This window comes from Pseudomonas sp. SBT1-2 (assembly GCF_028640875.1).
Taxonomy (GTDB): Bacteria; Pseudomonadota; Gammaproteobacteria; order Pseudomonadales; family Pseudomonadaceae; genus Aquipseudomonas; species Aquipseudomonas chlororaphis_I.
The window spans coordinates 165,792-222,398 of record NZ_JAQZAA010000082.1 but is presented as its reverse complement, the minus strand read 5'-3'; the positions used below and the strand labels follow the sequence as shown (position 1 = coordinate 222,398).

Annotated in this window: 48 protein-coding genes (1 of these 48 cut by a window edge); 21 read left to right on the top strand and 27 right to left on the bottom strand. The window is 62.3% G+C overall.

Annotated features, from left to right (window positions below; genetic code table 11):
* Positions 1–49: 49 nt before the first annotated feature.
* The 12 genes from PVZ78_RS16315 to ccoN (PVZ78_RS16260) all read right to left on the bottom strand — a co-directional run bounded on the left by PVZ78_RS16315 (position 50) and on the right by ccoN (PVZ78_RS16260) (position 9,971).
* Positions 50–589 (bottom strand): FixH family protein, encoded by a 540-nt coding sequence (locus PVZ78_RS16315; protein ID WP_038580661.1) that lies wholly within the window; start codon positions 587–589, stop codon positions 50–52.
* A gap of 11 nt (positions 590–600) precedes the next feature.
* Positions 601–2,016, bottom strand: coding sequence for a cytochrome c oxidase accessory protein CcoG (gene ccoG / locus PVZ78_RS16310; protein ID WP_273828952.1), 1,416 nt, complete (start codon positions 2,014–2,016; stop codon positions 601–603).
* Positions 2,017–2,221: 205 nt separating this feature from the next.
* Positions 2,222–2,632 (bottom strand): type II toxin-antitoxin system VapC family toxin, encoded by a 411-nt coding sequence (locus PVZ78_RS16305; protein ID WP_273828951.1) that lies wholly within the window; start codon positions 2,630–2,632, stop codon positions 2,222–2,224.
* Positions 2,632–2,886 (bottom strand): type II toxin-antitoxin system Phd/YefM family antitoxin, encoded by a 255-nt coding sequence (locus tag PVZ78_RS16300; protein ID WP_016704960.1) that lies wholly within the window; start codon positions 2,884–2,886, stop codon positions 2,632–2,634. Before PVZ78_RS16300 ends, PVZ78_RS16305 begins: the two co-directional genes overlap by 1 nt.
* 165 nt (positions 2,887–3,051) lie before the next feature.
* A complete protein-coding gene (gene ccoP, locus PVZ78_RS16295; protein WP_009047944.1) occupies positions 3,052–4,029 on the bottom strand; it encodes a cytochrome-c oxidase, cbb3-type subunit III in 978 nt (325 codons plus the stop codon).
* Positions 4,026–4,211, bottom strand: coding sequence for a CcoQ/FixQ family Cbb3-type cytochrome c oxidase assembly chaperone (locus PVZ78_RS16290; protein ID WP_003175465.1), 186 nt, complete (start codon positions 4,209–4,211; stop codon positions 4,026–4,028). The genes ccoP (PVZ78_RS16295) and PVZ78_RS16290 overlap by 4 nt, the downstream gene beginning before the upstream one ends.
* 5 nt (positions 4,212–4,216) lie before the next feature.
* Entirely contained in the window at positions 4,217–4,825 is a 609-nt protein-coding gene (gene ccoO, locus PVZ78_RS16285) for a cytochrome-c oxidase, cbb3-type subunit II (protein WP_009042961.1), read from the bottom strand.
* The gene (gene ccoN / locus PVZ78_RS16280; RefSeq protein ID WP_009042962.1) at positions 4,825–6,267 is read right to left on the bottom strand and encodes a cytochrome-c oxidase, cbb3-type subunit I; all 1,443 of its coding nucleotides are present in this window, start codon (positions 6,265–6,267) and stop codon (positions 4,825–4,827) included. The genes ccoO (PVZ78_RS16285) and ccoN (PVZ78_RS16280) overlap by 1 nt, the downstream gene beginning before the upstream one ends.
* Positions 6,268–6,761: 494 nt before the next feature.
* Entirely contained in the window at positions 6,762–7,703 is a 942-nt protein-coding gene (gene ccoP, locus PVZ78_RS16275) for a cytochrome-c oxidase, cbb3-type subunit III (RefSeq protein WP_009047945.1), read from the bottom strand.
* Positions 7,700–7,924, bottom strand: coding sequence for a cbb3-type cytochrome oxidase subunit 3 (locus PVZ78_RS16270; protein ID WP_009047946.1), 225 nt, complete (start codon positions 7,922–7,924; stop codon positions 7,700–7,702). Before PVZ78_RS16270 ends, ccoP (PVZ78_RS16275) begins: the two co-directional genes overlap by 4 nt.
* A 3-nt stretch (positions 7,925–7,927) precedes the next feature.
* The gene (gene ccoO / locus PVZ78_RS16265) at positions 7,928–8,536 is read right to left on the bottom strand and encodes a cytochrome-c oxidase, cbb3-type subunit II (RefSeq protein WP_007921349.1); all 609 of its coding nucleotides are present in this window, start codon (positions 8,534–8,536) and stop codon (positions 7,928–7,930) included.
* A 10-nt stretch (positions 8,537–8,546) separates the two neighbouring features.
* Positions 8,547–9,971, bottom strand: a complete 1,425-nt coding sequence (gene ccoN / locus PVZ78_RS16260; RefSeq protein WP_009047948.1) for a cytochrome-c oxidase, cbb3-type subunit I — start codon at positions 9,969–9,971, stop codon at positions 8,547–8,549.
* 99 nt (positions 9,972–10,070) lie between these two features.
* Between ccoN (PVZ78_RS16260) and PVZ78_RS16255 the strand changes: the two genes are divergently transcribed.
* Positions 10,071–10,769, top strand: a complete 699-nt coding sequence (locus tag PVZ78_RS16255; protein ID WP_273828950.1) for an alpha/beta family hydrolase — start codon at positions 10,071–10,073, stop codon at positions 10,767–10,769.
* 182 nt (positions 10,770–10,951) lie between these two features.
* On the opposite strand, the gene PVZ78_RS16250 is transcribed toward PVZ78_RS16255, so the two are convergent.
* From PVZ78_RS16250 to acnA, 3 genes are all read right to left on the bottom strand, one after another.
* Positions 10,952–12,517, bottom strand: coding sequence for a methyl-accepting chemotaxis protein (locus PVZ78_RS16250; RefSeq protein ID WP_053278147.1), 1,566 nt, complete (start codon positions 12,515–12,517; stop codon positions 10,952–10,954).
* A 171-nt stretch (positions 12,518–12,688) separates the two neighbouring features.
* The gene (locus PVZ78_RS16245; RefSeq protein WP_273828949.1) at positions 12,689–13,480 is read right to left on the bottom strand and encodes a CPBP family intramembrane glutamic endopeptidase; all 792 of its coding nucleotides are present in this window, start codon (positions 13,478–13,480) and stop codon (positions 12,689–12,691) included.
* A gap of 161 nt (positions 13,481–13,641) precedes the next feature.
* On the bottom strand, positions 13,642–16,383 hold the full coding sequence (gene acnA / locus PVZ78_RS16240; protein WP_273828948.1) for an aconitate hydratase AcnA: 2,742 nt from the start codon (positions 16,381–16,383) through the stop codon (positions 13,642–13,644).
* A gap of 207 nt (positions 16,384–16,590) precedes the next feature.
* Between acnA and rlmM the strand changes: the two genes are divergently transcribed.
* Both rlmM and tusA read left to right on the top strand, forming a co-directional pair.
* On the top strand, positions 16,591–17,664 hold the full coding sequence (gene rlmM / locus PVZ78_RS16235; protein WP_009047953.1) for a 23S rRNA (cytidine(2498)-2'-O)-methyltransferase RlmM: 1,074 nt from the start codon (positions 16,591–16,593) through the stop codon (positions 17,662–17,664).
* Between the two features lie 79 nt (positions 17,665–17,743).
* A complete protein-coding gene (gene tusA, locus PVZ78_RS16230) occupies positions 17,744–17,995 on the top strand; it encodes a sulfurtransferase TusA (protein ID WP_007921329.1) in 252 nt (83 codons plus the stop codon).
* Here the strand turns inward: tusA and PVZ78_RS16225 are convergent.
* Complete coding sequence (locus PVZ78_RS16225; protein ID WP_273828947.1) at positions 17,992–19,398, bottom strand: MATE family efflux transporter; 1,407 nt, start codon at positions 19,396–19,398, stop codon at positions 17,992–17,994. The two genes, tusA and PVZ78_RS16225, sit on opposite strands and share 4 nt — an antisense overlap.
* Positions 19,399–19,577: 179 nt before the next feature.
* Between PVZ78_RS16225 and pdxB the strand changes: the two genes are divergently transcribed.
* A complete protein-coding gene (pdxB, locus tag PVZ78_RS16220) occupies positions 19,578–20,723 on the top strand; it encodes a 4-phosphoerythronate dehydrogenase PdxB (protein ID WP_028682994.1) in 1,146 nt (381 codons plus the stop codon).
* An 81-nt stretch (positions 20,724–20,804) separates the two neighbouring features.
* On the opposite strand, the gene PVZ78_RS16215 is transcribed toward pdxB, so the two are convergent.
* Positions 20,805–20,984 carry a PA1571 family protein gene (locus PVZ78_RS16215; RefSeq protein WP_007921326.1) on the bottom strand — a complete coding sequence of 60 codons (180 nt, stop codon included), beginning with the start codon at positions 20,982–20,984 and terminating at the stop codon, positions 20,805–20,807.
* Positions 20,985–21,330: 346 nt separating this feature from the next.
* On the opposite strand from PVZ78_RS16215, the gene PVZ78_RS16210 reads away from it, so the two are divergent.
* On the top strand, positions 21,331–23,106 hold the full coding sequence (locus PVZ78_RS16210; RefSeq protein ID WP_162184995.1) for an ABC transporter transmembrane domain-containing protein: 1,776 nt from the start codon (positions 21,331–21,333) through the stop codon (positions 23,104–23,106).
* Between the two features lie 60 nt (positions 23,107–23,166).
* Here PVZ78_RS16210 and PVZ78_RS16205 read toward each other — a convergent pair whose 3' ends face one another.
* Positions 23,167–25,095, bottom strand: coding sequence for a transglycosylase SLT domain-containing protein (locus PVZ78_RS16205; protein WP_009047957.1), 1,929 nt, complete (start codon positions 25,093–25,095; stop codon positions 23,167–23,169).
* A 213-nt stretch (positions 25,096–25,308) separates the two neighbouring features.
* On the opposite strand from PVZ78_RS16205, the gene PVZ78_RS16200 reads away from it, so the two are divergent.
* The gene (locus PVZ78_RS16200; RefSeq protein WP_009047958.1) at positions 25,309–27,228 is read left to right on the top strand and encodes an ATP-binding cassette domain-containing protein; all 1,920 of its coding nucleotides are present in this window, start codon (positions 25,309–25,311) and stop codon (positions 27,226–27,228) included.
* Between the two features lie 87 nt (positions 27,229–27,315).
* Here the strand turns inward: PVZ78_RS16200 and PVZ78_RS16195 are convergent, their stop codons facing one another.
* Positions 27,316–27,753 (bottom strand): universal stress protein, encoded by a 438-nt coding sequence (locus PVZ78_RS16195; RefSeq protein ID WP_007921319.1) that lies wholly within the window; start codon positions 27,751–27,753, stop codon positions 27,316–27,318.
* 104 nt (positions 27,754–27,857) lie between these two features.
* On the opposite strand from PVZ78_RS16195, the gene PVZ78_RS16190 reads away from it, so the two are divergent.
* The 7 genes from PVZ78_RS16190 (at position 27,858) to PVZ78_RS16160 (ending at position 36,439) form a co-directional block, all read left to right on the top strand.
* Positions 27,858–28,295 (top strand): hypothetical protein, encoded by a 438-nt coding sequence (locus tag PVZ78_RS16190; RefSeq protein ID WP_009047960.1) that lies wholly within the window; start codon positions 27,858–27,860, stop codon positions 28,293–28,295.
* 565 nt (positions 28,296–28,860) lie between these two features.
* Positions 28,861–31,008 carry a fatty acid oxidation complex subunit alpha FadB gene (gene fadB, locus PVZ78_RS16185; protein WP_273828946.1) on the top strand — a complete coding sequence of 716 codons (2,148 nt, stop codon included), beginning with the start codon at positions 28,861–28,863 and terminating at the stop codon, positions 31,006–31,008.
* 29 nt (positions 31,009–31,037) lie between these two features.
* Positions 31,038–32,213: an acetyl-CoA C-acyltransferase FadA gene (gene fadA / locus PVZ78_RS16180; protein WP_210474951.1), complete on the top strand. Its 1,176-nt coding sequence runs from the start codon at positions 31,038–31,040 to the stop codon at positions 32,211–32,213.
* A gap of 89 nt (positions 32,214–32,302) precedes the next feature.
* Positions 32,303–32,539: a DUF1653 domain-containing protein gene (locus PVZ78_RS16175; protein WP_023968538.1), complete on the top strand. Its 237-nt coding sequence runs from the start codon at positions 32,303–32,305 to the stop codon at positions 32,537–32,539.
* 114 nt (positions 32,540–32,653) lie between these two features.
* Positions 32,654–35,266: a type I DNA topoisomerase gene (gene topA / locus PVZ78_RS16170; RefSeq protein WP_009047964.1), complete on the top strand. Its 2,613-nt coding sequence runs from the start codon at positions 32,654–32,656 to the stop codon at positions 35,264–35,266.
* A gap of 141 nt (positions 35,267–35,407) precedes the next feature.
* The gene (locus tag PVZ78_RS16165) at positions 35,408–35,932 is read left to right on the top strand and encodes a DUF6586 family protein (RefSeq protein ID WP_009047965.1); all 525 of its coding nucleotides are present in this window, start codon (positions 35,408–35,410) and stop codon (positions 35,930–35,932) included.
* 273 nt (positions 35,933–36,205) lie between these two features.
* The gene (locus PVZ78_RS16160) at positions 36,206–36,439 is read left to right on the top strand and encodes a hypothetical protein (RefSeq protein ID WP_009042980.1); all 234 of its coding nucleotides are present in this window, start codon (positions 36,206–36,208) and stop codon (positions 36,437–36,439) included.
* A 104-nt stretch (positions 36,440–36,543) separates the two neighbouring features.
* On the opposite strand, the gene sulA is transcribed toward PVZ78_RS16160, so the two are convergent.
* Together sulA and lexA are read right to left on the bottom strand one after the other, a co-directional pair.
* Entirely contained in the window at positions 36,544–37,017 is a 474-nt protein-coding gene (gene sulA / locus PVZ78_RS16155; RefSeq protein WP_007921302.1) for an SOS-induced cell division inhibitor SulA, read from the bottom strand.
* Positions 37,018–37,027: 10 nt separating this feature from the next.
* Positions 37,028–37,636 carry a transcriptional repressor LexA gene (lexA, locus tag PVZ78_RS16150; protein WP_007921301.1) on the bottom strand — a complete coding sequence of 203 codons (609 nt, stop codon included), beginning with the start codon at positions 37,634–37,636 and terminating at the stop codon, positions 37,028–37,030.
* Between the two features lie 252 nt (positions 37,637–37,888).
* Between lexA and PVZ78_RS16145 the strand changes: the two genes are divergently transcribed.
* The 3 genes from PVZ78_RS16145 to PVZ78_RS16135 all read left to right on the top strand — a co-directional run bounded on the left by PVZ78_RS16145 (position 37,889) and on the right by PVZ78_RS16135 (position 40,554).
* Entirely contained in the window at positions 37,889–38,596 is a 708-nt protein-coding gene (locus PVZ78_RS16145) for a TetR/AcrR family transcriptional regulator (RefSeq protein WP_009047966.1), read from the top strand.
* 204 nt (positions 38,597–38,800) lie between these two features.
* Positions 38,801–39,799 carry a beta-N-acetylhexosaminidase gene (gene nagZ / locus PVZ78_RS16140; RefSeq protein ID WP_169915215.1) on the top strand — a complete coding sequence of 333 codons (999 nt, stop codon included), beginning with the start codon at positions 38,801–38,803 and terminating at the stop codon, positions 39,797–39,799.
* 11 nt (positions 39,800–39,810) lie between these two features.
* Positions 39,811–40,554, top strand: a complete 744-nt coding sequence (locus PVZ78_RS16135; protein WP_101282059.1) for an S-methyl-5'-thioinosine phosphorylase — start codon at positions 39,811–39,813, stop codon at positions 40,552–40,554.
* Positions 40,555–40,658: 104 nt separating this feature from the next.
* Here the strand turns inward: PVZ78_RS16135 and PVZ78_RS16130 are convergent, their stop codons facing one another.
* From PVZ78_RS16130 to mfd, 3 genes are read right to left on the bottom strand one after another with little or no spacing between them, the layout of a single operon-like run.
* A complete protein-coding gene (locus PVZ78_RS16130; RefSeq protein ID WP_028682990.1) occupies positions 40,659–43,352 on the bottom strand; it encodes a DEAD/DEAH box helicase in 2,694 nt (897 codons plus the stop codon).
* Between the two features lie 11 nt (positions 43,353–43,363).
* Entirely contained in the window at positions 43,364–43,927 is a 564-nt protein-coding gene (locus tag PVZ78_RS16125; protein WP_016704939.1) for a CsiV family protein, read from the bottom strand.
* Between the two features lie 10 nt (positions 43,928–43,937).
* Positions 43,938–47,387 (bottom strand): transcription-repair coupling factor, encoded by a 3,450-nt coding sequence (gene mfd, locus PVZ78_RS16120; protein WP_016704938.1) that lies wholly within the window; start codon positions 47,385–47,387, stop codon positions 43,938–43,940.
* A 350-nt stretch (positions 47,388–47,737) separates the two neighbouring features.
* On the opposite strand from mfd, the gene PVZ78_RS16115 reads away from it, so the two are divergent.
* Positions 47,738–49,201, top strand: a complete 1,464-nt coding sequence (locus tag PVZ78_RS16115; protein WP_016704937.1) for a glyceraldehyde-3-phosphate dehydrogenase — start codon at positions 47,738–47,740, stop codon at positions 49,199–49,201.
* Positions 49,202–49,348: 147 nt separating this feature from the next.
* Here PVZ78_RS16115 and PVZ78_RS16110 read toward each other — a convergent pair whose 3' ends face one another.
* The gene (locus PVZ78_RS16110; RefSeq protein ID WP_009047973.1) at positions 49,349–50,647 is read right to left on the bottom strand and encodes an MFS transporter; all 1,299 of its coding nucleotides are present in this window, start codon (positions 50,645–50,647) and stop codon (positions 49,349–49,351) included.
* A gap of 373 nt (positions 50,648–51,020) precedes the next feature.
* Here PVZ78_RS16110 and PVZ78_RS16105 point away from each other — a divergent pair, with 373 nt between their 5' ends.
* Positions 51,021–51,998 carry an FAD:protein FMN transferase gene (locus PVZ78_RS16105; RefSeq protein ID WP_038631240.1) on the top strand — a complete coding sequence of 326 codons (978 nt, stop codon included), beginning with the start codon at positions 51,021–51,023 and terminating at the stop codon, positions 51,996–51,998.
* 201 nt (positions 51,999–52,199) lie between these two features.
* A complete protein-coding gene (sthA, locus tag PVZ78_RS16100) occupies positions 52,200–53,594 on the top strand; it encodes a Si-specific NAD(P)(+) transhydrogenase (RefSeq protein ID WP_007926939.1) in 1,395 nt (464 codons plus the stop codon).
* A 42-nt stretch (positions 53,595–53,636) separates the two neighbouring features.
* Here the strand turns inward: sthA and PVZ78_RS16095 are convergent, their stop codons facing one another.
* Both PVZ78_RS16095 and PVZ78_RS16090 read right to left on the bottom strand, forming a co-directional pair.
* A complete protein-coding gene (locus PVZ78_RS16095) occupies positions 53,637–54,359 on the bottom strand; it encodes a glycerophosphodiester phosphodiesterase (RefSeq protein WP_009047975.1) in 723 nt (240 codons plus the stop codon).
* Positions 54,360–54,420: 61 nt separating this feature from the next.
* Complete coding sequence (locus tag PVZ78_RS16090) at positions 54,421–55,008, bottom strand: PilZ domain-containing protein (protein WP_009047976.1); 588 nt, start codon at positions 55,006–55,008, stop codon at positions 54,421–54,423.
* A gap of 94 nt (positions 55,009–55,102) precedes the next feature.
* Here PVZ78_RS16090 and PVZ78_RS16085 point away from each other — a divergent pair, with 94 nt between their 5' ends.
* Entirely contained in the window at positions 55,103–56,353 is a 1,251-nt protein-coding gene (locus tag PVZ78_RS16085; RefSeq protein ID WP_016704934.1) for a lipoprotein-releasing ABC transporter permease subunit, read from the top strand.
* A 7-nt stretch (positions 56,354–56,360) separates the two neighbouring features.
* Positions 56,361–56,607, top strand: the 5' end (the start) of a protein-coding gene (lolD, locus tag PVZ78_RS16080; RefSeq protein WP_164485193.1) for a lipoprotein-releasing ABC transporter ATP-binding protein LolD. The gene runs 437 nt beyond the window's last position; 247 of the gene's 684 nt are visible here — the first part of the coding sequence; it begins with the start codon at positions 56,361–56,363; the stop codon falls past the right edge of the window.

The following is a 56,607-nucleotide window of genomic DNA, read 5'->3' as shown; positions in this document are numbered from 1 at the left end:
TACGTGGATCCGTAGGAGCCGGCTTGCCGGCGATGCACGAAGCGCGTGTTTATTTTTTCAGGTCTTCAGCCCCCTGCAGCGGTTCGTCACCCAGCAGCAGGTCCTTGTCGTGGCTGACCTGTTCCTCTTCGAACATGCGCCAGGTCTTGTCGCCTTCGACGCCCAGCAGTTCGACAAAACGGCGGCCATCGACCTTGTCGCTCAACTGGCCAATGTAGCGGCCCTGTTCGGTTTCGCTGCGGGCGAGGGTGATCTTTCGGTCTTTTTCCGGCTGGGTCGGCGAGATCAGGTTCAGCTCCAGGGTGGCGGGCGCGCTGTTGCCGCTCAGGCGCAGGTCGACTTCGCCGGTGAGGTCATCCAGGTGCACGCTGGCGCGCAGTTGCAGGGTCTGAGCCAGCAGTTCGCGGTCCAGGGAGCGGTTGATGCCTTTGCCGGCCTCGTAGTAGTTGTCGTTGACCAGGTTGTCCGGGTTGTTCACCGCAATGGTCACCATGGACAGGGTCAGGGCCACCGAGCAGGCCAGGATGCCGATGATGATCCAGGGCCAGAGGTGCTTGTACCAGGGGCTTGTGGCGGTCGCTGCGGGCATGATGACTTCTCTTAACGAATTTGTGGGCCGATGAACCGGCTCTTGGCTTCAACGTGGACGCTTTCGTCGTCGGCGTCCTTGAGGATGAATTTCACCTCGTTGGTGCTCGACGGCAGTTGCTCCGGCGAGCTCGACAGCTCGACCGGCATGCTGACGATATCGCCGGCCGCCACCTTGATCTCGCGTCGGCCTTGCAGCTTGAGGTCCGGCAGGCCGGCGGCGTCCAGTACGTAGGTATGGTCGCGCTGATCCTTGTTCATGATCTTCAGGCTGTAGACGTTTTCGATCCGGCCTTCGGCGTTCTCGCGATAGAGCACGCGGTCCTTGCTGACATCGAAGCCCACCAGCGAGCGCATGAAGAACGCGGTGACCAGCAGGCTGATCATCGCCAGCAGCACCAGCGCATAACCGATCAGGCGTGGACGCAGTTTATGGGTTTTCTGCCCGGACAGGTTGTGCTCGGTGGTGTAGCTGATCAGACCGCGCGGGTAGTCCATCTTGTCCATGATGTTGTCGCAGGCGTCGATGCAGGCGGCGCAGCCGATGCATTCGATCTGCAGGCCGTCGCGGATGTCGATGCCGGTCGGGCAGACCTGGACGCACATGGTGCAGTCGATGCAGTCGCCCAGGCCCATGGCCTTGTAGTCGACACCTTTCTTGCGCGGGCCGCGACCTTCGCCGCGACGCGGGTCGTAGGAGACGATCAGGGTGTCCTTGTCGAACATCACGCTCTGGAAGCGGGCGTAGGGGCACATGTAGATGCACACCTGTTCGCGCAGCCAGCCGGCGTTGCCATAGGTGGCGAGGGTGAAGAAGCCGACCCAGAAGTACGACCAGCCATCGGCCTGGCCGGTGAAGAAGTCGATGACCAGCTCGCGGATCGGCGAGAAGTAGCCGACGAAGGTCATGCCGGTGAGGAAGCCGATCAGCAGCCAGAGGCTGTGCTTGCTGAACTTGCGCAGGAACTTGTTGGCGCTCATCGGCGCCTTGTCGAGCTTGATGCGCTGGTTGCGGTCGCCTTCGGTGACCTTCTCGCACCACATGAAGATCCAGGTCCAGACGCTTTGCGGGCATGTATAGCCGCACCAGACGCGCCCGGCGTACACGGTGATGAAGAACAGGCCGAAGGCGGCGATGATCAAAAGCCCCGACAGCAGGATGAAATCCTGGGGCCAGAAGGTGGCGCCGAAAATGAAGAACTTGCGCTCCGGCAGGTTCCACCAGACAGCCTGGTGGCCGCCCCAGTTGAGCCACACCGTACCGAAATACAGCAGGAACAGGGCCGCGCCGCCCACCATCCGCAGGTTGCGGAAGAGGCCGGTGAAAGCGCGTGTGTAGATTTTTTCCCGAGAGGCGTAGAGATCTACGCTGTTGTTCGAATTCTTGGCAGGAGGGGTAACGTCATGTACCGGAATCTGGTTGCTCATCATTGCATCCCACGGCAGTGGAGAAATGCCCCGGTCAGTACGTGCCGACCGCGATCAAATAGGGGTGTTGCAGTGGCGCAATGATACGCCTGTCGCTCTAGCTCAAGGGTGCGACCTTTGGTCGCGTTGGGGGAAATCAATTGATGGTGTAATGACTTGAATCAATTGACTTGTGAATTATGGACGCTTTTCGTCGCGACCGCGTTCAATCGCTCCACGGGTTGAGCAGTTGCACACCGCTGGACTGGAAGTCGGCGATGTTGCGGGTAACGACTGTCAGCCCATGTTCCAGGGCGGTCGCCGCAATCAGGGTATCGCATTCATTGCTGCGATCCGGAACATGCAATCGGGCGCAGCGCATAGCGACAGCAGGATCAATGGCCAGGATTCGTCCGTCGAAAGCGGGCATCACGCGCAGTTCCAGCCAGGCACGCAGCAGGGCCCCTTGGGTGCGATCGCGGCGTTCCAACCGCAGGATGCCGGTTTCCAGTTCCAATAACGTAATGACTGATAAAAACAGGCTGGTGGGCGCCACGGCCTGAGCCCAGGCCACTACCTGGCGATCAGCGTTGGGCTTGCGTAATTCGGACACAACGTTGGTATCGAGCAAAAACATCAGGACAGATCGATCTCGCGAGGAATGATGGTGGCGCGCTCTGTTTCGAAATCGATTTCAGGCGCTTCAGGCATGGCCAGCATGTCGACGATGCTGGTGTTCAGGCCGCTCAGTTTTTCGTAGTCCTCAATGCTTAGCAGCACATGGGCGGGCCTGCCACGGTCGGTGATGATGACCGGGCCGTTTCTGGAGGCTTTTTTGGCACCACTTGTGTCCTGATTGAATTCGCGGCTGGAGATGGTGGTGATAGGCATCGTCATACTCTCGACAAAAATTTCATGTAGCAACGTTACTACTCTTGGCGTGAAGGGGGCAATCTCAACCGGGGGTGGAGCGACGGACGTGAGGGAGAGGGAAATAAAAAGGCCCCGCCAATGGACATTGGCGGGGCCTTTTTCTGTTACCCGAAGGTGTCTGCCTTACTCGGCGTCCGCCGGCTTGTCACTGTGGGACAGGCTGTAGACGTAAGCGGCCAGCAGGTGAACCTTGTCGTTGCCTTGCAGCTGTTCCTGGGCAGGCATCTGACCCTGACGGCCGTAACGGATGGTCTGCTGCAGTTGGGCGAAGCTCGAGCCGTAGATGAACGCGCCCGGATGGGTCAGGTCAGGTGCGCCCATGGCTGGGGTACCTTTACCGGCCGGACCGTGGCACGCCACGCAGTTGGCGGCGAAGATCTTCTGGCCGTTGGCCGGATCGGCCTTGGCGCTTTCCGGCAGCTTGCGGCCATCGAGGTTGGTCAGCACATAGGCAGCCACATCGCTGACGCCTTGCTCGCCGATGACTTCCGCCCAGGCCGGCATCACCGCGTGACGACCGCCCATGATGGTGGTCTTGATGGTTTCCGGCTCGCCGCCCCAGCGCCAGTCGGCGTCGGTCAGGTTCGGGAAGCCATAGGCACCCTTGGCGTCGGAACCGTGGCAGACCGAGCAGTTGGAGGCGAACAGGCGGCCACCCATCTTCAGGGCTTGCGGGTCCTTGGCGACTTCCTCGATCGGCATGGAGGCGAACTTGGCGAAGATCGGACCGAACTTGGCGTCCGACTTGGCCATTTCCTTTTCCCACTCGTGCACGCCGGTCCAGCCGGTCTGGCCGTTGGCGAAGGGGGTTTGCTTTTCGGTATCCAGGTAGTTGTAGCCTGGCAGGATGCCTTTCCAGTTACCCAGGCCCGGGTACAGCACCAGGTAACCCAGGGCGAAGACGATGGTGCCGACGAACAACATGAACCACCATTTCGGCAGTGGGTTGTCGTACTCCTCGATCCCGTCGAAGGAGTGGCCGACCGTCTCGTCGGTCTGCTCGGCGCGCTGGCCCTTGCGGGTCGATAGCAGCAGCCAGGTCAGGGCGAAAATGGTACCCAGACTGAGGACTGTGACGTACAGACTCCAGAACGTAGTCATTCTTTGTTACTCCTAGAAGCTTGCTCGACGTGCTTGATGGCTTCGGGATCATCCGCGAACGGCAGCAAGGTGGCGTCTTCGAACTCGGACTTGCGCTTGGGGCTGAACACCCACAGCGCCAGGCCGATGAAGGCCACCATCACCACTACGGTGCCCAGGCCACGAATCATCCCGATATCCATCCAGATCACCGTTTGCTTTTGATGATGGTGCCCAGGCCTTGCAGATAGGCCACCAGCGCGTCCATTTCGGTTTTGCCCTTCACGGCATCCTTGGCACCGGCGATGTCTTCGTCGGTGTAAGGGACGCCGAGCGTGCGCAAGACTTCCATTTTTTTCGCGGTGTCTTTGCCGTCGAGCTTGTTTTCTACGAGGAACGGGTAAGCCGGCATTTTCGACTCAGGTACAACGTTGCGCGGGTTGTACAGGTGCGCACGCTGCCAGTCATCGGAGTAACGACCGCCAACGCGGGCCAGGTCCGGACCGGTACGCTTGGAACCCCACAGGAACGGGTGGTCCCAGACGCTTTCACCGGCGACCGAGTAGTGGCCGTAGCGTTCGGTTTCGGCACGGAACGGACGGATCATCTGCGAGTGGCAGCCGACACAACCGTTGGCGATATAGACGTCGCGGCCTTCCAGTTCCAGGGCGGTGCGCGGCTTCATGCCTTCGACCGGCTTGTTGGTGACGTCCTGGAAGAACAGCGGAACGATCTGGGTCAGGCCGCCGATGCTGACGGCGATGACCATGAAGAAGGCCAGCAGGCCGATATTCTTCTCTACTGCTTCATGCTTCATCAGTGAGCTCCAACTACAGCGATCTGAGCGGCGGCTTCAGCTTCAGCCGGGTTCGAGGCGCGAACGGTACGGAACACGTTGTACGCCATGAACAGCATGCCGGCGGCAAAGAACGCACCGCCCAGGGCGCGCACGATGAAACCAGGGTGGCTGGCCTGCAGGGCTTCGACGAAGGAGTAGGTGAGGGTGCCGTCGTCGTTGATTGCACGCCACATCAGGCCCTGGGTGATGCCGTTGACCCACATCGAGGCGATGTACAGCACGGTACCGATGGTAGCCAGCCAGAAGTGGGTGTTGATCAGGCCGATGCTGTGCATCTGCTGGCGACCGAAGACTTTCGGGATCATGTGGTACAGGGCGCCGATCGAGATCATCGCTACCCAGCCCAAGGCACCGGCGTGTACGTGGCCGATGGTCCAGTCGGTGTAGTGCGACAGCGAGTTGACGGTCTTGATCGCCATCATCGGACCTTCGAAGGTCGACATGCCGTAGAACGCCAGGGACACCACGAGGAAGCGCAGGATCGGGTCGGTGCGCAGCTTATGCCAGGCGCCCGAGAGGGTCATCATGCCGTTGATCATGCCGCCCCAGCTTGGTGCCAGCAGGATGATCGACATGGCCATGCCCAGGGACTGCGCCCAGTCCGGCAGCGCGGTGTAGTGCAGGTGGTGCGGACCGGCCCAGATGTACAGGGTGATCAGCGCCCAGAAGTGCACGATGGACAGGCGATAGGAGTAGATCGGACGCTCGGCCTGTTTCGGCACGAAGTAGTACATCATCCCCAGGAAGCCGGTGGTCAGGAAGAAGCCCACGGCGTTGTGGCCGTACCACCACTGGATCATGGCGTCGGTCGCGCCCGAGTAGGCCGAGTAGGACTTGAAGAAGCTGACCGGCAGGGAAGCGTGGTTGACGATGTGCAGCATCGCGGTGACCACGATGAAGGCACCGTAGAACCAGTTACCCACATAGATGTGCTTGGTCTTGCGCTTGACGATGGTGCCGAAGAACACCAGACCGTAGGTGACCCAGACGATGGCCAGCAGGATAGCCAGGGGCCATTCCAGTTCCGCGTATTCCTTGGTGGTGGTGTAACCCAGCGGCAAGGTAACGATCGCGCCGACGATCACGGCTTGCCAACCCCAGAAGGTGAAGGCCGCCAGGCTGTCGGAAATCAGTCGCGTTTGGCAGGTTCGCTGCACGACGTAGTAAGAAGTGGCAAACAACGCACATCCACCGAAGGCGAAAATCACCAGGTTGGTGTGCAGCGGGCGCAGGCGTCCAAAGGTCGTCCATGGCAGACCGAAGTTCAACTCCGGCCAGACCAGTTGCGAGGCGATGAAGACACCGAGCCCCATGCCAAGGATCCCCCAGACCACCGTCATGATGGCGAACTGGCGGACTACCTTATAGTTATAAGCAGTCGGACTGATTGCTGTGCTCATTCTAAGGTTCCACGGTTTGGGTGTTTTATTAGGAGTAAAAATCGGCCGCAAGTATGGAGAAAGCGGGGGGTCATTGCAACGCGCCATGACCTGGGTCAATGCTTTCAAAAGCTGATTCTGCGGCCTTTCCATGCGCGGAGTAAGGACAAAATCGGCCCCGGACAAAATGTCGCAGCGGATGAAAAAGGCGAGGGGTACAGGTCAGTTGTAACCGGGTGTGTGGAAAGCCCTTGAACGAGCGACAGACGGTAAGTGGCGCGACAGCCGGTATAAACCAGCCTTTGCGGCCTGTCCTCGAACAACGGCTTCGAATGGAGCGGCTACTTCTGGTCTGTGACCGGCCAGTGCCAGTCCACTGCGAAGCAGCTTAGACCCGAATCCGGAGAGTGGAAAGGCAGGGAGTAGAGAGGGTGCGACACTTGGTCGCAAAGGAGGAGGGCTAAGCTTCAAGCGGCAAGCTGCAAGTCAAAAACTCACAGCTTGCCGTTGATCTTTTACTTATCGCTTGCAGCTTCTGGCTTGCTGCTGTGGGAGAGGCTGTAGACATAGGCCGCGAGCAACTGGACCTTGTCGTTGCCGAGCAGTTCGTTCTGCGCCGGCATGTGGCCCTGGCGACCGTGGCGAATGGTCTGTTGCAGCTGGGTCAGGCTGGTGCCGTAGATGAAGCCTGCCGGTTGCGTCAGGTTCGGCGCCCCCATGATTTCAGTGCCCTGGCCGTTGGCGCCATGACAGGCGACGCAGGTGGTGCTGAAGGCTTGCTTGCCGGCGACGAGGTCGGCGCTGCTGTCGGCGGGCAACGGCAGGCCGGCGAGCTCGTGACGCACATAGGCCGCGACGTTCTTCACCCCGTCCTCGCCCAGCACTTCACCCCAGGCTGGCATGGCCGCCATGCGGCCACCCATGATGGTGGCCTTGATGGTGTCGGCGTTACCGCCCCAGCGCCAGTTGTTGTCGGCGAGGTTAGGGAAGCCGAACGCGCCCTTGGCATCCGAGCCGTGGCACACCGAGCAGTTGGAGGCGAACAGGCGTCCGCCCATTTTCAGCGCCTGCGGGTCCTTGGCCACTTCTTCCACGGGCATGGCGGCGAACTTGGCGAAGATCGGGCCGAACTTGGCGTCTGCCTTGTCCATTTCCTTTTCCCATTCCTTGGTCTGGGTCCAGCCGTCCTCATAGCCCGGCAGGATACCTTTCCAGTTGCCCAGGCCCGGGTAGAGGATCAGGTAGCCGACGGAAAACACCAGGGTGCCGGCGAACAGCAGGAACCACCATTGCGGCAGGGGGTTGTCGTACTCCTCGATGCCATCGAACGCGTGCCCCATGGTCTGGTCGACGCTGCCCTTGGTTTCGCCCTTGCGCGTGCCGATCAACAGCCAGGTCAGGCCGATCAGGCTGCCTATGGTCAGTACGCAGATGTACGTACTCCAGAAGGTGGTCATGGCCGAATGCTCCTTGTCGCATGCTCTTCGGATTGAGCGTCATCAGATGGATTGCCGGGCACTTCCGGCGAAGGTTCGTCGGCGAAGGGCAGCAGGCGCGCCTGGGCGAACTCCGGGTTGCGCTTGGCGTTGAAAACCCAGATCGACAGGCCGATGAAGGCAATCATCACCACCAGCGTGCCGAGCCCGCGGATCATGCCGGTATCGAGTTCAAGACCCATGGCTCACCTCTTGCTCTTGATCGCAGTGCCAAGCACTTGCAGGTAGGCGACCAGGGCATCCATCTCGGTCTTGCCCTTGAGGGAAGCGACGGCGCCGGCGATATCATCGTCGTTGTACGGCACGCCGAGGGTGCGCATGGCACGCAGCTTGGTTTCGGTGTGGCTGCTGTCGACCTGCTGGGTGACCAGCCATGGGTAGGCCGGCATCTTCGACTCGGGCACCACGTTGCGCGGGTTGTACAGGTGCGCGCGGTGCCAGTCGTCGGAGTAGCGGGCGCCGACCCGGGCCAGGTCCGGACCGGTACGCTTGGAGCCCCACAGGAACGGGTGGTCCCAGACGCTTTCACCGGCGACCGAGTAGTGGCCGTAGCGTTCGGTTTCGGCACGGAACGGACGGATCATCTGCGAGTGGCAGCCGACGCAGCCTTCGCGGATGTAGATATCGCGGCCTTCCAGCTGCAGGGCGGTGTAGGGCTTCATGCCTTCCACCGGCTTGTTGGTGACGTCCTGGAAGAACAGCGGGACGATCTGGGTCAGACCGCCGATGCTCACGGCAAACACCATCAGCAGCATCAGCAGGCCGACGTTTTTCTCGATGACTTCGTGTTTCATGGCGGACTCCTCAGGCCATCTGCGCAGCGGCGGTGATTTCGGCAGGCTGGGCTGCGCGTACGGTGCGCCAGGTGTTGTAGGCCATCAGCAACATGCCGAAGAGGAAGATCGCGCCACCGGCGAAGCGCACGATAAAGCCCGGATGGCTGGCCACCAGGGTTTCGACGAAGGAGTAGGTCAGCGTCCCGTCTTCGTTGACCGCGCGCCACATCAGGCCCTGGGCGATGCCGTTGACCCACATCGAAGCGATGTAGAGCACGGTGCCGATAGTGGCCAGCCAGAAGTGCGCGTTGATCAGGCCGATGCTGTGCATCTGCTCACGACCGAAGACTTTCGGGATCATGTGGTACAGCGCGCCGATGGAGATCATCGCTACCCAGCCCAGGGCGCCGGCGTGGACGTGGCCGATGGTCCAGTCGGTGTAGTGGGAGAGGGCGTTGACGGTCTTGATCGCCATCATCGGACCTTCGAAGGTCGACATGCCGTAGAACGCCAGGGACACCACCAAAAAGCGCAGGATCGGATCGGTGCGCAACTTATGCCAGGCCCCCGAGAGGGTCATCATGCCGTTGATCATGCCGCCCCAGCTGGGCGCCAGCAGGATCAGCGACATCACCATGCCCAGCGACTGTGCCCAGTCCGGCAGCGCGGTGTAGTGCAGGTGGTGCGGGCCGGCCCAGATGTACAGGGTGATCAGTGCCCAGAAGTGCACGATGGACAGACGATAGGAATACACCGGACGTTCGGCCTGCTTGGGCACGAAGTAGTACATCATCCCCAGGAAGCCCGCGGTCAGGAAGAAACCCACCGCGTTGTGGCCGTACCACCACTGGACCATGGCGTCGGTCGCACCGGCATACAGCGAGTAGGACTTGGTCAGGCTGACTGGCAGCTCCAGGTTGTTGACGATGTGCAGGATGGCCACGGTGATGATGAAACCGCCGAAGAACCAGTTGCCGACGTAGATGTGCTTGGTGTTGCGCTTCATCACCGTGCCGAAGAACACGATGGCGTAGGCCACCCAGACGATGGTGATGAGGATGTCGATCGGCCATTCCAGCTCGGCGTATTCCTTGGAACTGGTGTAGCCCAGCGGCAGGCTGATGGCCGCCAGGAGGATGACAAGCTGCCAGCCCCAGAAGCAGAACGCGGCGATTTTCGGCGCGAACAGCTGGGTCTGGCAGGTGCGTTGCACCGAGTAGAAGGAGCTGGCGAACAGTGCGCAGCCACCGAAGGCGAAGATCACCGCGTTGGTGTGCAACGGGCGCAGGCGACCGAAACTGGTCCAGGGCAGGTTGAAGTTGAGTTCGGGCCAGACCAACTGGGCAGCGAGAAAAACCCCGAGCCCCATGCCGACGATGCCCCACACCACCGTCATAATGGCGAATTGGCGGACCACCTTGTAGTTGTAGGCGGTACTGATAGAAGTGTTCATGGTTCCCCATCCACGGTTCAGCTGAAGTGAAAGCGACTGCGCACGGCAAGGCGCGCTCACTTCTTCTGGAGTTATAGGCAGACTAAAAGCGAGGTAAGCATGGGCAAACGGCAAGGGGCTGTTATTGACGGGGATCAATGGGCGCAGTGCGTGCGGGAACGTGGCTGGCTCTGGGATGTCGCGCAGGAACCGCTGGCCGGCGAACCCCTGACCCTGATCCTGGCCCATGGCGCCGGCGCGCCGATGGACAGCGCTTTCATGAACGACATGGCCGCACGCCTTGCGGCGCATGGGGTCAACGTCCTGCGCTTCGAGTTTCCCTACATGGCCCAGCGTCGCCTCGATGGTGGCAAACGGCCGCCTAACCCGGCGCCGAAGCTGCTGGAGTGCTGGCGCGAGGTATATGCCCAGGTGCGACCTCATGTCGCTGGGCGGCTGGCCATCGGCGGCAAGTCCATGGGCGGGCGCATGGCCAGTTTGCTGGCCGACGAGCTGGGCGCCGATGCGCTGGTGTGCCTGGGGTATCCGTTTTATGCCGCCGGCAAACCGGAGAAACCGCGGGTCGCCCACCTGGCCGAATTGCACACCACGACCCTGATCGTCCAGGGCGAGCGCGATGCCCTGGGTAACCGCGAGGCGGTCGAAGCCTATGCGCTGGCACCGGCTATCGAGCTGTTCTGGCTGGCGGCCGCCGACCATGACTTGAAACCGCTCAAGGCCTCCGGCTTCAGCCATGAGCAGCATCTGGAGGCGGCCGCGCGGAAGGTTGCTGAGGTTTTGCGCGGTCTGACTGGCTGAACGACTCTTCTGTAGGAGCAGCCGGTCGATGTTCGATTGCTCGCGATTGTTTTTCAAGGCGACAACGGTGGCGACTGCCAGGCCGCATCGCGAGCAAGCTTCGCTCCTACAGGGTGCGCGGGGCTGGAAAAAGGCAATAAAAAACCCGGAAGGCAAACCTTCCGGGTTTTTTGTTTTGCGGCTTAGCGGTTGAAGCGTTCGACCAACGAGTACTGCGTGTTGGCGGTGCGGGTCAGTTCTTCGCTGAGCTGTGCCGAGTTCAGGGCCTGCTCAGAGGTCTGGTCGGCCAGTTGGGCGATGGTGCTGATGTTGCGGCTGATCTCTTCGGCCACGGCGCTTTGTTCTTCGGTGGCGGCAGCGATCTGGGTGGTCATGTCGGTGATGTTGGCCACCGCTTCGCTGATCCCCACCAGCGCCTGGTCGGCTTCCAGTACCCGGGCCACGCCTTCCTCGGCCTGACGGTGCCCGGCGTCCATGGTCTGCACCGCCGTGCTGGCGGTTTGCTGGAGCTTGGCGATCAGGGTGTGGATCTGGCCGGTGGACTCGCTGGTGCGTTGCGCCAGTTGGCGAACCTCGTCGGCCACCACCGCGAAGCCGCGACCCATTTCCCCGGCGCGAGCCGCTTCGATGGCCGCGTTCAACGCCAGCAGGTTGGTCTGGTCGGCGATGCCCTTGATCACGTCGACCACGCCGCCGATTTCGTCGCTGTCCTTGGCCAGCTGGGTCACGGTCAGGCCGGTTTCGCCCACCACCACCGACAGGCGCTGGATCGCTTCGCGGGTCTCCCCGGCGATGTCGCGCCCGCGCCCGGTGAGGCGGTTGGCTTCCTGGGTGGCGTCGGCGGTGCGCTGCACGTGGCTGGCCACTTCCTGGGTGGTGGCGGCCATCTGGTTGACCGCGGTGGCCACCTGTTCGGTCTCCACGCGCTGGCGTTCCAGGCCACTGGAGCTGTTGTGCGCCAGGGTGTCGGACTGCCGTGCCTGTTCGTTGAGGTGCTCGGCGGTGTCCTGCAGGCGGGTCAGGCAGGTTTTCAGGCGGGCTTCCTGGCTGAGGATCGACATCTCCAGGCGCGCCTGGGCGCCACGGCTGTCGGTGTACATCTGGGCGATCAGCGGGTCGGAGGTGGTCTGCTCGGCCAGGCGCAGCAAGCGCTTGAGGCCGCGCTGTTGCCAGCTCAGCCCGAGCAGGCCGAGCGGCACGGAAAGGCCGGCGGCGAGGGCGAAGCCCCAGGAGGAGTTGAGCCAGGCACCGATCAGGAAGCTCAGTTGGCTGACCAGGATGAATGGCAGCCAGTCCTGGAGTATCGGCAGCCATTTATCGCGTTTCGGAATCGCCGACTTGCCCTGGTTGATGCGTTGGTAAAGCGCTTCGGCCCGGCGGATCTGCTCGGCGGTGGGCTTGACCCGCACCGACTCGTAGCCGACCACTTGCTGACCTTCGAAGACCGGTGTCACGTAGGCGTTGACCCAGTAGTGGTCACCGGTCTTGCAGCGATTCTTGACAATGCCCATCCATGGCAAGCCTTGTTTCAGGGTGGCCCACATATGCGCGAACACCGCGGCCGGAACGTCGGGGTGACGGACCAGGTTGTGCGGTGCGCGGACCAGTTCCTCACGAGAAAACCCGCTGATTTCAACGAAGGCATCGTTGCAGTAGGTGATCACGCCTTTGGCATCGGTAGTGGAGATCAACCGTTGCTGAGTCGGAAAGGTACGTTCGCGCTGAGTGACGGGCTGGTTGTTACGCATGGTTTTTCTATCCGCAAGGCTTTGATAGGTTGTCGGCGGTCTTCGCCAATTATTGAAGTTTTTTTCTGCAATTTGAGAAGTGCTTCATTGACAGAGGCCTGATTCTGCAAGGAGGGGCGAGGGGAAGCGGCGAAGCCGAGGCCCGTTCAGGGAACCCCGGCTTGGCAAGGGTCAACCCGCCAGCATCGGGTAGGTGAACAGCCCGAAGTGCAGCAGGTTCAGACCGAAATGGGTGGCCACCGCGGCGCCCAGGCCGCCAAAGCGGTAGGCCAGGCCATAACCGACCCCAGCAATGCTCGCCAGCAGCCACCATTGCCAGCCGGCGCCCACATGCATCAGGCCGAACAGCAGGGCCGCGCACATCAGCGCCAGGTTTTCACCATAGGGCAGGTGCTTGAAGCGACGACTCAGGCCGCCCTGAATGTAGCCACGAAACAGCGCTTCTTCCACCAGGGTGACCAGCAGCAGGTTGTTCAGCACCCACAGCCAGGCCTGATCCGGCCATTTCGGCGCCCAGTTGATGATGCCCAGCAACACCGCGCCGCCCAGGGCCGCCAGTGCGGTCAGGGTCAAGGCCAGGGCGGTGGTGTAGAGGGACAGGCGCAGCGAACGCCGGTCGATGATCCAGGGGCAGACCAGCAACAGCCAGAAGCCGATCAGCGGCTTGTCCTGGTTCAGGTACATGGAAAACGGCACGGCATCGGCGGTGAAGCGTTCCGGGCCGATCGCCCGACCATTGTAGAAACCGGGCAGCCAGTGCATGGCCAGCGCCAGGGCCAGTACCACGAACAGGCCGTGCCCCAGGTAGCGCGCGTAAGGGCTTTTCTGCTGGCGCACGGCAAAGCCCGCGCACAGCAGCAAGGCGACGGAAACCGCCGCCAGCAGGCCCAGTTGGCCGTAGCTCAGGGCCAGGGCGTAACCAATGGAGAGAAGTGCCAGGTACATCCATGGCAGAACAGTCATGTGAAATCCTTGTTGCGAAAAGAATGGAATCAGCCGCTCGCGCCACCTGCGTCAGCGGTTACTGGATAGAACGAACGGGGGGTCAGTATAACGAGGCGTGGGCGATGAATAAGTGAAACAAAAACACCGCCCGGAGGCGGTGTTGGTTTTGCGGCATGGCGTTACGCGGCGATCAGCTGTCTCAGGACGTAGTGCAGGATCCCGCCGGACTTGAAGTATTCCACTTCGTTCAGGGTGTCGATGCGGCACAGCACCTCGACCTTTTCCTGGCTGCCATCCTCGCGAGTGATCACCAGGGTCAGGTTCATCCGCGGCGTCAGTTCGACGCCGGTCAGTCCCTGGATATCCAGGGTTTCCTTGCCAGTGAGGTTCAGGCTCTTGCGGTTCTGGTCGAGCTTGAACTGCAGCGGCAGCACGCCCATGCCCACCAGGTTGGAGCGGTGGATGCGCTCGAAGCTCTCGGCGATCACCGCCTTGACCCCCAGCAGGTTGGTGCCCTTGGCGGCCCAGTCGCGGCTGGAGCCGGTGCCGTATTCCTGGCCGGCGATCACCACCAATGGCGTGCCCGCTTGCTGGTAACGCATGGCCGCGTCATAGATCGCCAGTTTCTCGCCGGTGGGGATGTACAGAGTGTTGCCGCCTTCCTCGCCGCCGAGCATTTCGTTGCGGATGCGGATGTTGGCGAAGGTGCCGCGCATCATCACCTGGTGGTTGCCGCGACGCGAGCCGTAGGAGTTGAAGTCCCGCGGTTCCACGCCTTGCTCGCGCAGGTAGCGGCCGGCCGGGCTGTCGGCCTTGATGTTGCCGGCCGGGGAGATGTGGTCGGTGGTCACCGAGTCGCCCAGCAGCGCGAGGACCCGCGCGCCCTTGATATCCTCGATCACCGGCAGGGGGCCGGCGATGTCGTCGAAGAAAGGTGGGTGCTGGATATAGGTGGAATCCGCCTGCCACACATAGGTCGCGGCCTGCGGCACTTCGATGGCTTGCCACTGGGCGTCGCCGGCGAAGACCTCGGCGTATTCCTTGTGGAACATCCGGGTGTTGACCTGGGTGACCGCCTCGGCGATTTCCTGGGTGCTCGGCCAGATGTCGCGCAGGTAGACTGGCTTGCCGTCCTTGTCTTCGCCCAGCGGCTCGCGGCTGATATCGATGCGCACGCTGCCGGCCAGGGCATAGGCCACCACCAGCGGCGGCGAGGCCAGCCAGTTGGTTTTCACCAGCGGGTGCACGCGGCCTTCGAAGTTGCGGTTGCCGGACAGCACCGAGGCGACGGTCAGGTCGGCTTTCTGGATGGCTTTCTCGATCGGCTCCGGCAAGGGGCCGGAGTTGCCGATGCAGGTGGTGCAGCCGTAACCCACCAGGTCGAAACCCAGGGCGTCGAGGTATTGGGTCAACCCGGCGGCCTTGTAGTAGTCGGTGACCACTTTCGAGCCCGGGGCCAGCGAACTCTTCACCCAGGGCTTGCGCTTCAAGCCTTTTTCCACGGCCTTTTTCGCCACCAGGCCGGCGGCCATCATCACGCTGGGGTTGGAGGTGTTGGTGCAGGAGGTAATAGCGGCGATCACCACCGCGCCGTTTTTCAGGCGATAGGTCTGGCCATTGTGGGCGTAATCGACTTCGCCTATCAGGTCGGCGCTGCCCACGGCCACGCCACCACCGCCTTCGCTTTCCAGGCGGCCTTCTTCCTTGCTGGTGGGCTTGAACTGCAGATCGAGAAAGTCAGTGAAGGCCTGGCCGACGTTCGGCAGCGAGACCCGGTCCTGCGGCCGCTTCGGCCCGGCGAGGCTGGCTTCCACCGTACCCATGTCCAGCGCCAGGCTGTCGGTGAACACCGGCTCCTTGCCCGGCAGGCGCCACAGGCCCTGGATCTTGCTGTAGGCCTCCACCAGTTTCACCACGGCGTCCGGGCGGCCGGACAGGCGCAGGTATTCCAAGGTAACGTCATCCACCGGGAAGAAGCCGCAGGTGGCGCCGTATTCCGGGGCCATGTTGGCGATGGTGGCGCGGTCGGCCAGCGGCAGGTCGGCCAGGCCGTCGCCATAGAACTCGACGAATTTGCCGACCACGCCTTTCTTGCGCAGCATCTGGGTGACGGTCAGCACCAGGTCGGTGGCGGTGATGCCTTCCTTGAGCTTGCCGGTCAGTTTGAAACCTATGACTTCCGGGATCAGCATCGACACCGGCTGGCCGAGCATCGCCGCCTCGGCCTCGATGCCGCCCACGCCCCAGCCGAGCACGCCGAGGCCGTTGATCATGGTGGTGTGGGAGTCGGTGCCGACCAGGGTGTCGGGGAAGGCGTAGGTGCGGCCGTCTTCGTCCTTGGTCCAGACCGTGCGGCCCAGGTATTCCAGGTTGACCTGGTGGCAGATGCCGGTGCCCGGTGGCACCACGCTGAAGTTGTCGAAGGCGCTCTGGCCCCAGCGCAGGAAGGCATAACGCTCGCCGTTGCGCTGCATTTCAATGTCGACGTTCTGTTCGAAGGCGGTGTTGCTGCCGAACTTGTCGACCATCACCGAGTGGTCGATCACCAGGTCCACCGGCGACAACGGGTTGATGCGTTGCGGGTCGCCGCCGGCCTTGGCCATGGCCGCGCGCATGGCCGCCAGGTCGACCACCGCCGGCACGCCGGTGAAGTCCTGCATCAGCACCCGCGCCGGGCGGTACTGGATCTCGCGATCCGAGCGACGCTCCTTGAGCCAGGCGGCGAGGGCCTTGAGGTCGGCGCCGGTGACGGTCTTTTCGTCTTCCCAGCGCAGCAGGTTTTCCAGCAGGACTTTCAACGACATCGGCAACTTGTCGAGATCGCCAAGGCGCTTGGCGGCTTCTGGCAGGCTGAAGTAGTGGTAGGTCTTGTCGTCGACTTTTAATGTTTTAAGGGTTTTCAGGCTATCGAGGGACGGCATTGAATCACTCCTTTTGGTCCGCACGGCTACGGACCTGACGGGAAGGGCAGAGCTCTTAAGCTAGCCCTGTTTTCAGTAGCTGGCTAATAACTGGACTCTATGGATAAGTCCAAGGTTCCGAACTCGGCTATCATGCGCCGGTTTTCGTGACAGGCTTTGCTACAGCGGGTTTGCGCATGATTCATTGCCAATTGCCCAGGAGATTCGATGAACACCCTCTTTATGCACTGCCGGCCGGGCTTCGAAGGCGAAGTCTGCTCCGAGATCGCCGACCATGCCGCGCGCCTGAACGTGGCCGGGTACGCCAAGGCCAAGCCGAGCACCGCCTGTGCCGAGTTTGTGTGCAGCGAAGAAGACGGCGCCGAGCGCCTGATGCGCGAGCTGCGTTTTGCCGAGCTGATCTTTCCGCGACAGTGGGCGCGGGGCGTCTTCGTCGATCTGCCGGAAACCGACCGCATCAGCGTGATCCTGGCCCATCTGGCGAGTTTCCCGACCTGCGGCAGCCTGTGGCTGGAAGTGCTGGATACCAATGACGGCAAAGAACTGTCGAACTTCTGCAAGAAATTCGAAGCGCCACTGCGCAAGGCGCTGACGGCGGCTGGCAAGCTGGTGGACGATGCCGGCAAGCCACGCTTGCTGCTGACCTTCAAAAGCGGCCGCGAGGTGTTTGTCGGCCTGGCCGATGCCGGCAATTCGGCCATGTGGCCGATGGGCATTCCGCGCTTGAAGTTCCCTCGTGAAGCGCCCAGCCGCTCGACCCTGAAGCTGGAGGAGGCCTGGCACCACTTCATTCCTCGCGATCAGTGGGACGAGCGCCTGCACGGCGACATGACCGGCGTCGACCTCGGTGCCGCCCCGGGTGGCTGGACCTGGCAACTGGTCAACCGCGGCATGCTGGTCACTGCTGTCGACAACGGGCCGATGGCCGAAAGCCTGATGGACACCGGCCTGGTGCAGCACCTGATGGCCGACGGTTTCACCTTCAAGCCCAAGCAGCCGGTGGACTGGATGGTCTGCGACATCGTCGAGAAGCCGGCGCGCAACGCTGCCTTGCTGGAAACCTGGATCGGCGAGGGGCATTGCCGCGAAGCGGTGGTCAACCTGAAGCTGCCGATGAAGCAGCGTTACGCGGAAGTGAAGCGTTTGCTCGAACGGATCGAAGACGGTTTCAAGGCCCGTGGCATTCGCGTGGCGATCGGCTGCAAGCAGCTGTACCACGACCGTGAAGAAGTGACCTGCCACCTGCGCCGGCTGGATGAAAAGAAGGCCAAGGCCCGTTGAGCTCAGTTGCGGCGCAATGTCACAGATAGCGTCGATGCCGGCATTGCGCGACAATGCCGGCCAGTTCCAGGAGTGAGTTATGAGTCAAATCATCGATACGCCGGTCGACGGCACGCTGGATGCCACCGGGCTCAATTGCCCGGAGCCGGTCATGATGCTGCACCAGCATATTCGTGACCTGCAGCCCGGCGGCCTGCTCAAGGTGATCGCCACCGATCCCTCGACCCGCCGCGACATCCCCAAGTTCTGCGTGTTCCTCGACCATGAGCTGGTCGCCCAGCAGGAAGAGGCCGGCACCTATCTGTATTGGATTCGCAAGAAGTCCGGTTAACCCGCCGCCCGGCTGATGCGGATTCGCTTGCGCGCGCTGCGCGCCAGGCGGATCGACAGCATCAGCGCCGCGCAGCTCAGGCCGGCAATCAAACCTTCCCACAGCCCGCTCGGGCCGCTGGCGGGGCCGAACCAGTCGGTCAGCCCCAGTACATAACCCACCGGCAAACCGATGCCCCAGTAGGCGAGCAGCGTCAGGACCATGGTCACCCGAGTGTCCTGATAGCCACGCAGGGCGCCTGCGCAAATTACCTGGATCGCGTCGGAGAACTGGTAGAGCGCGGCGTACACGATCAGCATCGCCGCCACCTGGATCACCGCGGTGTCCGGGGTGTAGATCGAGGCGATGGATTCACGCAGCAGCAGGATCAGGCTCGCGGAGAACAGGGCGAAGGCCAGCGCCGCGCCCAGGCCGACTCCGGCGGCGAAGCGTGCCTGATGCGGATTGCCGGCGCCCAGGGCCTGGCCGACCCGCACGGTGACCGCCATGCCCAGGGAATACGGAATCATGAACAGCAGGGAGCTGATGTTCAGGGCGATCTGGTGCCCGGCCACCACCGTGGCGCCGAGGCTGCCGATCAGCAGGGCGATCACCGCGAAGATGCTCGACTCGGCAAACACCGCGATGCCGATCGGCAGGCCGACGCTCAGCAGGCGCTTGATCACCGCCCACTGCGGCCAGTCGAAACGCTGGAACAGCTGGCTGCTCTGGTAGGCCGGGGCCCAGCGGGTCCAGCCGGCCATGGCCAGCATCATTGCCCACATCACGATGGCCGTCGCCCAGCCGCAACCGACGCCGCCCATGGCCGGCACGCCGAAGTGGCCATAGATGAACACGTAGTTGATGGGGATGTTCAGGGCCAGGCCGAACAGGCCGATGACCATGCTCGGTCGGGTGCGGCCCAGGGCATCGCTGCAGCAACGCAGCACGTAATACAGCGCCACCGCCGGCAGGCCGCTGGCGATGCCGTGCAGGTATTCCATGCAGGGGCCGATCAGCGTCGGGTCGACCTTCATCAGGTGCAGCACCGGCTCGGCACTGAGCAGAATCAGGCTGGCGCCCAGGCCGACCGCCAGGGCCAGCCACAGCGCCTGGCGCACGATCGGGCCGATCTCGCCATAGGTGCCGGCGCCGACCCGCTGGGCCACCTTGGGCGTGGTGGCTAGCAGGGTGCCGGTCATCAACAGGAACACCGGGATCCAGATCGAGTTGCCCAGCGCCACCGCCGCCAGGTCCCGTGGGCTGTACCGGCCGGCCATCACCGCATCGACGAAGCCCATGGCCGTGGTCGCCAGCTGCGCGATCATGATCGGCAAGGACAGGGCCAGCAGGCTGCGCAGTTCAAGGCGCACCCGGGCCGGGCGGTTGAGGGAGGTGGCAGGGGTATCGGTCACGGAATTCACAGGCGAAGCGTCCACAGGGTTGATGCGCAGGGCGGCGTATTCTACGCATTGACGGATGAGTCAGGAAAAAACCTCTGTTGTCGATTTGTAAGTGCTGGCGGCGCCCGGCGGGATGGATTGCTCGCTGGCCGAAAATGGCCTTCTACGCCTAAACTGCGGCTCCGCGAAAGGAGCCTGCCATGCTGATTGTTGCCGACGAAAATATTCCCCTGCTCGATGCCTTTTTTGCCGGCTTCGGCGAGATCCGCCGTTTCCCGGGGCGGGCCATCGACCGCGCCGCCATCGAGGGCGCCGATGTGCTGCTGGTGCGTTCGGTGACCCAGGTCAGTCGCGCCTTGCTCGAGGATAGCCAGGTACGGTTTGTCGGGACCTGCACCATTGGTACCGATCACCTGGACCTCGAGTATTTCCACGAGGCGGGCATTCGCTGGTCCAGCGCGCCGGGCTGCAATGCGCGCGGGGTGGTCGACTATGTGCTGGGCAGCCTGCTGACCCTGGCGGAAATCGAAGGCGCCGACCTGACGCAACGCACGTACGGTGTGGTGGGTGCGGGCGAGGTCGGTGGACGGCTGATCGAGGTGTTGCGCGGCCTGGGCTGGAAAGTCCTGGTCTGCGACCCGCCACGGCAGGTGGCGGAAGGTGGCGACTATGTCAGCCTGGAACAGATCCTCGCCCAGTGCGATGTCATCAGCCTGCACACTCCCTTGACCAAGGCCGGCGAGCTGCCGACCTGGCACTTGCTGGACAAGCAGCGCCTGCTCCAGCTGCGCCCCGGCGCCTGGCTGATCAACGCCAGCCGTGGCGCGGTGGTGGATAACAGCGCCCTGCGCGAGGTGTTGCTCGAGCGTGAAGACTTGCAGGCGGTGCTGGATGTCTGGGAAGGCGAACCCCAGGTCGACGTGGCCCTGGCTGACCTCTGTGTGCTGGCCACGCCGCATATCGCCGGTTACAGCCTCGATGGCCGGCAGCGCGGGACGGCGCAGATCTATCAGGCGCTGTGCGATTACCTTGGGCAGCCGCAAGCGATTCATTTACGCGACCTGCTGCCTCGGCCATGGCTGTCGGAGGTGAGTCTCGATGCCAATAGCGACCCGGCCTGGTCCCTGGCGATGATCTGTCGGGCGGTCTACGACCCGCGGCGCGACGATGCGGATTTCCGCCGCAGCCTGGTGGGCAGCGTGGCCGAGCAGCGCGCGGCCTTCGATGCGTTGCGCAAGGGTTATCCGCCACGACGTGAAATCGATGGGCTGGCCGTGCGTATCCAGGGCGAAGCACCAGGCTTGCAGCAGATCGTATCGGCCCTGGGATCGGTGTCGGTTCGCTGATCGGGTCTTGAGCCGGGTCGTTTCCGGCAGGCATAAAAAACCCGGCTTCAGGGCCGGGTCAAGAGGACGTGAGGCTATGTGTCAATCTTGCTGCGCAGGCTTGACCAGTCGCTTTTCCAGTTCGCGGCAGGCGTTCTGGATCATGTCTTCGGTGATCGGTACTTCGCGACCCTGAGCGTCGATGATGGCGCATCCCAGAGACTGGTCGGGGTGGGTACGAATCACTTCAATCTTGTCATTGCTGCTGTTTTGCAAGGACATGGCCTGTCTCCTCATCAGGTTGTGCGCTTACTTTAAAACCGCCAGGTGACCAAGCTGTGACAACTCCCTGCAAGGTCCCACTACGGCGTTTTCTATCCGGGGAGTCCTCAGTCCAACAGAAATGCCTGTGGACTTCCACTCGGACCTTAGACCAATAGCATCTAGGCTCCAGTATCAGCGGACATAATTAACCTGACTCATTGTGATTTACCGAAGTTCCAGGAAAAGAAGGTTCCAGGAAAACAGGTTCCAGGAAATCGGTTCCGACAAACAGGGCTGCGCCTCATGACTGTGCTGGATCACCCAGCGGTGAATGGGGCGGGGCCGTTCCCAGGTGTGCTTCCGGATGAACTTCATGCTTTCTTCGCGTCAACGCCGGGCGATTCGCCTGGCCAGTCGTTTCATCGCGCCTTATCGCTGGCAGGCCCTGGGGGCGTTGCTGGCGCTGGTGGTGACCGCGGGCATCACCCTGTCCATGGGGCAGGGCATCCGCCTGTTGGTGGACCAGGGCTTCATGACCGGATCACCGGACCTGCTCAACCAGTCCATCGGCCTGTTTCTGCTGCTGGTGCTGGGGCTGGCGGTGGGGACGTTCGTGCGTTTCTACCTGGTGTCGTGGATTGGCGAGCGCTGCGTGGCGGACATCCGTCGGCAGGTGTTCAACCATCTGATCTACCTGCACCCGGGCTTCTATGAGAACAATCGCAGCTCGGAGATCCAGTCGCGGCTGACCGCCGACACCACCTTGCTGCAATCGGTGATCGGCTCGTCGCTCTCGCTGTTTTTGCGCAATGCGCTGATGGTCATCGGCGGCATCGTGCTGCTATTCGTCACCAACCCCAAGCTCACCAGCATCGTGGTGATCGCCTTGCCCCTGGTATTGGTGCCGATCCTGATTTTCGGCCGCCGGGTGCGTAGCTTGTCACGCTTGAGCCAGGACCGTATCGCCGATGTCGGCAGTTACGTGGCGGAAACCCTGGGCCAGATCAAGACCGTCCAGGCCTATAACCACCAGCCCCAGGATGAGCGGCGTTTCGCCCTGACGGTGGAGGAGGCGTTCAACACCGCACGCCGGCGTATCGTCCAGCGTGCCTGGCTGATCACCCTGGTGATCGTGCTGGTGCTGGGCGCGGTCGGGGTGATGCTCTGGGTCGGCGGCATGGATGTGATCGCCGGGCGCATTTCCAGTGGCGAGCTGGCGGCCTTTGTCTTCTACAGCCTGATCGTCGGCAGTGCCTTCGGCACCCTGAGCGAAGTGATCGGCGAGTTGCAACGGGCCGCGGGCGCGGCGGAGCGGATTGCCGAGTTGCTGCGTTCGGAAAACCTGATCCAGCCGCCGAATGAAGGCCTGGTCAGCTTGCCCGAGCGGGTGCGGGGCGAGCTGGTGCTGGAGAACCTGCGCTTCTCTTATCCATCGCGTCCGGACAGTTATGCCGTCGATGGCCTGAGCCTGACGGTTCGCGAGGGGGAAACCCTGGCGCTGGTCGGGCCGTCGGGGGCGGGCAAGTCGACCATCTATGATCTGCTGCTGCGTTTCTATGACCCGGAGCAGGGGCGCATCCTGCTCGATGGCGTGCCCTTGACCCGGCTCGACCCGCAGGATGTGCGACGCTGTTTTGCCCTGGTGTCGCAAAGCCCGGCGCTGTTCTTCGGCAGCATCGAGGAGAACATTCGTTATGGCAAACCCTCGGCCACCCCGGAGCAGGTCAGGGAGGCGGCAAGGATCGCCTACGCCCACGACTTCATCGAGAAAATGCCCGAGGGTTACCAGACCCATCTCGGCGATGCGGGGCTGGGACTTTCCGGCGGCCAGCGCCAGCGCCTGGCGATTGCCCGGGCGCTGCTGGTGGATGCGCCGATCCTGTTGCTGGATGAAGCCACCAGCGCCCTGGATGCCCAGAGCGAGCATTTGATCCAGCAGGCCTTGCCGAGCCTGATGAAGAATCGCACCACCCTGGTGATCGCCCATCGCCTGGCCACGGTGAAAAACGCCGACCGCATCGCGGTGATGGATCAGGGCCGGCTGGTGGCGGTGGGTACCCACCAGGAGTTGATCGCCAGCAATCCGCTGTATGCACGTCTGGCGGCGTTGCAGTTCAGCGATGGCCAGGCAGCCTCCTGAGCCCGCGCTGGAAACAAAAATGCCCGCATCGCTGCGGGCATTTTTATTGGGCGTTATCGCTTACTGATCGTCGAAATACCGCTCATGCCAATCCACCAGTGGCTGTGGCGAATTGAGTTTCTGGCCGTAGATCACCGAGTAGGACAGCACGTTCTGCACGTACTGGCGGGTTTCATCGAACGGAATGCTCTCGACCCAGACGTCGAAGCTCAGGTGGTCGGCGCCCCTGAGCCATTGGCGCACGCGGCCGGGGCCGGCGTTGTAGGCGGCGGACGCGAGCACCCGGTTGCCGTTGAACTGGCTGTGCACCTGGCTCAGGTAGGCGGCGCCGAGCTGGATGTTCTTGTCCGGGTTCAGCACTTGCTGCGGCGAGGCCAGCGGGATGCTGAACTTGCGCGCGGTTTCCTTCGCGGTGCCGGGCATCAGTTGCATCAGGCCGGCCGCGCCGACGCCCGAGCGAGCGTCGTCCATGAACGCGCTTTCCTGGCGGGTGATCGCGAAGATCCAGCTCGAGTGCAGGCCACGGACCTTGGCTTCGCGCACCAGGGTGTCGCGGTGGGCCATCGGGAAGCGGATGTCCAGGTCGTCCCAGTATTTCGCCTGGCTGATGGTGCGGATAGCCGGGAAGTACCATTTCAGGTCGTAGGCCAGCTTGGCCTGGGCGACCATTTCGTCACGGCTGAAATGACGGCTGACGTGGTACCACTCACGCCGGCCATCGACGATCTGGCCGCGGGCATGGAACTCCAGGGCGCGCCGTACGCCCGGCGTATTGCGTACCTTGTTGATCACCTGCTGGCTGAGCACCAGCGGTTTGTTGTTCAGCTGATAAGGCAGTTGGGTGCGGTCGGCCGCGAGGAAACCATAGAAGTCGCGTTCGTTGGCCAGGCCCTTGTAGAGGGTCTGGGCCTGAGGGTTTTGCGGCTCGGCCAGTTCCAGGCTGCGCGCCTGCCAGTAGCGCCAGCGGTTGGTGGTCGCCAGGTCCTGGGGCAACTTGCGGGTCAACTGGTAGGCATCTTCCCAGCGAGCCAGGCGCAGCAGCAGGCGCAGGCGCCACTCGGAAACCGTGTTGTCGCGCAGCTCGGGATCGTATTTGGTCATCACCTCCAGGCCACGGCTGTCGAAGCGTCGCGCCAGGGTCAGGCCGATTTCCCGGGCAATCGCCACTTTTTCGTCACGGGAGAAGTGCATGCTGCTGGCATAACCGTCGAGCAGGGCCATGGCCCTGTCCGGATCCTGGCGGGCCAGGCGGCGCAGACCCAGGCCGACCACATCGGACATGGCTTCGCTGGCCGGAGTGAAGCGTGACGGCTGGCTGAGCAGCTCGGGTTTCTGGGCAACATCCACCAACAGCCGGCCCTGGGGGGCGAGGGTGGTCATGCTTTTGACCAGGCTATTGGCCAGCGGATAGTTGCGGGCTTCGGCGGCCAGTTTGGCGCGCTGCCAGCGCTTCTGTTCGGTCAACTGGCCTTCGGCGGCCCACTGGGCGAACAGCGCGTCGCAGGTGGCCGGCAAGGATTTGCCGCTGAGCCAGAGCTTGTCGGTGGCGGCGTACCCTTCGGCCTTGAGGTTGTGGCCCAGCTGGTATTGCGCGTTCAGGCAGTCCAGCTCGGTGAAGTTGAGCTTGGGGTCGTAATACTTGACGAAGGTGGCCCAGTCGCCACGTTCGGCCAGCCAGCGCAACCAGCGCAGTCTCATCCAGTTGGCCTGGGGCAGGTCGCCGTGTTCACGGAGAAACTTTTCGATCTCGGCGTTGCTGGCGGTCTTTAGCCGGGCGGTCAGTTCGTCGTAGGCCAGGTAGGGCTCGAGCGGGTAGTCGGCCAGGACCTGGCGGTAGCGGAAATACGGGCCGGTGTCGCCCTTGGCCAGGGCGCGTTTGGCTTCATCGTAATATTGACGCTGGAGTGAGAGGTCCGCGGCCTGAGCGGTGTGCACGGCAGAGGCAGAAAGAAGCAGGCAGGACAAAAGACTAAAAAGGCGACTGCGCATGAGACATCCGGGCAGAGAAATCATGACAAGTGCCGACAATGCCAACACTGATTATTCCCTAGCTTAGCCTTTTGCCAGCAACGGGTGAAAGCTTTGCCGGCCTCTTGTCGCCAGTTCGCTGCAAATGTTGTTCAGGGTGCTTCAGGATTGAAAATGCCGGCCTTCTGAGGCCTCAACTCAGGTAGAATGCGCGCCCGGTTTTTGGAGAAGCTCATGACCCTGCTCAAATTCAGCGATGTGTCCCTTGCGTTCGGCGCTATGCCGTTGTTGGACAAGGTGTCCTGGCAGATCGCCCGTGGTGAGCGGGTGTGCATCATCGGCCGTAACGGCACTGGCAAATCCAGCATGCTGAAGCTGGTCAAGGGCGATCAGAAGCCCGACGACGGTTCCGTATGGCGCGCGCCCGGTCTGAAAATCGGCGAATTGCCGCAGGAATTGCCAGTGGCCGACGAGCGGACGGTGTTCGACGTCGTCGCCCAGGGCCTCGATGGCGTTGGCGAGCTGCTGGCGCAGTACCACCACCTGAGCCAGAACATCGTCACCGATGCCGATCTGGAAAAGCTCATGCACGTCCAGCATGACCTCGAAGCCCGTGATGGCTGGCGCTTGCAGACGCTGGTGGACAGCACCCTGAGCCGCCTGCAGCTGCCGGCCGACAAGACCCTCGCCGAGTTGTCCGGTGGCTGGCGCCGTCGCGTCCTGCTGGCCCAGGCCCTGGTGTCCGAACCGGACCTGCTGCTGCTCGACGAGCCGACCAACCACCTGGATATCGGCGCCATCGCCTGGCTGGAAGAAGCCCTGAAGGACTTCCAGGGCGCCGTGCTCTTTATTACCCACGACCGTTCCTTCCTGCAGAACCTGGCGACCCGGATTCTTGAGCTGGACCGTGGTGGGCTGATCGACTGGAACGGCGACTACGCCAGCTTCCTGGTGCACAAGGAAGCAGTGTTGGCGGCTGAAGAGACAGCCAACGCGCTGTTCGACAAGCGCCTGGCCCAGGAAGAAGTCTGGATTCGCCAAGGCATCAAGGCCCGTCGTACCCGTAACGAAGGCCGCGTGCGCGCCCTCAAGGCCCTGCGTGTCGAGCGCAGCGAACGTCGCGAGCGCACCGGCAAGGCCAATATCCAGCTGGAAACCGCCGACAAGTCCGGCAAGCAGGTCATGGTGCTCGAAGACGTGAGCTTCGCTCATCCGGGCGGGCCATTCCTGGTCAAGAATTTCTCCATGGTCCTGCAGCGTGGCGACCGTATCGGCCTGCTCGGCGCCAACGGTACCGGCAAGACCACGCTGCTCAAATTGATGCTGGGCGGCCTGGTGCCGAGCAGCGGCAAGGTCGAGGAGGGCACGCGTATCGACGTGGCGTACTTCGACCAGTTGCGTCACCAGCTGGACCTGGAAAAGACCGTGATCGACAACGTCGCCGAAGGTCGCGACTTTATCGATATCGATGGCCAGAGCCGTCACGTGCTCAGCTACCTCGGCGATTTCCTGTTCAGCCCGCAGCGTGCCCGCACACCGGTCAAGGCGCTGTCCGGTGGCGAGCGTGCCCGCCTGCTGCTGGCCAAGCTGTTCAGCAAGCCGGCCAACCTGCTGGTGCTCGACGAACCGACCAACGACCTGGACGTGGAAACCCTCGAGCTGCTGGAAGAGGTGTTGCTGACCTTCCAGGGCACCGTGCTGATGGTCAGCCACGACCGGGCATTCCTCGATAACGTGGTGACCAGCACCCTGGTGTTCGAAGGCGAAGGCAAGGTTCGCGAATACGTCGGCGGTTATCAGGATTGGCTGCGCCAGGGCGGTTCGCCACGCCTGCTGGGCGTGACCGAGAACAAGTCCGGCAAGGCGGAGCTGAACTCGGCGGTGGTTGCGCCTGTCGCTGCGGCACCTGCTGCGGCACAGGAAGCACCTGCGGTCAAGAAGAAGCTCAGCTACAAGTTGCAGCGGGAGCTCGAAGCGTTGCCTGGCCAGATCGAAGCCATGGAGCAGCAGATCGCCAGCGTGGAAGCGGAGATGGCCGACGCCGGCTTCTATCAGCGTCCTGCGGCCGAGACCACGGCGGTCATCGCCCAGTTGGAACAGCTCAACGCTGAACTGGACGTGATGGTCGAGCGCTGGGCCGAGCTGGATGCCTGAGTGACCTGGCGTCAATAAAAAAGCCCGACATTCATGTCGGGCTTTTTGCAGGGCCGGTGCGGGCGGAGAATTCTGCCTGCGGCGGGCTCAGCGTTTGACCAGGTGCACGGCCAGCACGTCGCAAGGGGCGCCATGCAGCACGTCGTTGGCGGTCGAGCCCAATAGCAGGGCCAGGCCGTGGCGGCCATGGCTGCCGACCACGATCAGGTCGCATTCCTGTTCCTTGGCCAGATGGTGGATTTCCTGGCGTGGCTGGCCATAGGTCAGGTGGCTGTATTCCTTGGACAGCTCAGGGTATTTGGTGATGAGGCGATCGAGGCGTTCCTTGGCCTGGTCGAACTGCTGCTGTTGCAATTGGGACAGGTCCATCGGCACGTCGCCGCCGAACGCCATGGCCATCGGCTCGACAATATGCACCAGGGACAATTTGGCGCTGTTGCTGACCGACAGCTCGCGGGCCCGGTGGATAACAGGATCGCACTCTTCGGTTAGATCTACGGCGACCAGAATATGGTGGTAGGGCATGAGGTGCTCCTCCTGAGGATTGCAATAGCTTCAAGTATGGCTGGTTTCAAGCGGATTGGTTCCGACCTGGATCAATCGGCTCATCAAGAATCGGGAGTACAGATATGACGGTCTGGATAGTGGTGTCAATCCTCGCAGTGGTCTTGAGTCCGCTGGCTTGGTTGCGCCCGTCGCGCCGCCAGAGCGGGCAAATCGCCCTGCGCATGGAGGCGCGACGCATGGGGCTGGGCATGCAACTGGCGCCTCAGGAATGGCCGCACTGGATGGATCCGCAGCCTCCAAGCCCCTGTGCGCAATACCATCGGCCGCGGCGCGGTACACAGCCGGCCTGCTGGGCCTACTGGCAAAGTGCGCCGGGCATGTGGGTCAACCAATGGCGGGAAGCCTGTGCGGACCCGGCCTTGCTCGAGCACTTTCGCACGCTGCCGGCCAATGTGTTCAAGGTCGAGGCCGACCGGCAGATGATCGTCTTGTATTGGGGCGAACGTGGCGAAGCCAGTGTTTTGCAAGACATTGCCGCGGTACTCAAGGCGCTGGCGTGAAGCATGACCTGCGCTGCAATGGCCAGGTTGTTGAAAAACAGGCAATAAAAAGCCCGACAGGGTCGGGCGGGGTTGGCCAGGCAGGCCGGTAAATCCTTTCTGATCCCCTGGTTCTGACCGGCGGGGATAGAGTTGTCGCCGATCTTACGCCTGGTTTTCGGCCAGGCATCCATATTTTTGCTCCAGGATTGTGCCAGCGTAGCCGCGAATCGGTTACGGGGGCCACGTATTAGGGCGACTTTTCTAAAGATTGATTCTATGAATGTCCTGAGATGAGCAAGCTTGTTGATGGTGCGTGCCCGTCTGGAATGACTAAGAAGTCGCGTTTTAAACAACCTTTTGGGCGATTGACAATTGTCGGATTTTGCCTGAATGTGGCGTACCCAAATCAAACGGGCGTATGAATTGAGCGTTTGTATTACCAGACGGCTCTTCCAGAATCCCGACTATCGCGTTGGCGGGTGTGCCTGGCGGATTGGCGTAGCATCGATGGAAACGTCGTTGCCGAGTCAGAAGTTAGCGTCCGACGTGTACTGTTCAGCTTCCATATCGTGGAGATCAGTTGATGATTTACGAAGGTAAAGCCATCACGGTTAAGGCTCTTGAAAGTGGCATCGTCGAATTGAATTTCGACCTCAAGGGTGAGTCCGTCAACAAGTTCAACCGTCTTACCCTGAACGAATTGCGTTCGGCCGTAGACGCCATCAAGGCAGATGCGTCGGTCAAGGGTGTGATCGTCAGCAGTGGCAAGGACGTCTTCATCGTCGGCGCCGACATCACCGAATTTGTCGACAACTTCAAGCTGCCGGATGCAGAGCTTGTCGCAGGCAACCTCGAAGCCAACAAGATTTTCAGCGATTTCGAAGACCTCAACGTTCCGACCGTTGCCGCGATCAATGGCATCGCGCTGGGCGGCGGTCTGGAAATGTGCCTGGCAGCTGACTATCGCGTCATGTCCTCCAGCGCCAAGATCGGCCTGCCGGAAGTCAAGCTGGGTATCTACCCGGGCTTCGGCGGTACCGTTCGCCTGCCGCGCATCATCGGTGCCGACAACGCCATCGAATGGATTGCCGCCGGCAAGGAAAACCGTGCCGAGGACGCACTGAAAGTCGGCGCCGTCGACGCTGTCGTTGCCCCGGAAAAACTGCATGAAGCGGCTCTGGCCACCGTCAAGCGCGCCATCTCCGGCGAGTTCGACTACAAGGCCAAGCGTCAGCCGAAGCTGGAAAAGCTCAAGCTCAACGCCATCGAACAGATGATGTCCTTCGAAACCGCCAAGGGTTTTGTCGCCGGCCAGGCTGGCCCGAACTACCCGGCGCCGGTCGAAGCCATCAAGACCATCCAGAAAGCCGCCAACTTCGGTCGTGACAAGGCGCTGGAAGTCGAGGCTGCAGGCTTCGTCAAACTGGCCAAGACCTCTGCCGCGCAGAGCCTGATCGGCTTGTTCCTGAACGACCAGGAACTGAAGAAAAAGGCCAAGGCCTACGACGAAATCGCCCAGGACGTGAAGCAGGCCGCCGTACTCGGTGCCGGCATCATGGGTGGCGGTATCGCCTACCAGTCGGCGTCCAAAGGCACGCCGATCCTGATGAAAGACATCAACGAGCACGGTATCGAGCAGGGCCTGGCGGAAGCCGCCAAGCTGCTGGTCGGCCGTGTCGATAAAGGCCGCATGACCGCGGCGAAGATGGCCGAAGTGCTCAACGGCATTCGTCCTACGCTGTCCTACGGTGACTTCGGCCACGTCGACCTGGTGGTCGAAGCGGTCGTCGAGAACCCTAAGGTCAAGCAAGCGGTGCTGGCCGAAGTCGAAGACCAGGTCAAAGAGGACACCATCCTCGCTTCCAACACCTCGACCATTTCCATCAGCCTGCTGGCCAAGGCCCTCAAACGTCCGGAAAACTTCGTCGGCATGCACTTCTTCAACCCGGTGCACATGATGCCGCTGGTCGAAGTCATCCGTGGCGAGAAGTCCAGCGAGCTGGCCGTGGCCACCACCGTTGCCTACGCCAAGAAAATGGGCAAGAACCCGATCGTGGTCAACGACTGCCCGGGCTTCCTGGTCAACCGCGTGCTGTTCCCGTACTTCGGCGGTTTCGCCAAGCTGGTCAGCGCCGGTGTGGACTTCGTGCGCATCGACAAGATCATGGAAAAATTCGGCTGGCCGATGGGCCCGGCCTACCTGATGGACGTGGTCGGCATCGACACCGGCCACCACGGTCGTGACGTGATGGCCGAAGGTTTCCCGGATCGCATGAAAGACGATCGTCGCTCGGCCATCGATGTGCTCTACGAAGCCAAGCGCCTGGGCCAGAAGAACGGCAAGGGCTTCTACGCCTACGAGGCCGACAAGAAAGGCAAGCAGAAGAAAGTGGCCGACCCGTCGGTGCTGGAAGTGCTCAAGCCTATCGTGTACGAGCAGCGTGAAGTCACTGACGAGGACATCAACAACTGGATGATGATCCCGCTGTGCCTGGAAACCGTTCGTTGCCTGGAAGACGGCATCGTCGAGACCGCGGCCGAAGCCGATATGGGCCTGGTGTACGGTATTGGTTTCCCTCCATTCCGTGGCGGTGCGCTGCGCTACATCGACTCGATCGGTGTTGCCGAGTTCGTTGCCCTGGCCGACCAGTACGCCGATCTGGGCGCGCTGTACCGCCCGACCGCGAAGCTGCGCGAGATGGCCAAGAATGGCCAGAGCTTCTTCGGTTAAGCGCCCCCTACTAGAGCGAGAGTGAATATATGAGCTTGAATCCTAGAGACGTCGTGATTGTCGACTTCGGTCGTACTCCGATGGGCCGCTCCAAGGGCGGCATGCACCGCAACACCCGGGCCGAAGACATGTCGGCGCACCTGATCAGCAAATTGCTGGAACGCAACGCCAAGGTCGATCCGGCGGAAGTCGAGGACGTGATCTGGGGCTGTGTGAACCAGACCCTGGAGCAAGGCTGGAACATCGCGCGCATGGCGTCGCTGATGACCCAGATCCCGCACACCTCGGCCGGCCAGACCGTCAGCCGTCTGTGCGGCTCGTCGATGAGCGCGTTGCACACCGCCGCCCAGGCCATCATGACCGGCAACGGTGACGTGTTCGTGGTTGGCGGCGTCGAGCATATGGGCCACGTGAGCATGATGCACGGTGTCGACCCGAACCCGCACATGTCCCTGTACGCGGCGAAAGCCTCGGGCATGATGGGCCTGACCGCCGAGATGCTCGGCAAGATGCACGGCATCACTCGCGAACAGCAGGACGCCTTTGGCGTGCGTTCCCATCAGCTCGCCCACAAGGCGACGGTGGAAGGCAAGTTCAAGGACGAAATCATCCCTATGCAGGGCTATGACGAGAACGGTTTCCTGAAACTGTTCGACTACGACGAAACCATTCGTCCCGAGACCACCCTGGAAAGCCTGGCGGCCCTCAAGCCGGCCTTCAATCCGAAGGGCGGTACCGTGACTGCCGGTACTTCGTCGCAGATCACCGATGGTGCTTCGTGCATGATCGTGATGTCGGCGCAACGTGCCCAGGACCTGGGTATCCAGCCGTTGGCGGTGATCCGCTCGATGGCGGTGGCGGGTGTGGATCCGGCGATCATGGGCTATGGTCCAGTACCGGCCACGCAGAAAGCATTGAAGCGCGCGGGCCTGGGAATTGCCGATATCGACTTCTTCGAGCTCAACGAAGCTTTCGCGGCGCAGGCTCTGCCCGTGCTGAAAGATTTGAAAGTGCTCGACAAGATGGACGAGAAGGTTAACCTGCACGGCGGCGCGATCGCCCTGGGTCACCCGTTCGGTTGTTCCGGTGCGCGTATCTCCGGCACCTTGCTCAATGTCATGAAGCAGAATGGCGGCACCTTTGGCGTGTCCACCATGTGCATTGGCCTCGGTCAGGGTATTGCCACCGTCTTCGAACGCGTTTAAGCGTTGCGTTGATGGAAGCCGGGGCCCAGTGCCCCGGTTTTTGTTTTTCTGAAGATTTATTATTTTTTATTTTGCGCGAGGGCCAGAACATGCAATTACAACCCGGGCTCTATCAGCACTACAAGGGACCGCAGTACCGCGTTTTCAGCGTGGCGCGGCATTCCGAGACGGAAGAGGAAGTGGTGTTCTATCAAGCCCTGTATGGTGATTACGGCTTTTGGGTGCGCCCCTTGAGCATGTTCCTGGAGTCGGTCGAAGTTGACGGCGAGCAGGTGCCACGCTTTGCTTTGGTGCAGGCCGAACCCAGTCTTTTTTCACGGCCATAAGCCGAGGTCGCGCAGAACCCTGCGCTTGACCTCACCTTGTTGCCACTATATATAGCGGTGCCGCGTCAGGCGCCAACCGCCTCTCACTTCTCGAATTCAGGAATTTTCCGATCCATGGGCAAATCGCTGGTCATTGTGGAATCCCCGGCTAAGGCCAAGACCATCAACAAGTACTTGGGTAACCAATACGTGGTGAAGTCGAGTATCGGCCATATCCGAGACCTGCCCACCAGTGGTTCGGCGAGCGCCGCCAAAGAGCCTGCCGCCAAGCGTGGCAAGGCGGCTGCTGGTGAAGCACCGGCGCTGTCGGCCAAGGAGAAGGCGCGCAAGCAGCTGGTCTCGCGCATGGGAGTCGATCCGGACCACGGCTGGAAAGCCAAGTACGAGATCCTTCCAGGCAAGGAAAAAGTCATCGAAGAGCTGCGCCGGCTCGCCAAGGATGCCGACACCATCTATCTCGCAACGGACTTGGACCGCGAAGGGGAGGCTATTGCCTGGCACCTGCGGGAAGCCATTGGTGGGGATGACAGCCGTTACAAGCGCGTGGTGTTCAACGAAATCACCAAGAAGGCGATCCAGGAAGCCTTCTCCCAGCCGGGCGAGCTGGATATCGATCGGGTCAATGCTCAGCAGGCGCGTCGCTTCCTCGATCGCGTGGTGGGCTACATGGTTTCGCCGCTGCTGTGGGCCAAAATCGCCCGTGGCCTGTCTGCCGGTCGCGTGCAGTCGGTGGCGGTGAAGCTGGTGGTGGAGCGTGAGCGCGAGATTCGTGCCTTCATCCCTGAAGAGTACTGGGAAGTTCACGCCGACCTCGGCACCGCCAAGGGCGCCAATGTGCGTTTCGAAGTGGCCCGTGAAAACGGCGAGGCCTTCAAGCCGCTGAACGAAGCCCAGGCCATGGCGGCGCTGGAGAAGCTCAAGGCTTCGACCTACACCATCGCCAAGCGCGAAGACAAACCGACCAGCAGCAAGCCGTCGGCCCCTTTCATTACTTCCACCCTGCAACAGGCCGCGAGCAACCGCCTGGGCTTCGGGGTGAAGAAAACCATGATGATGGCCCAGCGTCTGTATGAAGCCGGCTACATCACCTATATGCGTACCGACTCGACCAACCTCTCGGCTGATGCCCTGACGATGGCGCGGACCTATATCGAAGAAGAGTTCGGCAACAAATACCTGCCGTCCTCGCCGAACTTCTACAGCAGCAAGGAAGGGGCCCAGGAGGCGCACGAAGCGATTCGTCCGTCCGACGTGAACACCCACCCAAGCAAGCTGTCGGGCATGGAACGTGACGCTGAGCGCCTCTACGAACTGATCTGGCGCCAGTTCGTGGCTTGCCAGATGCTGCCGGCGCAATACCTGTCGACCACCGTCAGCGTCGCCGCTGGTGGCTTCGAGCTGCGTGCCAAGGGCCGTATCCTCAAGTTCGACGGTTACACCCGGGTCATGCCGCAGATGAGCAAGCCGGGCGACGACGATGTCCTGCCGGACATGGCGCAGGGCGATGTGCTGAAGCTGATCAAGCTCGACCCGAGCCAGCACTTCACCAAGCCGCCGGCGCGTTACTCCGAAGCCAGCCTGGTCAAGGAAATGGAAAAGCGTGGCATCGGTCGTCCTTCGACCTACGCGGCGATCATTTCCACCATCCAGGACCGTGGCTACGTGGCGCTGCACAACCGTCGTTTCTATTCGGAAAAGATGGGCGACATCGTCACCGAGCGTCTGTCCGAAAGTTTCTCCAACCTGATGGACTACGGCTTCACTGCCGGCATGGAAGAGCACCTCGATGACGTGGCCCAGGGCGAGCGCGACTGGAAAAACGTCCTCGACGAGTTCTACGGCGACTTCAAGAAGAAGCTCGAAGTGGCCGAAGGCAGCGACAGCGGCATGCGCGCCAACCAGCCGGTGATGACCGATATCCCGTGCCTGACTTGTGGTCGTCCGATGCAGATTCGTACGGCGTCCACCGGTGTGTTCCTCGGTTGTTCGGGTTACAGCCTGCCACCGAAAGAACGCTGCAAGGCGACGGTCAACCTGGTGCCGGGCGACGAGATCGCCGCAGACGACGAGGGTGAATCCGAGTCGCTGGTACTGCGCGGCAAGCACCGTTGCCCGATCTGCAGCACGGCGATGGACGCCTATCTGCTGGACGAGAAACGCAAGCTGCACATCTGCGGTAACAACCCGGATTGCGCGGGCTACGAGATCGAAGAGGGCAGCTACCGCATCAAGGGCTACGAAGGTCCGAGCCTGGAGTGCGACAAGTGCGGCAGCGAGATGCAGCTCAAGACCGGTCGTTTCGGCAAGTTCTTCGGCTGCACCAACCCAACCTGCAAGAACACCCGCAAGCTGCTCAAGAGCGGTGACGCGGCGCCGCCGAAGATGGATCCGGTGAAGATGCCCGAGCTGAAATGCGAGAAGGTCAACGACACCTACATCCTGCGCGACGGGGCTTCGGGTCTGTTCCTGGCAGCCAGCCAGTTCCCGAAAAACCGTGAGACCCGCGCACCGCTGGTGCTCGAGCTGATCCCGCACAAGGACGAGATCGATCCGAAGTATCACTTCCTCTGCGAAGCGCCGAAGAAGGACCCGGAGGGTCGTCCGGCGGTGATTCGCTACAGCCGCAAGACCAAGGAGCAGTACGTGCAGACCGAAGTCGACGGCAAGCCGACCGGTTGGCGTGCGTTCTACGACGGTGGTAGCTGGAAAGTCGAAGACAAGCGTTAAGGTCCGCATCGGACGCTTCTGACAGGCCGCGTAAACTTCTAAGGGTACGCGGCCTTTCTTTTGGGCTTGCGGTGGGCTGGAGTGTTCCACGACACTGTACGGCCAGCCCGCTGTTATCTATTCGTTGTGGAGATTGCCGTCATGGCCCACGAACTCTATACCCGTACCAACCAGAAAATTTACTTCGCCGGCCTGTCGCTGGAAGCCTTGGCGCGAGCCGAAGCGGGCGGGGCAATGAATGCTCAGGCGCTGGTACAGGCAGGGCGAGAGTCGGTGTTGTTTCATCTGTACGGCGCGCTGCTTGGCTTGTGCCATGAAATCGCTGGCTTCTATCGCCTCCCGCAGGCCAATGCGCCTCGCGCGGAGCTGCTGCTGACCCGCGAGGTGCTGGAAAGCATCGCCATCCCCGAGCTGGCCGAGTTGGTGGAGCTGGCCCATAACCCGGAAACCTGGCTGGCGAAGCTGCTGGCTGCCCATTCGGCGATGTTCCAGCCACCGCGGGTACCGCATAAACCCAAGGGCGATGTCACCCAGCCGCTGATCGTCGCAGTGAACCTCGATGAAGAAGAGCAGGCGCCGGAGCTGAGCCGGGAAGAGCTGGAGCAATGGCGTCAGAACCTCAAGGCTTTGGCTATACGCTTCCGTGACGGTCTGAATGAGTGTTGAGCTGCTGGTACGACCCATCATTCAAGGATGAGTAGGTGTTCAACAACGGCGTCCAGATGCTCCCAAGCTCGATGGTCAGCGCGCCATCAACAAGAAACAGGTCATTACGCGGTTTTTCCGCTTAGGAAGCCGTTGCCAGTTCTGATTGCAAATCGAATTTCTGTGACAAATGCCTGCTCGTAACCCCGGGCAAATAAAGAAAACCGCTTGGGCCCGCGCGAGGTCGGGGTGATGACTGATATAATCCCGGCCTTTCGTGGAGAACAGACCTTTATGCCAACGTCCTTTCTAGAAATTGTCGAATTGCCAGACGGTCGTATCGAGCTGCGCAGGGCTGAGGACGAGGGTTCTCTGGTCACTCTGGACTTTTCAGAGGATGCCAAAGCCTTCTTGCAAGGCCAGCATGTCGAGGTGGCCAAGGCCATGTTGAGCGTGGGTGTGCAGATGGCGGGTCGCCTGGTTGAAGGCGAATTAGAGAAAGAAGAGGGACCACGGATTCTTCACTGAGTCCGTTTGTCGGTTTTTTTGCTGTCGTTCGTCGCCTCCTTTCGGCTTCTCAATCCTGGAGAAGCCTTGTGTCATTCAAGCGTGTCCATCGACGCTTCTAGCGGTCAGCCCAGACGAATATTCAGGCTTTGTGCGTCGCCCGTGCGGGCTGCGCTGATAAGTTGCTGACGGGCGCTGCTGTTCAATGGATTGAGCCAGCTGACGACGGTGTGGCTGCGTCCCAGGCGCAGAGCCTCGCAAGCCAGTTGTTGCGCGCTTTGGGCGCCGCGCGGGTGCAGCAGCAGGATCCGTTCGCGGTTCAGGCCGGCATCTCGCAACCAGGCCTGGGTCAGGCTTGCCGGCGGGGCAATCAATGTCAGCCAGCGCGCGTCCTGGTCCTGGCTCAGTTCCCTGAGGATAGGCGCGAGCAGGCTCAGGCAGTTCCCGGCGGCACCGCGTAACGACAGTTCACTGAAGGCTTCCGGTTCGTTGCTCCAGGGCGATTCGACTACCTCTTTGAGGATAGGCGCCAGAGGCTGGGCCATGAAGGCTTCGAACAGCGGCAGTTGTGCATGCTGTGGTGTGTGAGGGAACTGCATAGAGCCTCCTTTAGCGGCGAATGACGCCGACACTCAAGCCTTCGATCACCAGGTCCTGATCTTTCAGGTTGACTTCGATAGGGGCGAACTCAGGGTTTTCGGCAATCAGCCAGACTTTGCTGCCTTCGCGCTTGAAGCGTTTCACGGTGACTTCGTCGCCAATGCGGGCGACGACGACCTGGCCATTGCGGGCCTCGCGAGTGGTGTGCACGGCCAGCAGGTCGCCATCGAAGATGCCGATGTCCTTCATGCTCATGCCGTGAACCCGCAGCAGGTAGTCCGCGCGTGGATGGAAGAAGGCCGGGTTGATATTGCAGGACTCTTCGATGTGCTGCTCGGCGAGGATCGGCGCGCCGGCGGCAACCCGGCCGATGATGGGCAGGCTGGAGTCGTCGGGCTTGGCTTCGAACCCCGGGATGCGAATGCCGCGGGAGGCGCCTGGAGTCATTTCGATCGCACCCTTGCGGGCCAGCGCCTTGAGGTGTTCTTCGGCGGCGTTGGGCGACTTGAAACCCAGTTCCTGGGCGATTTCCGCGCGGGTCGGTGGGTAGCCGTTGTCTTCGAGGCAACGTTTGATAAAAGCCAGAATCTCAGCTTGGCGTGGCGTCAGTTTTAGCATGTCGATCGCTCTGTCTTTTTATACAGTGACTGGAATTATATACAGTGAATGGCGCTTGGCAATCCTCCTTTTTCCAGTCGCCGCTGGACGGTCGGGTCGCCGCTGCGCATGCCTGGTGTCGCGTGGCTGGCTACAGGAAGCGGCAGGTATGGTTAAATAGCTGACTGACCGGCCGCAAAACGGACAGGCAGGCTTGACAAGACTGGGGCTGAAACGTATGTTTCAAACAAGTGTTTGTCAGGCGGAGTAGCCATGGCCCAGTCGGAAACCGTTGAACGCATTCTCGATGCTGCCGAGCAGTTGTTCGCGGAAAAAGGTTTTGCCGAAACCTCATTGCGGCTGATCACCAGCAAGGCCGGGGTCAACCTGGCGGCGGTGAATTATCATTTCGGTTCCAAGAAGGCCCTGATCCAGGCAGTGTTCTCGCGCTTCCTCGGGCCGTTCTGCATCAGCCTCGACCGTGAGCTGGAGCGGCGTTCGGCCAAGCCGGACAGCAAGCCAAGCCTCGAAGAGCTGCTGGAAATCCTCGTCGAGCAGGCCCTGGTGGTCCAGCCTCGCAGCGGCAACGATCTGTCCATCTTCATGCGTCTTCTGGGCCTGGCCTTCAGCCAGAGCCAGGGGCACCTGCGGCGTTATCTGGAAGATATGTACGGCAAGGTATTCCGCCGCTACATGCTGCTGGTCAACGAAGCTGCGCCGCGCATCCCTCCGATCGAACTGTTCTGGCGTGTGCACTTCATGCTCGGAGCGGCGGCGTTCAGCATGTCGGGGATCAAGGCGTTGCGGGCGATTGCCGAGACCGACTTCGGGGTCAATACCTCGATCGAGCAGGTAATGCGCCTGATGGTGCCATTCCTCGCGGCCGGCATGCGCGCTGAAACCGGCGTCACCGACGATGCCATGGCTGCGGCGCAACTCAAGCCGCGCAGCAAATCGACTCCGGCGGTCGCCAAGGCCTGACCGTCCGGGTGGGCGCGGCAGCTTACATCCGCTAAGCTAGCCGCCCATGTCGACTCTCGTTTCCTACCTCCTTTCACATCTTTCGCCGATCGTCGCTTGCCGGGCTTTGCCGTCGGCAATGGATTCGTGCGTCCGCGCCACGCCAGCACCTTCTGCGATGCCGTGTGCGCACTTCGTTACTAAGGAATTGCTATGACCACAGGCCTGCAAGGCTCCTTGATGGTGGATGTCGCCGGTACCTGGCTGACAGCTGAAGATCGCCAGCTCCTGCGCCAGCCCGAAGTGGGTGGGTTGATCATCTTTGCCCGCAATATCGAGCATCCGCGGCAGGTGCGTGAGCTGAGCGCGTCCATTCGGGCAATTCGCCCGGACCTGCTGCTGGCGGTGGACCAGGAGGGCGGTCGCGTGCAGCGCCTGCGCCAGGGCTTCGTGCGGCTGCCGGCCATGCGTGCCATCGCCGACAACCCGAATGCCGAATACCTGGCCGAGCAGTGCGGCTGGATCATGGCCACCGAAGTGCTGGCCGTCGGCCTGGACCTGAGCTTCGCGCCGGTGCTGGACCTCGATCATCAGCGCAGCGCTGTGGTGGGTACTCGTTCCTTCGAGGGCGACCCCGAGCGCGCCGCGTTGCTGGCGGGTGCCTTTATCCGTGGCATGAACAGTGCCGGCATGGCGGCCACGGGCAAGCATTTCCCCGGGCACGGCTGGGCCGAGGCGGACTCCCACGTGGCGATCCCCAACGACGAGCGCAGCCTCGACGAGATTCGCGCCAAGGACCTGGTGCCTTTCGCGCGCCTGAGCAAGCAATTGGCGGCGGTGATGCCGGCCCACGTTATCTACCCTCAGGTCGATGCCCAGCCGGCCGGGTTCTCCCGCCGTTGGCTGCAAGAGATCCTGCGCGGTGAATTGCAATTCGACGGCGTCATCTTCAGTGACGACCTGTCGATGGCCGGTGCGCACGTGGTTGGCGATGCCGCGAGCCGGATCGAAGCGGCGCTGTCGGCCGGTTGCGACATGGGCCTGGTGTGTAACGACCGGGCGGCGGCCGAGCTGGCCTTGAGCGCGGCCCAGCGTCTGAAAGTGACACCGTCGGCGCGTATTGCGCGGATGCGCGGCCAGGCGTTCGCTTGCACCGACTATCGCCAGGATCCGCGCTGGCTGGCGGCGCTCGGCGCACTCAAGGATGCCCAACTGATCGATTAAGGACTTTTGCGATGACGGTTTACGCGATTATCGGCGGTACCGGCCTGACCCGGCTCGAAGGCTTGAGCATTCACCAATCCTTGCCCCTGGACACGCCTTATGGCGCTCCGTCGGCGGATATCCAGAAGGGTGAATACGCCGGGCGCGAGGTGTTGTTTCTGGCGCGCCACGGTCATCCGCATCGCTTGCCGCCGCACCAGGTGAACTATCGGGCCAACCTCTGGGCGTTGAAGCAGGCAGGCGCCGAGGCGGTCCTGGCGGTCAACGCGGTGGGTGGCATTCATCCGGCGATGGGCTCCGGGCATTTCTGCGTGCCGCATCAACTGATCGACTACACCAGCGGTCGCGAGCACACCTACTTTGCCGACGACCTGGAGCAGGTCACCCACATCGACTTCAGCTATCCCTACAGCGAGTCGCTGCGCCAGCAGTTGATTGCCGCGCTGGAGGCCGAAGGCTGTGAATTCAGCAGCCAGGGTGTGTACGCCTGCACCCAGGGCCCGCGCCTGGAGACCGTGGCGGAGATCGCCCGCCTGGAGCGTGACGGCTGCGACATCGTCGGCATGACCGGCATGCCGGAAGCGGCGCTGGCCCGTGAGCTGGAGCTGGACTACGCCTGCCTGGCGCTGGTGGTGAACCCGGCGGCGGGCAAGTCCGCTGCGGTGATTACCATGGCCGAGATCGAACAGGCGTTGCAGGACGGCATGGGCAAGGTGAAGTCGACGCTGGCGCGGGTCCTCGCGGCAAACCTGTAGCCGCTGGTAAAGGCTGCGATCGAGCGCGTAGCGCTCGCAAAACCTGAATCCGCGTATTCACGCCTGCTGCGCAGCCGATCACAGGCTGCGCCAGCGGCTACAGATCAGCGTCCGCCTTTCTTGTCGGGCAGCGGGGCGAAGAGGGCTTCGATGTCTTCGCTCTGCAGCTTCCAGTCGCCGGCCTTGCGCCCATCCAGCACGCCCGCCGCCAGGTCGGACTTCTCCTGTTGCAGGTGCTGGATTTTCTCTTCCACCGTGCCGCGGGCAATCAGCTTGTAGACGAACACCGGCTTCTCCTGGCCGATCCGATAGGCGCGGTCGGTGGCCTGGTTTTCCGTGGCCGGGTTCCACCAGGGGTCGTAGTGGATCACGGTATCGGCTTCGGTCAGGTTGAGGCCGACGCCGCCGGCTTTCAGGCTGATCAGGAAGATTTGCAGCTTGCCGCTCTGGAAGTCCCTGACCGGCGTGCGGCGGTCGCGGGTCTGCCCGGTCAGCAGGGCATAGGCGACGTTGCGCCGTTTCAGCTCGGCCTCGATCAGGCTCAGCATCGAGGTGAATTGCGAGAACAGCAGGATGCGCCGGCCCTCGTCGAACAGCTCCTCGAGCATCTCCATCAGGCTGTCGAGCTTGCCGGAGGAGCTGCCTCGCGTCGGCACCGCGTCTTCGTTGACCAGGCGTAGGTCGCAACACACCTGGCGCAGTTTCAGTAGCGCCTCAAGAATGATGATCTGGCTGCGGGCCACGCCCTTGCGGGTGATCTCGTCGCGGACTTTCTTGTCCATGGCCAGGCGCATGGTTTCGTACACGTCGCGCTGGGCTTCATTGAGCTCCACCCAGTGGATGATCTCGGTCTTGGGCGGCAGCTCGGTGGCCACCTGTTCCTTGGTGCGGCGCAGCAGGAAGGGCTTGATCCGCCCGTTGAGGTGCTGCAGGCGCACTTCGCTGGCGTGCTTTTCGATCGGCACGCGGTAGTCGCGATTGAAGCTCTTCACGTCTCCCAGCCAGCCGGGCAGCAGGAAGTGGAACAGCGACCACAGCTCGCCCAGGTGATTCTCCAGGGGCGTGCCGCTCAGGCACAGGCGCTGCCGGGCGTTGAGCGCGCGCGCGGCCTGGGCCGCCTTGCTCGACGGGTTCTTGATGTATTGCGCCTCATCCAGCACCAGGACATGCAGGGGCAGGGCGGCGAGCTGCTCGACATCCTTGGGCAGCAGCGCGTAGGTGGTGAGGATCAGGTCGTAGTCGGCCAGCCGGGCGAAGTGCTTCTTGCGGCCGGCGCCATACAGGGCCAGGACCTTGAGCTGCGGCGTGAAGTGCGCCGCCTCGTCGAGCCAGTTGGGGATCAGGCTGGTGGGCATCACCACCATGCACGGCCGGTCCAGGCGCCCGGCGTTTTTTTCGCTGAGCACGTGGGCCAGGGTCTGCAGGGTTTTGCCCAGGCCCATGTCGTCGGCCAGGATGCCGCCGACTTCCAGCTGGCGCAGGGACTGCATCCAGCTCAGGCCTTCGAGTTGATAGGGGCGCAGGGTGGCGTTCAGGCCTTCTGGCGCGGGGGCCGAGTAATCCTTGATATCCCGCAGCCGTTGGGCGAAGGAGCGGATATGTTCGCCGCCCTCCCAGAGCAGGGGCAGGTCTTCCAACGGATTGAGGCGGGTCGCGTCGGCACTGCTCAGGCGCAATGTAGTTTCGCCGGGCTCCTGCAGATAGAACTCACCGAGGGTGGCCAGCACCGGCTTCAGCCGGCCGTAGGGCAGCGCCACTTGCAGGGGACCGTTGGGCGAGTTGGGACGCCCGGGAATATTTACCAGGATCAGTTCGTCATCCCGGCGTTTGGCCAGGCGTTCCGGGTTGAGGATTTCGGTGTGGGAGCGCATCAGGTTGAGCAGGATCGGCAGCAGGCTCAGGCGCTCGCCGTTGACGATGATGCCCAGTTCCAGGTCGAACCAGTCGCGCCCCGGCGCTTCGTCCACCGTGGCGTACCAGTCGTCCACGGCGGTCAGGTCGAAGCCGAAGTCGTCGTCGATCTGCAGCTCCCAGCCCTGGGTGCGCAGCTTGGGCAATTCGTTGAGGGTGAAGGTCAGCCAGGCGCTGTCGTTGACCATTTCATACAGCTCGCCAGCGCTTTCCGGCAGGGCCTTGCTCTGCCGGGTGGCGATCTTGAAACCCAAGGCCCGCAACTGTTCGCGATAGCGTTGTTCGACTTCCGGCTGGCGCTTGATGCGCAGGGTCTGGTGTTCCTGGCGAATCAGCACGTCGGCGTTTTTCTGCCCGCTGACGTATTCCTCCAGGTAGCTGAACGACAGCGCGGCACGGTGCTGGATGTAGCGCTGCATCTTGCCGTTGCGCGGTTCGAAGGCGCTGAACTCGATGCTGGCCAGCCACAGCCGGGGTATTGGCTGCACGTTGTCGACGATCTGTTGCGGCAGCGGGGCGGGGCTGCGGTTCTCCAGCACGGCCTGGAGTTTTTCCAGCAGCTCGGCGTCTTTCGCCGCTGCCGGGTAGGCCAGGGTTTCCTCGATTTTCAGCAGCACCGCGGCGATGTGTTTGCAATTGCTGCGCACCGGGCAGGTGCAGGAGGCTTCGACCATCAGCAAGGTGTTCTTGGCCGACTCGCGCAGGCTGATGGTCTGTCGATAGACGTTGCCCCCCGAACCTTCGCAACTGGCGGTGATGACGCTGTCGCCGGCCTGGACGATCCTGACGCGGTTCTCCAGGGCGTAGCGGCGGCCACGCTCCAGGGCTTGTTCCTTGAATCGGCTGACCCAGGAAGGCGCCAGGGGTTTGGTCAGGGTCGGGGGCATAGGGACTTCTGTCAGTCCACGATTTCAGGAGGCGCCTCGCGCGGCGCGGGGGCCGACAGCGAGGTGATCTTGATCAGCAGGGCCAGGTGACCGTTGTCGAGGTAGTTGAGCTGGCCGTTCTTGGTGTGGCTTTCCTGCTTCAGGCGTTCGCTGGCGGTCACCAGGCCATTGCTGTCGATCTGGTTGACCCAGAACTGCGCATCCACATCGGTGAAGCGCCCGAGCTTGAGGGTCAGGGTGCCCTCGATCGGGAACTGGCCGAACTGTTCCCGGCCCTCGCTGACGGCGATTTTCACCGGGTTTTCGTCCAGCGCCTGCTGCCAGGCCTTGTGCATCAGCACGCTGTAGTCGCCGCTGGCGGTGAGTTTCTCGACCACGCTGCCCAGCGCCGGGGTGCGCTGGCTGTCGGCGCCCAGGTGTTGGGCGCCGGCGGCCCAGTCTTCGGGGGCGGCGCGGCTGACGATGGCGGGAACCGCGTTCTGCCGGACCAGAATCATTTCGACCTGATACATGTCGGCAAACGCCGAGGGAGCGACCAGGGTCAGGAGCAAGGTCAGTGAGCGAAACAGGCGCATGGGGCGTCCTTCAAGCAGTTTTCGGGGTGAGGCGCTCGAACAGCGCCTCCAATGTGTTGAAGCGTTCTTCCGGGCGTTCCATTGGCACCATGAATTTGAACAGCGTGGCGCCTTCAAATTTGTAGCGATTGGGTTGGCCCTGGATGAGTTTGATCAATGCCAGCGGATCCACCGGGGTATCGGCGGCGAACTCGAGACGACCGCCCTGCGGGCCGCCGTCGACCTTCTTGATGCCCAGTTGCTCGGCCTGCAGTTTCAGCAGGGTCAGGCGCACCAGGTTCTTGGTCGGTTCCGGCAACAGGCCGAAGCGGTCGATCATCTCCACTTGCAGGTCTTTCAGGCCGTCCTCGTCGGTGGCCGAGGCAATGCGCTTGTAGAGGATCAGCCGCGCATGCACATCCGGCAGGTAGTCTTCGGGAATCAGCGCCGGCAGGCGCAGGTTGATTTCCGGACCGCCACCCAGCGGCTGGTCGAGGTTCGGCTGCTCGCCCTTGCGGATGGCTTTCACCGCGCGCTCGAGCATTTCCATATAAAGGGTGAAGCCCACCGCCTGGATCTGGCCGCTTTGGCCATCGCCCAGCAGTTCGCCGGCGCCGCGGATTTCCAGGTCGTTGGTGGCGAGCACGAAGCCGGCCCCCAGGTCCTGGGTATTGGCGATCGCCTCCAGGCGCTTTTCCGCGTCCGGGGTGATCTGCTGGCGCGCTGGCGTCAGCAGGTAGGCGTAGGCCTGGTGGTGGCTGCGACCGACCCGGCCGCGCAACTGGTGCAGCTGGGCCAGGCCGAACTTGTCGGCGCGCTCGATGATGATGGTGTTGGCGCTCGGCACGTCGATGCCGGTCTCGATGATGGTCGAGGCGATCAGCACGTTGAAGCGCTTGTGGTAGAAGTCGCTCATCACCTGTTCGAGTTCGCGTTCGCGCATCTGCCCGTGGCCGATGCCGATGCGCGCTTCCGGCACCAGTTCGGCGAGGTCGGCGGCGCATTTCTCGATGGTCTTCACATCGTTGTGCAGGTAGTAGACCTGGCCGCCGCGCAGCAGCTCGCGCAGCAGGGCCTCTTTGACCGTGCTCTTGTTCTGCTCCATGACGAAAGTGCGCACCGACAGGCGTCGGGCTGGCGGCGTGGCGATGATCGACAGGTCGCGCATGCCCGAGACCGCCATGTTCAGCGTGCGCGGAATCGGCGTGGCGGTCAGGGTCAGGATGTCGACCTCGCTGCGCAGGGCCTTGAGCTGCTCTTTCTGGCGCACGCCGAAACGGTGTTCTTCGTCGATGATCACCAGCCCGAGGTTCTTGATCTTCACATCGTCCTGCAACAGCTTGTGGGTGCCGATGACGATGTCGATCTTGCCTTCGGCCAGGTCGGCCACCGCGGCATTCACTTCCTTGGCGGACTTGAAGCGGCTCATCACTTCCACGGTCACCGGCCAGTCGGCGAAGCGGTCGCGGAAGCTGTTGTAGTGCTGCTGGGCGAGCAGGGTGGTGGGCACCAGGATCGCCACTTGCTTGCCGCCGTGCACGGCGATGAAGGCCGCGCGCATCGCCACTTCGGTCTTGCCGAAGCCAACGTCGCCGCAGACCAGGCGATCCATCGGCTTGGCCGCGAGCATGTCCTCGCGCACCGCTTCGATGGTGGTTTGCTGGTCGGGGGTTTCTTCGAACGGGAAGCCGGCGCTGAAAGTGGCGTAGTCGGCTTTCGGGTCGGCGAAGGCATAACCTTCGCGGGCGGCGCGGCGAGCGTAGATGTCCAGCAGCTCGGCGGCGACATCGCGCACCTGCTCGGCGGCCTTGCGCTTGGCCTTCTGCCAGGTTTCCGAACCCAGGCGGTGCAGCGGCGCCAGGGCGTCGTCGCTACCGGTGTAGCGGGCGATCAGGTGCAGGTTGGCCACCGGCACATAGAGCTTGGCGCCCTCGGCGTATTCCAGGGTGAGGAATTCGGCGGCCTGGTTGTCGATTTCCAGGGTGGCCAGGCCCAGGTAGCGGCCCACGCCATGATCGATATGCACCACCGGCGCGCCTTCGCGCAGCTCGGTTAGGTTCTTGATCACTGCATCGTTGTTGGCATCGGCGCGTTTTTCCCGGCGCCGGCGCTGCATCACGCGCTGGCCGAACAGCGGGCTTTCGGCCACCAGCGCCAGGGCTGGATCGTCCAGCAGCAAGCCTTCGTCCAGCGGCGCGATGGTGATCGCCAGGCGATCCTTGCCAGCGACGAAATCCGGCCAGCTGTCGACGGTCTTCGGCCGCAGCTTCAGGCGTTCCAGCAACTCCAGCAGCACCTCGCGGCGCCCGGCGGATTCGGCGGTGAACAGCACGCGTCCGGTGAACTCGTCGAGGAAATTCGCCAGGGCCGCCAGCGGCTGGTTGGCCTTGGCTTCGATGGCGAGGTTGGGCAGGGTCTGTGCCGGGAAGCGCTCGCGACCGCCACCGGCCTCGATGTCCTGCTGGCTGGCGACTACCCGCGGCCAGCTTTTCAGGCGGGCGAAGCAGTCCTCCACCGGCAGGAACAACTCGGCGGGCGGCAATAAAGGACGGGACGGATCGACGCGGCGTTCTTCGTAACGGTTGCGCACGTCGTTCCAGAAGTTCTCGGCCGCCTGTTCGATGCCTGGCAGGGAGAACACCTGGGTGTCCTGGGGCAGGTAGTCGAACAGGGTCGAGGTGTCTTCGAAGAACAGTGGCAGGTAATACTCGATGCCGGCCGGGGTGATTCCGCTGCTCAGGTCCTGGAAGATCGGGCAGCGGCGGAAGTCGACGTCGAAGCGCTCGCGGAAACGGGCCTTGAAGCGGGTGACGGCTTCTTTCTGCAGCGGGAATTCCTTCGCCGGCAGCAGGCGTACCGAATCGACCTTGTCGATGGAGCGCTGGTTTTCCGGATCGAAGGTGCGCAGGGTCTCGATTTCATCGTCGAACAGGTCGATGCGATAAGGCAGTTTGCTGCCCATCGGGAACAGGTCGATCAAGGCGCCGCGCACCGCGAACTCGCCGTGCTCGTACACCGTATCGACACAGCGATAGCCGCTGGCTTCCAGGCGGGTACGCATCTGTTCGACATCCAGCTTCTGGCCGATGTCCAGCACCAGGCTGCTGCCGAGCAGGAACTTGGTCGGCGCCAGGCGATGCAAGGCCGTGGTGATCGGCACCACCAGCACACCGTGCTCCAGCTCCGGTAGCCGGTACAGGCTGGCGATTCGCTGGGAGATGATGTCCTGGTGCGGCGAGAACAGGTCGTAGGGCAGGGTTTCCCAGTCCGGGAAATGCAGCACGGGCAAATCCGGGGCGAAGAAACTCAGCTCCTGCTCCAGCCGTTCGGCACTTTGGCTGTCGGCGGTCAGCAGCAGGGTGAAGCGCTTGGCGGCGCTGGCAGCCTCGGCAATGGCCAGGCTGAGGGCGGCACCGGGCAGATTGCCCCAGTGCTGTTTGCCGGCGGCGGCAGGGAGTTGCGGTAGACGCAGAACGGGCACGGAAGGTTGAGCTCCAGCGTTGCGACAAAGTCGGTAATTGTAGCGGTCCGGCATACCGGCTGTCAGTTGCTGATGTGTCTATTACGCGGTTGCGGAAAATGTAGTGGTTATGACAAAAAAACGCGTTTTTTGGCAGGAAATGTAGTGCCGAATTGGGGCGGTGTTACGGAGGGTTACAGACAACGCTGGGTTACCGCGCAAAATGAGGCCTTTCTGAAACCCGCGTATTTACTGGGCTGGAGCGGGGCGTGATTTTTCCGGATGAGGTTTTGTTACGTTCTGCGCGACAGGCGCGCATTGCTACGCAGGGGACTCGGCTGCATAATGTAGCCCCTTTTTTCAGCCCCTACATGTGGAAGGTTCCCGTGACTCAGAAGCCCGACCAGTGTCTTGGTGAATGGATCGACCGTGAAGCGCTCGCAGAAGCGATGATTCCGCTTATCGGTCAGCTCTACCGCAATAACAATGTGGTGAGTTCGATCTATGGCCGCAGCCTGATCAACCAGTCTGTCATCGCGATTCTCAAAGCTCACCGCTTTGCTCGCCATCGTTCTTCCGACGATAGCGAACTCTCCGTCCACGAAACATTCCCACTGCTCAAGGCCATGAGCGAGCTCAAGCTCGGCGCTGCCTCGGTGGACCTGGGCAAGTTGGCGTTCAAATTCCGCAACGAAGGCAATGGCCGCACCGCCGAGCAATTCGTTCGCGAAGAGCTGGCTGACGTGGTTGGCCAGCAAAACGCTTCGCCCCGCAAAGGCACCGACGTGGTCCTGTACGGTTTCGGTCGTATCGGCCGTCTGCTGGCGCGCATCCTGATCGAGAAAACCGGTGGCGGCGACGGCCTGCGCCTGCGTGCCATCGTGGTGCGCAAAGGCGCCGAAAACGACCTGACCAAGCGCGCCAGCCTGCTGCGTCGCGACTCGGTACACGGTTCGTTCAACGGCACCATCACCATCGACGAAGCCAACAACACCATCACCGCCAACGGCAACCTGATCCAGGTTATCTACGCGAAGAACCCGACCGAGGTGGACTACACCCAGTACGGCATCAAAGACGCGCTGCTGGTGGACAACACCGGTGTATGGCGCGACGCCGATGGCCTGGGCCAGCACCTGGCCTGCCCGGGTATCGACCGCGTCGTTCTGACCGCGCCTGGCAAAGGCAAGCTGAAGAACATCGTTCACGGTATCAACCACACCGACATCACCGCTGACGACAAGATTGTTTCCGCCGCTTCCTGCACCACCAACGCCATCGTGCCGGTGCTCAAGGCCGTGAACGACAAGTTCGGCATCGTCAACGGGCACGTCGAAACCGTTCACTCGTACACCAACGACCAGAACCTGATCGACAACTTCCACAAGGGCGATCGTCGTGGCCGTAGCGCCGCGTTGAACATGGTGATCACCGAGACCGGTGCTGCTACCGCTGCTGCCAAGGCCCTGCCTGAGCTGGCCGGCAAGCTGACCGGTAACGCGATCCGCGTTCCGACGCCAAACGTGTCGATGGCCATTCTCAACCTGAACCTCGAGAAAGCCGCTACCCGTGAAGAGATGAACGAGTACCTGCGCTACATGGCGCTGCACTCCGATCTGCACAAGCAAATCGACTTCGTCAATTCCCAGGAAGTGGTTTCCACCGACTTCGTTGGCTCGCGCCACGCCGGTGTGGTGGACGCTGAAGCGACCATCACCCAGGACAACCGCGTTGTGCTGTACGTCTGGTACGACAACGAATTCGGCTACAGCTGCCAGGTGGTTCGTGTGATGGAAGACATGGCTGGTGTGAACCCGCCTGCGTTCCCGCGCTAAACCTTAGCCGCACATGAAAACGCCCCGACTTGTCGGGGCGTTTTTGTTTGTGGCGTTTGCTTGCGATGCGCTTGTATCTGCTCGGGCGTTATCGCGGGCAAGCCTCGCTCCTACAGAAGCGTTGGGCGCGCTCGCGATAGCGTCCTGTCAGGCGCCATCGGCTATCGCTGCCTGTGCGCTGCGCAGTTCGTGGCGATTGCCGCGGAACAGCACCAGGGTCGCGATCAGGCCCAGCACCGCTGCGCCGCTGAGCCAGATACCCGGCGCCGCCTTGTTGTCCAGCACATGGATCAGGTAGGTGCAGGCTGCCGGCGTGAAGCCGCCAAAGGTGGCGGTCGCCAGGCTGTAGGCCAGGGAGAAGCCGGTGGTGCGTACTTCAACCGGCATGATCTCGGTGAGGGCTACCACCATGGCGCCGTTGTACGAGCCATAGAGGAAGGACAGCCACAACTCGACGATCAGCAGGTGGCTGAAACTCGGGTTGGCCACCAGCCAGGACAGTGCCGGGTACGCCGTCAGGATTGCCAGGACGGTCGCCGCCAGCAGCAGCGGCTTGCGCCCGACCTTGTCCGAGACGGCGCCCATCACCGGCAGCCAGAAGAAGTTCGACAGGCCGATGCACACGGTGACCAGCAGCGCGTCCAGGTCCGACAGCTGCAGCTCGGCCTTGCCGAAGGTCGGGGTGTAGGCGGTGATCAGGTAGAAGGACACGGTGGTCATCACCACCAGCGCCATGCCGGCCAGGACGATGCCGAAGTTCTGGCCAATGGAGCGGATGATTTCCTGCAGGGTAGGGCGGTGCTTGCGTGCCTGGAACTCCGGGGTTTCTTCCAGCGAGCGACGGATCATGAAGATCGCCGGCACTATCATGCAGCCCACCAGGAACGGTACGCGCCAGCCCCAGTCGCCCATTTGCTCCGGGCTCAGCCAGTGATTCAGGCCCACACCCAGCAGGCCGGCGAATACCACGGCGGCCTGTTGGCTCGCCGATTGCCAGCTGACGAAGAAGCCCTTGCGACCCGGGGTGGAGATTTCCGCCAGGTAAACCGAGACGCCACCCAGCTCCACCCCGGCAGAGAAACCCTGCAGCAAGCGGCCGAGCAGCACCAGCAACGGCGCAGCGACGCCGAGGGTGGCATAACCCGGGACGCAGGCGATCAGTACTGTGCCCGCGGCCATGAGCAGCAGGGTGATGATCAGGCCCCGGCGGCGGCCATGGCGGTCGATATAGGCACCGAGAAAGATCGCGCCCAGCGGGCGCATCAGGAAGCCGGCGCCGAAGGTCGCCAGCGACAGCATCAGTGACGCGAAAGCACTGTCGGCAGGGAAGAAGGTCTTGGCGATGGCCGTGGCGTAGAAGCCGTAGACCATGAAGTCGAACATCTCCAGAAAGTTGCCGCTGACAACGCGAAAGATCGCCTTGCCTTTGCCCGTGGTCGTGGACATTTTATTCACTCACTTTGGCTATTTTGTTAGCGATCCCTGGTCGTTACCCGTCCTGGTTGCACGGTCTGGGGCGGCTAAGCCGCAGGTCAGACAGTTTGTAACAATATGTGTATGAGTCTGCCGAGGCAACAAAAACTCTTAGCTTGCTTGCTAAGTAGATGGAAGGCTTGGGATTTATTGCCAGCCAACTCGCTGAATAAGCCCGCAAGAGCGAGCTTGCGATGAGCTGGGTTCGGCCTGGATCAAATCCGCGCTGGCTGCCGCATAATGGCCCGCCCTGATCGGCGACTGCCGAGAGGGAAATCGAGTGTCGGGAGGCGAAGTCTTGTTGGTTGGATCTTGGGTGCGAGGATGGCTTCCTGTCGTTTTGCTCATGGCCCTGGCTGGATGTGATCGGGGCGATTCGCTGGAAAGCTTCGGCGGCCCGACCATGGGCAGTACCTACTCGATCAAGTACGTGAGGCGGGCAGGCCTGGCCGCGCCGAATGAGGTGCAGGCCCAGGTCGAGCAGATACTCGCGCAGGTCGACCGGCAGATGTCGACCTATCGCAGCGACTCGGACATCGAACGCTTCAACGATCTGCCGGCCAACAGCTGCCAGGCGATGCCGGCGGCGGTCCTGCGCTTGGTCGAGGTGGGCCAGCAGTTATCGCGGGACAGCCAGGGCTCCTTCGATCTGACGGTCGAGCCGTTGCTCAACCTCTGGGGCTTCGGCCCGCAGGGGCGCGGAGAGGCGGTGCCCAGTGATGAGGCGCTGGTGCAAGCGCGGCAGCGGGTCGGTTATACCCATCTGCGTATCGAGGGCGACCGGCTGTGCAAGGACGCCGCGGTCGAGGTGGATTTCAACAGCATCGCCGCCGGTTATGCGGTGGACCGGATTGCCGCCAGGCTCGCGGAAATGGGCATCGACAGTTACCTGGTCGAAGCCACGGGCGAACTCAAGGCGGTCGGCAGGAAACCCGACGGTTCGGCGTGGCGCATTGCTTTGGAGGAACCTCGGGACGATCGACAGGTGGCCGAGCGGGTCATAGCCGTCGATGGTTATGGGGTTTCGACTTCCGGCGACTACCGCAATTATTTCCAGCGCGACGGGCAGCGTTACTCCCACACCTTCGACGCCCGCACCGGCAGACCTGTCGAGCATGGGCTGGCCTCGGTCACGGTGATCCATCCCGCGGCCGTGATGGCTGATGGGTTGTCGACCCTGTTGCTGATCCTCGGTCCCGAGCGCGGCTGGGATTACGCAGAAAAACACGATATCGCCGCATTTTTTGTGATTCGCGCCGATACAGGCTTCGTCACACGCAGCAACCGCGCGTTTGATCGCCTGTTTGCCGGACAAAAGCAGTAATCTTGCGCAGCGCCGCGGCGCGATGTCGCAGGCAAAAGTAGCCGGCGACGCGACCAAGGGTTAATGTGCGCGGCGTTGACGCTTCTATAGACTGTGCCCGGGTTCGTAACCGAGCCAAATTGATCCTTCATGCCGCTGGCCGCGACATGATTTAGCCGCAGGTGCCACATCGGGTGCCGCGGCCTGTTCTGAGGAGTACGCATGGCTGTCTACAACTACGACGTAGTGGTGCTGGGTTCAGGCCCCGCTGGAGAAGGTGCGGCAATGAACGCCGCGAAAGCAGGACGCAAGGTAGCGATGGTCGATAGCCGTCGCCAGGTCGGCGGTAACTGCACCCACCTGGGCACCATCCCGTCCAAGGCCTTGCGTCACTCGGTCCGGCAGATCATGCAGTTCAACACCAACCCGATGTTCCGGGCCATTGGCGAGCCGCGCTGGTTCTCGTTCCCCGACGTACTGAAAAGCGCCGAGAAGGTCATCTCCAAGCAGGTCGCCTCGCGCACCGGCTACTACGCGCGTAACCGGGTCGACGTGTTCTTCGGCACCGGCAGCTTCGCCGACGAGCAGACCATCGAAGTGGTCTGCGCCAACGGTGTGGTCGAGAAGCTGGTGGCCAAGCACATCATCATCGCCACCGGCTCGCGCCCGTATCGCCCGGCCGATATCGATTTCCACCACCCGCGTATCTACGATAGCGACACCATCCTCAGCCTCGGCCACACCCCGCGCAAACTCATCGTTTACGGCGCCGGTGTGATCGGTTGTGAATATGCGTCGATCTTCAGTGGCCTGGGGGTACTGGTCGAGCTGGTGGACAACCGCGGCCAGTTGCTGAGCTTCCTGGACTCCGAGATCTCCCAGGCGCTGAGCTACCACTTCAGTAACAACAACATCACCGTGCGCCACAACGAGGAATACGACCGCGTCGAAGGCCTCGACAACGGCGTGATCCTGCACCTCAAGTCGGGCAAGAAGATCAAGGCCGACGCCTTGCTCTGGTGCAATGGCCGGACCGGCAACACCGACCGGCTGGGTATGGAAAACATCGGGGTCAAGGTCAACAGCCGTGGCCAGATCGAAGTGGACGAGAACTACCGCACCTGTGTGCCGAACATCTACGGCGCCGGTGACGTGATCGGCTGGCCGAGCCTGGCCAGTGCCGCCCATGACCAGGGTCGTTCGGCCGCCGGCAGCATCGTCGACAACGGCAGCTGGCGCTTCGTCAACGATGTACCGACCGGGATCTACACCATTCCGGAGATCAGCTCGATCGGCAAGAACGAGCAGGAACTGACCCAGGCCAAGGTGCCGTACGAAGTGGGCAAGGCCTTCTTCAAGAGCATGGCCCGCGCGCAGATCGCCGGTGAGCCGCAAGGCATGCTGAAGATCCTGTTCCACCGCGAAACCCTGGAAGTCCTGGGCGTGCACTGCTTCGGCTACCAGGCTTCGGAGATCGTGCATATCGGCCAGGCGATCATGAACCAGCCGGGCGAGCTCAATACCCTGAAGTACTTCGTCAACACCACGTTCAACTACCCGACCATGGCCGAAGCCTATCGGGTCGCAGCTTACGACGGCCTCAACCGGCTTTTTTGAGCGACTCCGGCCGGTGGCCTGAGCCGGCCGGGGAGACCGATTTCAGTAACTCTCGAGCGTGGCGCTGGCCAAACCGGGAAAGTCTGTAATCAGGCTGTCTACGCCGAAGTCGGCGAGCCTGCGCATCAGCGCAGGCTCGTTGACTGTCCACACCGACACATGCAAACCCTGACGCTGCGCCCGTTGCAGCCGCTCCGGGGTGCAGAGTGTCCAGTTCAACGCCAGCATCTCGCAGCCGTAGCTTTGCGCGACCTTCAACGGGTCGAGCCAGGCGTATTCGGCGACCAGCCCGCGCGACAGATCCGGGGTCAATTCGACAGCCGCCTTGAGCACTTCCCGTGAACTGGAGGTGACGGTGACCTTGTCCAGCAGGCCGAAACGCTGGGCCATCTCGCGAATCGCCAGCACCGTGGTGGCGGCACGGGTGCGCGAGGCGCTCTTGACCTCCAACTGCCAGTGCTCGAAGTCGCACTTTTCGAACAGCTCTTCCAGGCGCGGGATCGGGCAGGGCGTGACCCAACCCGGGCCACCCTTGCGGGCGTCGTAGGTCACCAGTTCTTCGGCGCTGTGTTCGACCACCTTGCCGCGTCGGTCGGTGGTGCGCTTGAGGGTGGGGTCGTGGATCACCATCAGCTCGCCGTCCATGGACAGGTGCAGGTCCAGTTCGCAACGGCGTACGCCATGCTTGAGGCACTGCTGGAAGCTGGTCAGGGTGTTTTCCGGTGCTTCGCCTTTAGCGCCGCGGTGGCCATAAATCAGGGTCACGATTGCTCCTTCACGGAAATTTTTCCATTAGATGGTCAGTGCTGCGCGATGGGGCCACAGGTCAGTCGGCGGCCGGGTCGTTCTGCTCTCGGGCCTGGCGACGTTCCTGGGCTTGCTTCTGCAGGATATAGCGCGCCAGCAACTGGCGTTGGGCGTCGGTCAATGATTCGAACTCGGTACCGATTTCGAACGTGCCGAAACTGCGGGTTTCACAGTGGGTGACCTTGGCCCGCAACAACAGGCCCAAGGCCTGGGGCATCAGCAGCAGCTTGACCGCCAGGTGGGTGCCGGCCGGGTAGGACAGGTGATGTTCGAACTCGATGCCGCCTTCGGAGAGAATCACCCGCTGCGGTTCGCCGAACTTGCCGAGCACGGTCTGCGCCACCACCTGGCTGAGCAGGTCGATGCGCTTGTTCATGGTCTTGAGGTAGTTGGCCAGGGTCCGGTCGCGCTCGCTGACCTGGCGCAGCAGGTGCTGCGATTCGAATTCGCTCAGATGCAGCTCGCTGAGCAGGTTGAACAGCGGTGACGCATCCTGCAACACTTCCTTGCTCGCCGCTTCGTGGGCGGACAAGGGGCTAATTTCCAGTGCGATCGTGTCCTCGATACGGTAGTATTCGCGGCGATCTTCTTCATCTAATGTCGACATGGCGAACCCATGGTAGCGGCGGTGGTCTGAGTGTAAAGCTGCTTACCTGGACCCGCCACAAGGACGTCTTCTTTTCCTCCGAACAAGCCCCGACATGTTCAGACCTCTCTTCGTATTTATTGGCACGCGTTATACCCGTGCAAAGCGTCGCAATCATTTCGTGTCATTCATTTCCCTGACCTCGATGATCGGACTCGCCCTGGGCGTGGTCGTGATGATCGTCGTGCTGTCGGTGATGAATGGCTTCGACCATGAGATGCGCACCCGCGTGCTGGGCATGGTGCCCCACGCGACCATCGAGTCCGGTGAGCCGATCAGCGACTGGCAAGGCCTGGCCGACAAGGTCCAGCAGAACCCCAAGGTGCTGGCGGTTGCGCCCTTCACCCAGATGCAGGGGTTGCTGACCAATAACGGCCAGGTGCAGAAAGTCCTGCTCAACGCCATCGATCCGGCCAAGGAACGCCAGGTTTCGATCATCGATAACTTCATGAAGCAGGGCAAGCTGGACGACCTGGCGCCCGGCAGCTTCGGCATCGTGATCGGCGACAAGGCAGCGACCAAGCTGGGGGTTGGCCTGGGCGACAAACTGACCTTCGTCGCGCCCGAGGTCACGGTGACCCCGGCCGGGATGTTCCCGCGCATGAAGCGTTTTACCGTGGTCGGCATCTTCCATGTCGGCGCCGGTGAGCTGGACGGCTATCTGGGCCTGACCAACCTCGACGACCTGGGCCGCCTGCACCGCTGGAAGCCGGATCAGGTCCAGGGCCTGCGCCTGAAGTTCGACGACCTGTTCCAGGCGCCACGCACCGCCTGGGAAATTGCCGAGCATCTGGGCGAGAACCAGTACTACGCCCGTGACTGGACCCGTACCCACGGCAACCTGTACCAGGCCATCCGCATGGAAAAAGCCATGATCGGCCTGCTGTTGCTGCTGATCGTCGCTGTTGCCGCCTTCAACATCATTTCCACCCTGGTGATGGTAGTGAACGACAAGAAGGGCGATATCGCGATCCTGCGCACCCTGGGGGCGACGCCGGCCAGCATCATGGCGACCTTCATGGTCCAGGGCACGGTGATCGGTGTGATCGGTACCTTGATCGGCGCCGTGGTCGGGATGTTCGCGGCGTTGAACGTCAGCGCGGCGATCTCGGCCCTCGAAGGCCTGATCGGGCACAAATTCCTCAATGCCGACGTGTACTTCATCGACTACCTGCCATCGCAACTGATGGCCGAAGACGTGTTGATGGTCTGCGGTGCGGCACTGGTCCTGAGTTTCCTCGCCACCCTGTATCCAGCCTGGCGTGCCGCGCGCACCCAGCCTGCGGAGGCGCTACGTTATGAGTGAGTTGGGCATGAGTGAAAAAGCAATTCTGAGCTGCCGCGACCTGGGCAAGTCCTACGAGGAAGGTCCGGAGTCGGTGGTGGTGTTGTCCGGCCTGCAACTGGAGTTGCACCCGGGCGAACGGGTGGCGATCGTCGGTACCTCCGGTTCGGGCAAAAGTACCTTGCTCAACCTGCTGGGCGGCCTCGACACGCCAACCAAGGGCAGCGTCTGGCTCGACGGTGAAGAGCTTTCGGCACTGAGCGAGAAGGGCCGCG

Coding starts and splice junctions, on each gene's coding strand:
- PVZ78_RS16315 (WP_038580661.1), bottom strand. CDS start 589: ATGCCCGCAGCGACCGCCACAAGCCCCTGGTACAAGCACCTCTGGCCC.
- ccoG (WP_273828952.1), bottom strand. CDS start 2,016: ATGAGCAACCAGATTCCGGTACATGACGTTACCCCTCCTGCCAAGAAT.
- PVZ78_RS16305 (WP_273828951.1), bottom strand. CDS start 2,632: ATGTTTTTGCTCGATACCAACGTTGTGTCCGAATTACGCAAGCCCAAC.
- PVZ78_RS16300 (WP_016704960.1), bottom strand. CDS start 2,886: ATGCCTATCACCACCATCTCCAGCCGCGAATTCAATCAGGACACAAGT.
- ccoP (WP_009047944.1), bottom strand. CDS start 4,029: ATGACTACGTTCTGGAGTCTGTACGTCACAGTCCTCAGTCTGGGTACC.
- PVZ78_RS16290 (WP_003175465.1), bottom strand. CDS start 4,211: ATGGATATCGGGATGATTCGTGGCCTGGGCACCGTAGTGGTGATGGTG.
- ccoO (WP_009042961.1), bottom strand. CDS start 4,825: ATGAAGCATGAAGCAGTAGAGAAGAATATCGGCCTGCTGGCCTTCTTC.
- ccoN (WP_009042962.1), bottom strand. CDS start 6,267: ATGAGCACAGCAATCAGTCCGACTGCTTATAACTATAAGGTAGTCCGC.
- ccoP (WP_009047945.1), bottom strand. CDS start 7,703: ATGACCACCTTCTGGAGTACGTACATCTGCGTACTGACCATAGGCAGC.
- PVZ78_RS16270 (WP_009047946.1), bottom strand. CDS start 7,924: ATGGGTCTTGAACTCGATACCGGCATGATCCGCGGGCTCGGCACGCTG.
- ccoO (WP_007921349.1), bottom strand. CDS start 8,536: ATGAAACACGAAGTCATCGAGAAAAACGTCGGCCTGCTGATGCTGCTG.
- ccoN (WP_009047948.1), bottom strand. CDS start 9,971: ATGAACACTTCTATCAGTACCGCCTACAACTACAAGGTGGTCCGCCAA.
- PVZ78_RS16255 (WP_273828950.1), top strand. CDS start 10,071: ATGGGCAAACGGCAAGGGGCTGTTATTGACGGGGATCAATGGGCGCAG.
- PVZ78_RS16250 (WP_053278147.1), bottom strand. CDS start 12,517: ATGCGTAACAACCAGCCCGTCACTCAGCGCGAACGTACCTTTCCGACT.
- PVZ78_RS16245 (WP_273828949.1), bottom strand. CDS start 13,480: ATGACTGTTCTGCCATGGATGTACCTGGCACTTCTCTCCATTGGTTAC.
- acnA (WP_273828948.1), bottom strand. CDS start 16,383: ATGCCGTCCCTCGATAGCCTGAAAACCCTTAAAACATTAAAAGTCGAC.
- rlmM (WP_009047953.1), top strand. CDS start 16,591: ATGAACACCCTCTTTATGCACTGCCGGCCGGGCTTCGAAGGCGAAGTC.
- tusA (WP_007921329.1), top strand. CDS start 17,744: ATGAGTCAAATCATCGATACGCCGGTCGACGGCACGCTGGATGCCACC.
- pdxB (WP_028682994.1), top strand. CDS start 19,578: ATGCTGATTGTTGCCGACGAAAATATTCCCCTGCTCGATGCCTTTTTT.
- PVZ78_RS16215 (WP_007921326.1), bottom strand. CDS start 20,984: ATGTCCTTGCAAAACAGCAGCAATGACAAGATTGAAGTGATTCGTACC.
- PVZ78_RS16210 (WP_162184995.1), top strand. CDS start 21,331: ATGAACTTCATGCTTTCTTCGCGTCAACGCCGGGCGATTCGCCTGGCC.
- PVZ78_RS16205 (WP_009047957.1), bottom strand. CDS start 25,095: ATGCGCAGTCGCCTTTTTAGTCTTTTGTCCTGCCTGCTTCTTTCTGCC.
- PVZ78_RS16200 (WP_009047958.1), top strand. CDS start 25,309: ATGACCCTGCTCAAATTCAGCGATGTGTCCCTTGCGTTCGGCGCTATG.
- PVZ78_RS16195 (WP_007921319.1), bottom strand. CDS start 27,753: ATGCCCTACCACCATATTCTGGTCGCCGTAGATCTAACCGAAGAGTGC.
- PVZ78_RS16190 (WP_009047960.1), top strand. CDS start 27,858: ATGACGGTCTGGATAGTGGTGTCAATCCTCGCAGTGGTCTTGAGTCCG.
- fadB (WP_273828946.1), top strand. CDS start 28,861: ATGATTTACGAAGGTAAAGCCATCACGGTTAAGGCTCTTGAAAGTGGC.
- fadA (WP_210474951.1), top strand. CDS start 31,038: ATGAGCTTGAATCCTAGAGACGTCGTGATTGTCGACTTCGGTCGTACT.
- PVZ78_RS16175 (WP_023968538.1), top strand. CDS start 32,303: ATGCAATTACAACCCGGGCTCTATCAGCACTACAAGGGACCGCAGTAC.
- topA (WP_009047964.1), top strand. CDS start 32,654: ATGGGCAAATCGCTGGTCATTGTGGAATCCCCGGCTAAGGCCAAGACC.
- PVZ78_RS16165 (WP_009047965.1), top strand. CDS start 35,408: ATGGCCCACGAACTCTATACCCGTACCAACCAGAAAATTTACTTCGCC.
- PVZ78_RS16160 (WP_009042980.1), top strand. CDS start 36,206: ATGCCAACGTCCTTTCTAGAAATTGTCGAATTGCCAGACGGTCGTATC.
- sulA (WP_007921302.1), bottom strand. CDS start 37,017: ATGCAGTTCCCTCACACACCACAGCATGCACAACTGCCGCTGTTCGAA.
- lexA (WP_007921301.1), bottom strand. CDS start 37,636: ATGCTAAAACTGACGCCACGCCAAGCTGAGATTCTGGCTTTTATCAAA.
- PVZ78_RS16145 (WP_009047966.1), top strand. CDS start 37,889: ATGGCCCAGTCGGAAACCGTTGAACGCATTCTCGATGCTGCCGAGCAG.
- PVZ78_RS16135 (WP_101282059.1), top strand. CDS start 39,811: ATGACGGTTTACGCGATTATCGGCGGTACCGGCCTGACCCGGCTCGAA.
- PVZ78_RS16130 (WP_028682990.1), bottom strand. CDS start 43,352: ATGCCCCCGACCCTGACCAAACCCCTGGCGCCTTCCTGGGTCAGCCGA.
- PVZ78_RS16125 (WP_016704939.1), bottom strand. CDS start 43,927: ATGCGCCTGTTTCGCTCACTGACCTTGCTCCTGACCCTGGTCGCTCCC.
- PVZ78_RS16115 (WP_016704937.1), top strand. CDS start 47,738: ATGTGGAAGGTTCCCGTGACTCAGAAGCCCGACCAGTGTCTTGGTGAA.
- PVZ78_RS16110 (WP_009047973.1), bottom strand. CDS start 50,647: ATGTCCACGACCACGGGCAAAGGCAAGGCGATCTTTCGCGTTGTCAGC.
- PVZ78_RS16105 (WP_038631240.1), top strand. CDS start 51,021: ATGGCCCTGGCTGGATGTGATCGGGGCGATTCGCTGGAAAGCTTCGGC.
- sthA (WP_007926939.1), top strand. CDS start 52,200: ATGGCTGTCTACAACTACGACGTAGTGGTGCTGGGTTCAGGCCCCGCT.
- PVZ78_RS16090 (WP_009047976.1), bottom strand. CDS start 55,008: ATGTCGACATTAGATGAAGAAGATCGCCGCGAATACTACCGTATCGAG.
- PVZ78_RS16085 (WP_016704934.1), top strand. CDS start 55,103: ATGTTCAGACCTCTCTTCGTATTTATTGGCACGCGTTATACCCGTGCA.